The 57,671-nt window shown below is 56.3% G+C and carries 49 protein-coding genes (2 of these 49 running past the window's edge); 9 read left to right on the top strand and 40 right to left on the bottom strand.

Annotation, left to right across the window (positions count from 1 at the left end; all coding sequences use genetic code 11):
• From WMW72_RS08960 to WMW72_RS08875, 18 genes are all read right to left on the bottom strand, one after another.
• Window positions 1–756 carry the 5' portion of an ABC transporter substrate-binding protein gene (locus WMW72_RS08960; RefSeq protein ID WP_341415088.1) on the bottom strand. It extends 711 nt beyond the left edge of the window, so only the first 756 of its 1,467 coding nucleotides appear in the window; it begins with the start codon at window positions 754–756; its stop codon lies beyond the left edge, outside the window.
• 67 nt (window positions 757–823) lie between these two features.
• Entirely contained in the window at window positions 824–1,717 is an 894-nt protein-coding gene (locus tag WMW72_RS08955; RefSeq protein ID WP_341415087.1) for a carbohydrate ABC transporter permease, read from the bottom strand.
• A 15-nt stretch (window positions 1,718–1,732) separates the two neighbouring features.
• Window positions 1,733–2,710 (bottom strand): ABC transporter permease, encoded by a 978-nt coding sequence (locus WMW72_RS08950; RefSeq protein ID WP_341415086.1) that lies wholly within the window; start codon window positions 2,708–2,710, stop codon window positions 1,733–1,735.
• A 201-nt stretch (window positions 2,711–2,911) separates the two neighbouring features.
• Complete coding sequence (locus tag WMW72_RS08945; RefSeq protein WP_341415085.1) at window positions 2,912–5,269, bottom strand: AraC family transcriptional regulator; 2,358 nt, start codon at window positions 5,267–5,269, stop codon at window positions 2,912–2,914.
• A gap of 242 nt (window positions 5,270–5,511) precedes the next feature.
• Window positions 5,512–6,762 carry a beta propeller repeat protein gene (locus WMW72_RS08940; RefSeq protein ID WP_341415084.1) on the bottom strand — a complete coding sequence of 417 codons (1,251 nt, stop codon included), beginning with the start codon at window positions 6,760–6,762 and terminating at the stop codon, window positions 5,512–5,514.
• Window positions 6,763–7,104: 342 nt separating this feature from the next.
• Window positions 7,105–8,487: an NADP-specific glutamate dehydrogenase gene (gene gdhA, locus WMW72_RS08935; protein ID WP_341415083.1), complete on the bottom strand. Its 1,383-nt coding sequence runs from the start codon at window positions 8,485–8,487 to the stop codon at window positions 7,105–7,107.
• Between the two features lie 778 nt (window positions 8,488–9,265).
• On the bottom strand, window positions 9,266–9,754 hold the full coding sequence (locus tag WMW72_RS08930) for a DinB family protein (RefSeq protein ID WP_341415082.1): 489 nt from the start codon (window positions 9,752–9,754) through the stop codon (window positions 9,266–9,268).
• The gene (locus WMW72_RS08925; protein WP_341415081.1) at window positions 9,726–10,928 is read right to left on the bottom strand and encodes a CaiB/BaiF CoA transferase family protein; all 1,203 of its coding nucleotides are present in this window, start codon (window positions 10,926–10,928) and stop codon (window positions 9,726–9,728) included. Before WMW72_RS08925 ends, WMW72_RS08930 begins: the two co-directional genes overlap by 29 nt.
• Before the next feature lie 27 nt (window positions 10,929–10,955).
• Window positions 10,956–11,558, bottom strand: a complete 603-nt coding sequence (locus WMW72_RS08920) for a cysteine dioxygenase family protein (RefSeq protein ID WP_341415080.1) — start codon at window positions 11,556–11,558, stop codon at window positions 10,956–10,958.
• A gap of 98 nt (window positions 11,559–11,656) precedes the next feature.
• Entirely contained in the window at window positions 11,657–12,583 is a 927-nt protein-coding gene (locus tag WMW72_RS08915) for a CoA-transferase (RefSeq protein ID WP_341415079.1), read from the bottom strand.
• Window positions 12,580–13,527, bottom strand: a complete 948-nt coding sequence (locus tag WMW72_RS08910) for a CoA transferase subunit A (protein WP_341415078.1) — start codon at window positions 13,525–13,527, stop codon at window positions 12,580–12,582. Before WMW72_RS08910 ends, WMW72_RS08915 begins: the two co-directional genes overlap by 4 nt.
• Window positions 13,524–14,915, bottom strand: coding sequence for an LLM class flavin-dependent oxidoreductase (locus WMW72_RS08905; RefSeq protein WP_341415077.1), 1,392 nt, complete (start codon window positions 14,913–14,915; stop codon window positions 13,524–13,526). The genes WMW72_RS08910 and WMW72_RS08905 overlap by 4 nt, the downstream gene beginning before the upstream one ends.
• An 18-nt stretch (window positions 14,916–14,933) precedes the next feature.
• Entirely contained in the window at window positions 14,934–17,231 is a 2,298-nt protein-coding gene (locus WMW72_RS08900) for an ABC transporter ATP-binding protein (protein ID WP_341415076.1), read from the bottom strand.
• Between the two features lie 72 nt (window positions 17,232–17,303).
• On the bottom strand, window positions 17,304–18,317 hold the full coding sequence (locus tag WMW72_RS08895) for an ABC transporter permease (protein WP_341415075.1): 1,014 nt from the start codon (window positions 18,315–18,317) through the stop codon (window positions 17,304–17,306).
• 19 nt (window positions 18,318–18,336) lie between these two features.
• The gene (locus WMW72_RS08890; protein WP_341415074.1) at window positions 18,337–19,260 is read right to left on the bottom strand and encodes an ABC transporter permease; all 924 of its coding nucleotides are present in this window, start codon (window positions 19,258–19,260) and stop codon (window positions 18,337–18,339) included.
• A 21-nt stretch (window positions 19,261–19,281) separates the two neighbouring features.
• Window positions 19,282–20,928, bottom strand: coding sequence for an ABC transporter substrate-binding protein (locus WMW72_RS08885; protein WP_341415073.1), 1,647 nt, complete (start codon window positions 20,926–20,928; stop codon window positions 19,282–19,284).
• A 78-nt stretch (window positions 20,929–21,006) separates the two neighbouring features.
• Window positions 21,007–22,362 carry an LLM class flavin-dependent oxidoreductase gene (locus WMW72_RS08880; RefSeq protein WP_341415072.1) on the bottom strand — a complete coding sequence of 452 codons (1,356 nt, stop codon included), beginning with the start codon at window positions 22,360–22,362 and terminating at the stop codon, window positions 21,007–21,009.
• Window positions 22,363–22,378: 16 nt separating this feature from the next.
• Entirely contained in the window at window positions 22,379–23,719 is a 1,341-nt protein-coding gene (locus WMW72_RS08875) for an LLM class flavin-dependent oxidoreductase (protein WP_341415071.1), read from the bottom strand.
• A gap of 287 nt (window positions 23,720–24,006) precedes the next feature.
• Here WMW72_RS08875 and WMW72_RS08870 point away from each other — a divergent pair, with 287 nt between their 5' ends.
• Window positions 24,007–24,891: a LysR family transcriptional regulator gene (locus WMW72_RS08870; RefSeq protein ID WP_341415070.1), complete on the top strand. Its 885-nt coding sequence runs from the start codon at window positions 24,007–24,009 to the stop codon at window positions 24,889–24,891.
• Between the two features lie 28 nt (window positions 24,892–24,919).
• Here the strand turns inward: WMW72_RS08870 and WMW72_RS08865 are convergent, their stop codons facing one another.
• The 3 genes from WMW72_RS08865 to WMW72_RS08855 are packed head-to-tail and all read right to left on the bottom strand — an operon-like array spanning window position 24,920 to window position 28,475.
• Complete coding sequence (locus WMW72_RS08865) at window positions 24,920–25,897, bottom strand: 2,3-diaminopropionate biosynthesis protein SbnB (protein ID WP_341415069.1); 978 nt, start codon at window positions 25,895–25,897, stop codon at window positions 24,920–24,922.
• Entirely contained in the window at window positions 25,894–26,883 is a 990-nt protein-coding gene (sbnA, locus tag WMW72_RS08860; RefSeq protein ID WP_341415068.1) for a 2,3-diaminopropionate biosynthesis protein SbnA, read from the bottom strand. The genes WMW72_RS08865 and sbnA overlap by 4 nt, the downstream gene beginning before the upstream one ends.
• Window positions 26,880–28,475: a phenylacetate--CoA ligase family protein gene (locus tag WMW72_RS08855; RefSeq protein ID WP_341415067.1), complete on the bottom strand. Its 1,596-nt coding sequence runs from the start codon at window positions 28,473–28,475 to the stop codon at window positions 26,880–26,882. Before WMW72_RS08855 ends, sbnA begins: the two co-directional genes overlap by 4 nt.
• A gap of 261 nt (window positions 28,476–28,736) precedes the next feature.
• Between WMW72_RS08855 and WMW72_RS08850 the strand changes: the two genes are divergently transcribed.
• The 4 genes from WMW72_RS08850 (at window position 28,737) to WMW72_RS08835 (ending at window position 32,730) form a co-directional block, all read left to right on the top strand.
• Window positions 28,737–29,531 carry a YheC/YheD family protein gene (locus WMW72_RS08850; protein WP_341415066.1) on the top strand — a complete coding sequence of 265 codons (795 nt, stop codon included), beginning with the start codon at window positions 28,737–28,739 and terminating at the stop codon, window positions 29,529–29,531.
• A gap of 233 nt (window positions 29,532–29,764) precedes the next feature.
• On the top strand, window positions 29,765–30,526 hold the full coding sequence (locus WMW72_RS08845) for a sugar phosphate isomerase/epimerase family protein (RefSeq protein WP_341415065.1): 762 nt from the start codon (window positions 29,765–29,767) through the stop codon (window positions 30,524–30,526).
• A gap of 234 nt (window positions 30,527–30,760) precedes the next feature.
• Window positions 30,761–31,318: an RNA polymerase sigma factor gene (locus WMW72_RS08840; RefSeq protein ID WP_341415064.1), complete on the top strand. Its 558-nt coding sequence runs from the start codon at window positions 30,761–30,763 to the stop codon at window positions 31,316–31,318.
• Window positions 31,315–32,730 (top strand): DUF4179 domain-containing protein, encoded by a 1,416-nt coding sequence (locus WMW72_RS08835; protein ID WP_341415063.1) that lies wholly within the window; start codon window positions 31,315–31,317, stop codon window positions 32,728–32,730. The genes WMW72_RS08840 and WMW72_RS08835 overlap by 4 nt, the downstream gene beginning before the upstream one ends.
• 64 nt (window positions 32,731–32,794) lie before the next feature.
• On the opposite strand, the gene WMW72_RS08830 is transcribed toward WMW72_RS08835, so the two are convergent.
• The 3 genes from WMW72_RS08830 to WMW72_RS08820 form a co-directional block, all read right to left on the bottom strand.
• Window positions 32,795–33,643 carry a carbohydrate ABC transporter permease gene (locus WMW72_RS08830; protein WP_341415062.1) on the bottom strand — a complete coding sequence of 283 codons (849 nt, stop codon included), beginning with the start codon at window positions 33,641–33,643 and terminating at the stop codon, window positions 32,795–32,797.
• Window positions 33,640–34,512: a carbohydrate ABC transporter permease gene (locus WMW72_RS08825; RefSeq protein ID WP_341415061.1), complete on the bottom strand. Its 873-nt coding sequence runs from the start codon at window positions 34,510–34,512 to the stop codon at window positions 33,640–33,642. Before WMW72_RS08825 ends, WMW72_RS08830 begins: the two co-directional genes overlap by 4 nt.
• 73 nt (window positions 34,513–34,585) lie before the next feature.
• Window positions 34,586–35,890, bottom strand: a complete 1,305-nt coding sequence (locus tag WMW72_RS08820) for an ABC transporter substrate-binding protein (RefSeq protein ID WP_341415060.1) — start codon at window positions 35,888–35,890, stop codon at window positions 34,586–34,588.
• 141 nt (window positions 35,891–36,031) lie between these two features.
• Between WMW72_RS08820 and WMW72_RS08815 the strand changes: the two genes are divergently transcribed.
• Together WMW72_RS08815 and WMW72_RS08810 are read left to right on the top strand one after the other, a co-directional pair.
• Window positions 36,032–37,813, top strand: a complete 1,782-nt coding sequence (locus WMW72_RS08815) for a sensor histidine kinase (RefSeq protein WP_341415059.1) — start codon at window positions 36,032–36,034, stop codon at window positions 37,811–37,813.
• Window positions 37,810–39,402, top strand: a complete 1,593-nt coding sequence (locus WMW72_RS08810) for a response regulator (protein ID WP_341415058.1) — start codon at window positions 37,810–37,812, stop codon at window positions 39,400–39,402. Before WMW72_RS08815 ends, WMW72_RS08810 begins: the two co-directional genes overlap by 4 nt.
• Before the next feature lie 85 nt (window positions 39,403–39,487).
• Here the strand turns inward: WMW72_RS08810 and WMW72_RS08805 are convergent, their stop codons facing one another.
• From WMW72_RS08805 to WMW72_RS08780, 6 genes are all read right to left on the bottom strand, one after another.
• Window positions 39,488–40,504 carry a leucine-rich repeat domain-containing protein gene (locus tag WMW72_RS08805; protein ID WP_341415057.1) on the bottom strand — a complete coding sequence of 339 codons (1,017 nt, stop codon included), beginning with the start codon at window positions 40,502–40,504 and terminating at the stop codon, window positions 39,488–39,490.
• Between the two features lie 138 nt (window positions 40,505–40,642).
• On the bottom strand, window positions 40,643–41,377 hold the full coding sequence (locus WMW72_RS08800) for an ABC transporter permease (RefSeq protein WP_341415189.1): 735 nt from the start codon (window positions 41,375–41,377) through the stop codon (window positions 40,643–40,645).
• Complete coding sequence (locus WMW72_RS08795; protein ID WP_341415188.1) at window positions 41,370–42,290, bottom strand: ABC transporter ATP-binding protein; 921 nt, start codon at window positions 42,288–42,290, stop codon at window positions 41,370–41,372. Before WMW72_RS08795 ends, WMW72_RS08800 begins: the two co-directional genes overlap by 8 nt.
• Before the next feature lie 120 nt (window positions 42,291–42,410).
• A complete protein-coding gene (locus tag WMW72_RS08790) occupies window positions 42,411–43,439 on the bottom strand; it encodes a sensor histidine kinase (protein WP_341415056.1) in 1,029 nt (342 codons plus the stop codon).
• Entirely contained in the window at window positions 43,429–44,151 is a 723-nt protein-coding gene (locus WMW72_RS08785) for a response regulator transcription factor (RefSeq protein WP_341415055.1), read from the bottom strand. Before WMW72_RS08785 ends, WMW72_RS08790 begins: the two co-directional genes overlap by 11 nt.
• A gap of 202 nt (window positions 44,152–44,353) precedes the next feature.
• Window positions 44,354–44,926, bottom strand: coding sequence for a hypothetical protein (locus tag WMW72_RS08780; protein ID WP_341415054.1), 573 nt, complete (start codon window positions 44,924–44,926; stop codon window positions 44,354–44,356).
• A gap of 210 nt (window positions 44,927–45,136) precedes the next feature.
• Here WMW72_RS08780 and WMW72_RS08775 point away from each other — a divergent pair, with 210 nt between their 5' ends.
• A complete protein-coding gene (locus WMW72_RS08775) occupies window positions 45,137–46,120 on the top strand; it encodes a BadF/BadG/BcrA/BcrD ATPase family protein (RefSeq protein ID WP_341415053.1) in 984 nt (327 codons plus the stop codon).
• Window positions 46,121–46,267: 147 nt separating this feature from the next.
• On the opposite strand, the gene WMW72_RS08770 is transcribed toward WMW72_RS08775, so the two are convergent.
• The 9 genes from WMW72_RS08770 to WMW72_RS08730 form a co-directional block, all read right to left on the bottom strand.
• Window positions 46,268–46,996 carry a gamma-glutamyl-gamma-aminobutyrate hydrolase family protein gene (locus tag WMW72_RS08770; protein ID WP_341415052.1) on the bottom strand — a complete coding sequence of 243 codons (729 nt, stop codon included), beginning with the start codon at window positions 46,994–46,996 and terminating at the stop codon, window positions 46,268–46,270.
• A gap of 32 nt (window positions 46,997–47,028) precedes the next feature.
• Entirely contained in the window at window positions 47,029–47,886 is an 858-nt protein-coding gene (gene opp4C, locus WMW72_RS08765; RefSeq protein ID WP_341415187.1) for an oligopeptide ABC transporter permease, read from the bottom strand.
• 76 nt (window positions 47,887–47,962) lie between these two features.
• Window positions 47,963–48,901 carry an ABC transporter permease gene (locus tag WMW72_RS08760; RefSeq protein ID WP_341415051.1) on the bottom strand — a complete coding sequence of 313 codons (939 nt, stop codon included), beginning with the start codon at window positions 48,899–48,901 and terminating at the stop codon, window positions 47,963–47,965.
• A gap of 36 nt (window positions 48,902–48,937) precedes the next feature.
• Window positions 48,938–49,930: an ABC transporter ATP-binding protein gene (locus WMW72_RS08755; RefSeq protein ID WP_341415050.1), complete on the bottom strand. Its 993-nt coding sequence runs from the start codon at window positions 49,928–49,930 to the stop codon at window positions 48,938–48,940.
• Window positions 49,927–50,928 (bottom strand): ABC transporter ATP-binding protein, encoded by a 1,002-nt coding sequence (locus WMW72_RS08750; protein WP_341415186.1) that lies wholly within the window; start codon window positions 50,926–50,928, stop codon window positions 49,927–49,929. Before WMW72_RS08750 ends, WMW72_RS08755 begins: the two co-directional genes overlap by 4 nt.
• 60 nt (window positions 50,929–50,988) lie before the next feature.
• Window positions 50,989–52,401, bottom strand: a complete 1,413-nt coding sequence (locus WMW72_RS08745) for an amidohydrolase (RefSeq protein WP_341415049.1) — start codon at window positions 52,399–52,401, stop codon at window positions 50,989–50,991.
• 23 nt (window positions 52,402–52,424) lie between these two features.
• Window positions 52,425–54,092 carry an ABC transporter substrate-binding protein gene (locus WMW72_RS08740; protein ID WP_341415048.1) on the bottom strand — a complete coding sequence of 556 codons (1,668 nt, stop codon included), beginning with the start codon at window positions 54,090–54,092 and terminating at the stop codon, window positions 52,425–52,427.
• A gap of 251 nt (window positions 54,093–54,343) precedes the next feature.
• Window positions 54,344–54,808: an SRPBCC family protein gene (locus WMW72_RS08735; RefSeq protein ID WP_341415047.1), complete on the bottom strand. Its 465-nt coding sequence runs from the start codon at window positions 54,806–54,808 to the stop codon at window positions 54,344–54,346.
• A 35-nt stretch (window positions 54,809–54,843) separates the two neighbouring features.
• Window positions 54,844–55,461 carry a TetR/AcrR family transcriptional regulator gene (locus WMW72_RS08730; RefSeq protein WP_341415046.1) on the bottom strand — a complete coding sequence of 206 codons (618 nt, stop codon included), beginning with the start codon at window positions 55,459–55,461 and terminating at the stop codon, window positions 54,844–54,846.
• 178 nt (window positions 55,462–55,639) lie between these two features.
• On the opposite strand from WMW72_RS08730, the gene WMW72_RS08725 reads away from it, so the two are divergent.
• Entirely contained in the window at window positions 55,640–57,178 is a 1,539-nt protein-coding gene (locus WMW72_RS08725; protein WP_341415045.1) for an MDR family MFS transporter, read from the top strand.
• 68 nt (window positions 57,179–57,246) lie between these two features.
• Here WMW72_RS08725 and WMW72_RS08720 read toward each other — a convergent pair whose 3' ends face one another.
• Window positions 57,247–57,671, bottom strand: partial view of an S-layer homology domain-containing protein gene (locus WMW72_RS08720; RefSeq protein ID WP_341415044.1) — the final stretch only. It continues 1,207 nt past the right edge of the window; 425 of the gene's 1,632 nt are visible here — the last part of the coding sequence; its start codon lies beyond the right edge, outside the window — the gene reads right to left on this strand; it ends in the stop codon at window positions 57,247–57,249.

Here is a 57,671-nt window from a genome sequence, read left to right as displayed (position 1 = left end):
GTATTCATCCACGTAATTTTGTGCTTTATCATAAACCTTCCACGTACTCGTATCGATAGAGAATAAGTTCTCCGCGCTAGGAACATAGGCGTTGAAGCCTAAGGAAACGCTTCCAGCCCGCAGGGGGATGATGCCCGGCTCCTTCTCCTTGACCGTGGCATAGAAGCGCCCCAGATCCTCGATGCTTTTGACATTCTGGATGTTCACCCCGTACTTGTCGGCGATATCCTTCTTGAACCATACCCCGTCCTGACTGACCATGATCTGATTGTTCGGAATGCTGTAGGTTTTATCCTTGACCTTCACGGCGTTCCAGACTTCCTTGCGCATAATCGACTGGAGATCCGGATATTGGACCAGCATCTCATCGAGCGGAATATAGGCTCCGCGGTCGACGTTATTCAAGTAATTATTCGCCCATGCCGACGTGAATGCCAGATCGTATTCTTCTCCCGAAGACATGATGAGCTGCATTTTATTATCGTAATCACCGGGATTAATAAAGCGCAGATCGAGCGTTGCATGGATTTTACTCTGAATCAGCTCGTTGGCCTTGGCGAGCACAGCCTTGGCGTTGGCTGGCTCGCTGTAGCGGACATACCAGACCAGCTTCTCCGGCGGTCCCTTCGGTGTCTCTGCGGCATTGCCCCCTGCGGCCGGCTGTGTCGCATCCGGTCCAGCGCATCCGGCCAGCACGGAACTCATCAGCAGGACACCCGCCAACGAAAATCCCAATCTCCTCTTCATCTTCTGCATGTAAACCCTCCCTGTAGTCGCATAAGTCAGTATATCTTAAAACCGGCTGCCCGGTTTTAATTCGTTCTTAGCCCTTCACCGAGCCTACCGTAAGTCCCTTGGCAAAATATTTCTGGAAAAAAGGAAACACGAATAGCATAGGCCCAATCGCCAGAATACACATCGCCATCCGCATATTCTCCGTCGGCAGGTTGGCCGCAGCCGTCAGATCGACCATCACATTATCCTGCATGTTCCGGGTGATTTCGTTGATATTTTGCAGCATGACCTGCAGCAAGTACTGCAAGGGATACATATCCTTCTGTGAAATAAACAGCAGCGCAGGATACCAGGAATTCCAGTAGGTCAACAGCTGCATCAGACCGATCGTAGCCAGCACCGGCTTGGAGAGTGGTAAAATAATGCTGACATAAATCCGCAGCTCGCCAGCACCGTCGATCGTAGCCGATTCCGCGAGCGCATCCGGCAGTTGCTGGAAGAACGTTCGCATCAAGAAGACGTACCATACATTGCCGAGTACCGGAATAATCAGGGCCGCATACGTATTCTGCAAATGAAAATAGTGGGTCATCAGGATATAGAACGGAACCAGCCCGCCGCTGAACAGCATCGTGAAGAACAGATAAAAAGTAATGATGCGGCGGTAAGCGAAATCCCTTCGCGATAATGCATACGCGCAGGTCGAAATCATCACCAGCGACAGGAAGGTACCTGCAGCCGACATAATCAGGGTTGCCTTATACGAATGAAGCAAGGTTAGAGGTGTGGAGAAGATAAAGCTGTAAGCTTCCAGATCGAGCCTAGCCGGCAGCAACCGATAGCCGTACTGGGCAATATCCCCGTCATTGGACAGGGAGATCGATACGATTGCAACAATCGGGATGAGGAAAGCAATGCTCAGCAAAACCATGAATACATGCGTACAGCCCATAAACCAGCGTTCCCCTAATGAAGCTTTCATGCACATCCTCCTTTCCTAAAACAGCGCATGGTCCGAGTTCATTCTGCGCACCAGCGCATTGGTCCCGACTACGAGCACGAAGCCCACGCAGGACTTGATCAAGCCCGTCGCCGCCGACATTCCAATATCGCCGTTCACTGTCAATGCTCTGAAGATATAGGTGTCGATGACATCCGTGGTCGCATAGACCGTAGTGGAATTCATCGGCAGCTGGTAGAATAAGCCGAAATCCGCCTCCAGAATCTGACCGATAGCGAGAATCGTCAGTATGGTCATGACTGGATACAGGAACGGCAGGGAGACGTGAACCAGCATCTGCAGCTTGTTCGCCCCATCAATCTTGGCCGCTTCGTAATAGGTTGGGTCCACCCCCATGAGAGCCGCATAATAAATGATCGCGCCCATGCCAATTTCCTTCCACAGCTGGGCTAGAGGGAAAATAAAAACCCACGGATCGGCCAGATTGTAATAATCCAGCGGGGCATAACCCGCCCACTCCAGCAGCCGGTTCAGCATCCCCGAACGGGGGTTCAGGAAGGCGTAAGCCATATATGCCACGACCACCCAGGACAGGAAGTGAGGGAAGAACATGACGGTCTGGTACATCTTCAACAGCTTCCGGCTCGTGATTTCGTACAGGAGCAGCGCTACGAGCAGCGCCCCGGCCAAATTCAACAGGATAAAGGTCGAGTTGTATGCGAGCGTATTGCGTACGATTCTCCACAGGTCCGGGGAATCGAGCAGAAAGCGGAAATTGCTGAAGCCGATCCAGTCGCTGCCCCATATTCCCTTATTGAACTGAAATTTCTTGAAGGCCACGACGGCTCCGAACATCGGGACGTATTTGAATACGAAGATAAATAGGACCATCGGAAGCGTCAGCATGAAGAGAAACCGGTTTTTTTTGAATTGCTTCCACCATCTGAGCGAGCCTGCGCTTCGTTGGGAAGCGGTCAGCATCTGTTGCTTCATCGCAGGCTGGACCTTGCTCATACATTATGCACCTTCCTTGGCTTGGGATTTGTCGAACCTGTCGTGAGCTCATCGTAAGCCTTGACCCCATGGAAAAGTAAGGGTCAAAATCGGCGAATTGGTGCAAAACGACGGTATAATTCGCCTCACCCAGTGCAAAAAAGGTACGATTTCAGAAAAAAACCTCTGAGCGATGCGCTCAGAGGTTCGGCAGGCGGCCGCTCATGATTGGTTCAACCCGTCGACGCTCAGCTTCAACCGGTACTCCGTGGGCGTGGCTCCGACCTGCTTCTTGAAGATCCGGAAAAAGTATTTCTTGTTCTCCCAGCCGACCCGATCAATCACCTGGTCAATCGTCAGATTCGTTTCCCTCAGCAGCTGCTTCGCCTTCACCAACCGTATATGGGTGATATAATCCCCAAGCGAATGGGAGGTTCGTTCCCGGCACAGCTTGTTCAGGTAAGCCGGAGTCAGCTTGAACAGGTCGGCTACAAGCTGCGGTGAAAGGGCAAGATTGGCATAATGCTCCTCAATATAACGCAGTGCCTCTGCGACAATCCGATTTGTTTTTTCATTGTGGCTGTTATCCATACGTGCGATAATCGCCTGGAATAGGGAGAGGAACTCGGCATCGATCTCCTCGAAGGTCTCCAGCGTCTTCAGCCGTTTGTCGAATTCGGAAAAGCTGAGCCCGAAGGAAATCGTACGGTTGCTCTCCATCACGTGCAGCAGGTTGAATAGAGAAGAGGATAGATAAGATACGGCAAACATGACGTTGTTATAATCACATAGGCGCAGAATGTCCATCAGCTTGCGGTAGGTTTCGCTGATCCTGTCCGGTTTGGCTTCCTTGATGCTCTCCAGCAGCTGATCGAGCAGCGGATGGTTGATGTTGAAGAAATCAGGGGCTGCCACCCCGGCATCCATGCGAAATAACAAGCAGCCGTGACCCGCCTTGATCCTGTCATGGGACAGCTCCAACGCATCGCGATACATATAAGGAATGTCACGCAGCGAGATGGCCGGCTCACTGATGAAAGCCGAGAATGTAGCTCCGCAATAGTGCTCGAAGCTTCGCTGCGCTTGCCGCAGTAGCTCTGCCAGCCGTTCCTTCCAACTCCGACCTGTCTCCTCGTCTTCATCCATGTTCAGAATAACCGCGATCCGATCCTCTCCCATATCCACCGTCTCGCACCCGTAGCTGTCGCGGATGATCTCCCCTGTTATATTCGTAAGCGCGTAGCGCAATAACGAGCGGTCGGATTCGTTATACTTGCTGCAAAAAGCCGCATAGCGGTCTATCCGCAGAACGGCAGTGACCGACGTATGATCCGGGCTGATCCGGATGCCGGATTCCTGCAGCCACTCGCTCTCTCTGCGGCCCGGCGGCAGCCCCGACCGGATAAAATCCTCCAGAGCCTTCTGCTTGAGGACAAGCCAGTTGCTGTTCCGGAACTGCTGGAGATCGAGCAGGGTGTGGCGAGTCTTCGAGAACACCTCGGAGATCATCTCCAATTCATTCGTATGCCGGGCAGAGCTGCCCTCTATCGGCATATATGGGCTGAACTTATTGCGCAGCGTACGTACGGGGGCATACAAATTTTTCGTTAGGACGAAGGCCGCCATTAATCCAACCGTCAACATCATAATGCCGATACCCAGCGTGAGGCTGCGCACACGTTCGGCTATAGCGGTAATCGTATCGTAAGACGTTACGCCGACCAGCTTCCAGTCCAGCAGCTCGCTATGCACATAAGTCACCACGGAGGAGGTTCCCTCCAACTGTTCGGTAAAATATCCGGACTTCTTCGGAGATTCGAGAATGCGTCTGACATACTCTTTGTCGGCCGCATTCTGTAAGAACAAGTCCTTGTCCGTGTGAGCAAACACTTTCCCGTCCCCGCCAAGAAACCATAGGCTTTTCATATCCATCATGCCCGTGGTGCCTGGGTCCTCGGCAGCTACATTATTCAGAAATTTGTCGACCTTGGCATTGATAATAAGTGCACTCTTCAGGGTGTTCCCGTCACGAAAGAACTCGGGCAGCACATAAGTAAATACCTGTATATCCTGGGTTCTCCCCTCTTCAGCGGCTGCAAGGGTTCTTGGGATGGGAGATAGGGGAGGATATATTGAAACCCCTTTCAAAATTTCTTCTACGGCGGGATCGAACGCTCCTCCCTGACGGATGACCGGATTCGGGCCCATTACATAATAGGTGTCGCTCCGTCCGTTGTAGACGTACATAGACTCCATGTACGGATTGGCCTCAAGCAGCAGGTCCAGAGCTCGGATGCTGCCCAGCGTCTCATACACCGACAAGTTCTCACCGTACATCAGATTCTTGACATCCGAATTGCCGATCAGCGAAATAGAGTAATTTCTTATGTATGTATGAATTTGTTCCGCATTATGGATCACTTGATGCATCAAGGCTTCGTTCAATTGATTGACGGTCTTTATATTATAGCTTCTGAAGCTGGTGTACAGCAGAACCGACAACACCAGGACAACGAGGGTTGTAAAAAAAGCAATCTTCACAATCATGTTGAAGTAGTAGTTTTGCAGCCTCTGCCTCATAGCGCTTGTCTCCCGTTCATTGGTTGACTCCCATTATATCTGCTGCCGCTATAACTGGGTAGAGTTCTGTGCTCCATTTGCACCATTTCTCCATTTTTACACCAAGAGGAAGTCCGTCTGCTTTCGGCAGACAGGCTCTCGATTCCGTCCGCGTGCTTTCTGAGAAGTGGGGACCCGTCCTTCTTGGCATGGGAAAACAGGGCGGCCGATTCTGCCGCCCCCTTGCTGCCTCCCTGCCCTGCTTACATCCCTTGCTCCGGCTTATCGAACGTATACGCCTTCGTCCAGCTCTTGCCGCCATCCGAGGTTGTGTACATCACGGAAGGCTGCTCGTTATCCGTCGTCAGCCACCAGCCATGCTCGGCATCCGCCATCGCCAGCAGAGCCGGGCCGTAGCCGGTCAGCTCCTCCTTGCCGTTGACCCAGGTTTTACCGCCATCCTTGGTCCAGCCGAGCGTATTGGGCTTATCGCATGCCGGGCAATCGCCGCCCATGAACGCCACGCTCGGGCTCACAACGTACAGTGGTCCGGGCTTGGAGCCGTTATTGGTCTTGCCCTTAGCCTGATCGGCCGGAATACCCGGAGCCGGTCCTGCTCCTGCCGTGGAGTTGGCGATCACAGTCAGCCACGCCTTACCCCCGTCGCTCGTATGAAGCAGTGAATAGGAGGTCTGCGACATCCCCGAGTCCCCGATAAGCTCTACCCAGGCATCGTCCTTGCCTGCAGACCGGATCTGTGCGCCTGTGGCCGGAACGGCCGTGCTTCGCTTGAGCACCGGCTGCCAGCTCTGTCCTCCGTCAGCCGTGTGTTGAACTTGGATTTCATTCTTGCTCTGCGTCACGGCCCAGCCGATGCCTCCGTCACGGAAATAAGCATCCCCTACGAGCTGCTCGGGCACGGCCAGCTTGGTCCAGGTTTTTCCTCCATCCGTCGTCTTCGCATTGGCGCTGTAAGCTTCCGTCTTGGATACAAAATGCAGGAACCCCGCATTGGGTACAGATCCCGCGTCCTTCCACGAATGTCCGCCATCCTCCGTCCGGATTAGCCGGAACGGCCCCTTGGATTCAGCCTTATCCGCCAAAGTCGCCCAAGCCTCGCGGTCATTCAGTGCGAATAGCTGGTTCACGAGACCGGCTCCCTGATATTGCGCAGTCCAATGCTTTCCCCCGTCATCGGTACGTGCAATCCAGCCGTTGCCGCCTGTCCAGCCCTTCTGCGGGTCAGCGAGGCGAACAGCCGTTACTTTACCCATATGAACAGCCTCCGGCTTCTGAGCTGACTCAGACTGCGGAGGCGCTGGCGTCTGCGTCTGAGAAGGCTGCGTCTGAGGCTGATTTTGGGGCTGATTCTGCCCCCCGCTCGCGCTGTCTGCAGGCTGACTGCTCGCCGGAGGCTTATCCGAGTTGCCTGCGGCTGGGCTGCTGCAGCCTGCCATCAATAGGAATGGGACGGCCCATAGCAGGCCTCTTACCGATAGGTGATTGCGATTCATAGATGTTCCCTCCATCTCTATCCGGGCTCTATCCCGGGCCTTCGTCTCTAGGTGAGGCCCTCTTTATATTTAGCCCATTTCATTCATTCTCAATCATCTTGCTACGGCTAAGCTGAGAAACAAGGACTGCTCGCTGGGCTAGTTCCACTGACAACCCTCTTACCGTAAGCCGTATCCTTTTGACGAATGGTCTATCAAACAAGTTTCAGGCTATCCGTCCCAAATTGTGAGAATAATCGATAGTAACGATTCTATTCCGTTGAAACCGGCTAATCTGAATGCAAAAAAAGCCTGACAGAAGAACTCTGTCAGGCTTCGTTGCGGCTTACGCCACTTGTTAAATTAGATAACGCCTTGGGCGATCGCGGCGTCCGCCACACGGATGAATCCGGCGATGTTGGCACCTACAACCAGGTTGCCCGGATGGCCGTATTCTTCAGCGGCTTGCACGCTGTTGCGGTAGATGTTGGTCATGATCTCATGCAGCTTCGCATCGACTTCCTCGAAGGACCAGGACAATCTCATGCTGTTTTGAGCCATCTCCAGAGCAGAGACAGCCACGCCGCCGGCATTGGCCGCTTTGGCAGGTCCGAAGAGCACGCCATTGTTCAGGAACACTTCGATAGCTTCCAGTGAGGAAGGCATGTTCGCGCCCTCAGCTACAGCTTTGACGCCATTTTCAACCAGCAGGTGGGCAGCATCTTCGTCGATTTCGTTTTGCGTAGCGCAAGGAAGTGCGATATCGCAAGGAATCGTCCAGATGCCTGCACATCCTTCATGGTAAGTAGCTGTCGGATGCTCTTTTACGTACTCGCTGATCCGGGCTCTTTGCTCTTCTTTCAACCGCTTGACCGTATCCAGGTTGATACCGGCCGGATCGTAGATGTAACCGTTGGAATCGCTGCAAGCTACAATCGTCGCGCCGAGCTGGGCTGCTTTTTCGATCGCGTAGATGGAGACGTTACCGGAGCCGGATACGACAACCGTGCTGCCGTCGAAGCTCAGGCCTGCGTCCTTCAGCATTTCCTGTACGAAGTAAACCGTGCCGTAGCCTGTAGCTTCCTTACGGGCCAAGCTTCCGCCGTACCCGAGGCCTTTGCCTGTCAGGACGCCGGCTTCGAAGCCGCCGCGGATGCGCTTGTACTGCCCGAACATGAAGCCGATCTCGCGCGCGCCAACACCGATATCACCGGCCGGTACGTCTTCGTCCGGTCCGATGTATTTACATAATTCAGTCATGAAGCTTTGCGTGAAGCGCATGACTTCCGCATCGGATTTGCCCTTCGGATCGAAGTCGGAGCCGCCCTTACCGCCGCCAATCGGTTGGCCAGTCAGGGAGTTTTTGAAAATTTGCTCGAAACCGAGGAACTTGATGATGCTTGCATTAACGGACGGATGGAAGCGGAGACCGCCTTTGTACGGGCCGAGATTGCTGTTGAACTGAACGCGGAAGCCGCGGTTGACTTGAACATTGCCTTGATCATCTACCCAAGGAACACGGAAGCTGATCAAACGTTCTGGCTCGGAGAGTCTTTCGAGGATGCCGTGCTCGATGTAAGCGGGATGCTTGGCAAAAACAGGTACGAGGGAATCGAAGATTTCTTTGACAGCCTGGTGAAATTCGCTTTCGTGCGCGTTGCGTTGTTTTACCGTCTCATACACCTTGTGCACGTAGTCCTTAGCAGCTTGAAGCGAATCTTGCGCGATCTCTTGAACAATAGTCATCTGATCATGTTCCTTCTTTCTATGGGTGGGATTGGTTTGGAATAATGACCGCCTCCGCTCATTGATATCCACTAAAGCGCTAAAGTGAATATCGATATGCAAGAATGCGTCTGCATTATTCTACGAAACGAATGAAAATCCTCGAAGTTGAATTCGAATAGAAATCACTTCTGTTTTCTTACTACTTTACAGGAAAAATAGCCGATTTGACAATCATTCTTGTAAAAAATATCGAAAATGTTCGGATTTGAGCACTTTTTTTTGTCAAAATTAGGTGCAGGGCTATGTATTTATATTCACAAATACAAATAAATTTCCAGTCCAATTCCTGCTTCCGGCACATTTAGGCGAATAGCCCAGTATCCATTATATTACATGTTAACCCGATAGGTGCGCAATATTTGCTTTTAGGGATAGGACAATTGGAACACAAAAAGAGAAGGAACTCTATGGAGAAGAAAGAAATATTGGCCTTGCACGAGAGCTTTTCCATCGGAATTTTATGACAGTATCTTTGCTTGTAGAGATGCCTACAGGCTGCTTATTAATATACTGCAGGAGCACCAATGCGTGGAACTCGGGGCAGGCTCATCTTACATAAAATAACCATTGTTTAAATAAACGTAAGCCTCGACTGCAAAATTGACCCTGCCTGTCCGATTGGATGTACTGCCAGCCTCCTCCATCCGGCTACGTGGACAAGCAAAACAGCCCGGCGGAGAGCTTCCGTCAGGCTGCTGAGTCATGCGTACAGAAATTTATCGATATACTAACTTTTTTAACCCGGATAGGCCGCCTTCGTCCGTTCGATCTGTGCCAGATGAATCCGAACATGGCGAATGAATCCCTGGAATAACTCGGTCAGGGAAACTTCCTGTCCATTATTGAGGCCGGTGCGTTCCCAATCCTCCGGAGCCAGCCTTGCATACAACAGGAGATTATAAGCCAGCACGGCGTCGAACGTCGCTAAGATATCAGCCAGTTCCGCCTGGTTAGACCTGGAGGAGCTGACCCATGCATCCTGATCGTACAGCACGAAGGGCGGGGTGCCCTCCGCCGCAATCTTGCGGACCCGGACCGCATGCACCAGACTGGAGTCCACAAGATGGGCGAGAATCTCCTTCACACTCCACTTCTCGGGAGAGGGCTTCCATACGAGCTGCTGCCCGCTGAGCCCGGCAATGCTTTGCTTGATCAATTCCGACGTGCCACGGTATTCGCTAACCGCCGACTGGCCGCTAGCGAACGGGAGCGTTGTCTCGCTCATGATTATGTCCCACCCATTCTTCGAATAATTCGTTCGTATGCTCGCCCTTCCGCGGAGGCTGCCGGTAGATGCCGAAGTCGTAACCCGACAGCTTCACCGGGTACCCGACCGTTGTCGTCGTCGTCCGGTTCGGAAGCTCCAGCTCATGCAGCAGTCCGCTGTCCGCCACAACAGGATCGTTCAGAATATCGGCGAAGGTATTGATCGGGGCGCACGGCACGCCGCGACGGTCGAACTCTTCCAGCCATTCCGCAGCCGTATGCTGAATGAATACGCGCTGCAGCAGCGCTGCCAGTTCCTTCTGATGCCGAGCTCGTAAGGTCTGCGTGACGAAGCGCGGGTCTGCCGCCAGCTCCGGCTCCCCCACCGCCTCGCATACCTCGCGCCATAGCTTGTCATTGCCTGCGGCGATGACAAACGGCTGGTCGCTCCCTCGGTAGCCCTGGTAAGGGGCGTTGCGCGGATGAGCACTGCCCAGACGCCTAGGGGCCGTCTGATTGCCGTAATACTCGCTTGTCTGCAGAGCGGATATCCCGAGCACGCTGCCTAGCATCGAGCAGTCGATGTAGGTTCCCTTGCCCGTTCGTTCTGCCGCCAGCACGGCGGCTGCCACGGAATAGGCCCCGTAGAGGCCCGCCGCAAAGTCGGCGACGGGCACTCCGCATTTTACCGGCTCGCCCTCCTCCTCCCCCGTCACGCTCATCAGACCACTGATTGCCTGGATCGTGACATCGAACGCTCCCTTATGCGCATAGGCGCCTTCCTGCCCGTAACCGGTGATCGAGCAGTACACGAGCTTGGGATTCAGGGCAGCCAGCGTCTCGTAGCCAAGGCCGAACTTGGCCAGTACACCGGGCCGGTAATTCTCGACGATCACGTCAGCGGCCGCGCATAGCTGCTGCAGCCTTGCGACCTGCTCCGGCGATTTGAAGTCCACGGCGATGCTGCGCTTGTTGCGGTTAAGCGAGCTGAAGTTGGAGCCGAAGGCCTCCCCCTCTTCATTGGTGAAAAAAGGAGGCCATTCCCGCATCCCGTCCCCGACATCGGGCCGCTCCACCTTGACCACATCCGCCCCCAGGTCGGCGAACAGCATACCCGCGAACGGACCTGCGGCGATTTGGCCGAATTCCAATACCTTGATGCCCGCAAGGGGCCCTTGCTTCGTTGATGACATGTAGAGTCCCTCGTCCTTCCTTGATCGCTACGCGGTTGATGATGAACGGTAAACGGGCTGCTCGTTGTCATGAAGGGTCACGACATCCCGGTAGCTTCCCGTCGCCACATCGTGAATATGACGCGGCTGCTTGCCGATGTCAGTGCCATAAATATGCACCGTAATCGCTGTTTCTCCAAACGGATTGGACACCCCGTGGATATCGTAGTCCGGCGGATACACGAACGAAATATCTCCCTGGCGTGCGGTGACCTCGCCGACCTCGCGAATCTCATAACGCGGCTCTGCCCCCTCGCCGCGATCCTCCCGGCGGTAACGCTTCTCGACTACCGCCCCCTCGTACAGCCCGACGAGTCCCCAGACGAGATGGTCATGCACCGGCGCCGTCTGGCCCGGCCCCCAGATGAAGGCAATGACGGAGAAAGCTTCGTGATTCGGCTTGTACAGAAGAACCTGTGCGTATTTATCAGGGCGGGGCGTCCTGTAGGCTTCCGGCAAAAGGCCTTTGTTCTGCAGCAGCCGCTGGAGCAGAGGCTTCACCCGGTCGATAATCGCCCGATATTCATCGGTCTCCTGTAAAATGACCTCGATATCCCGCTCTAGCTCGGCGAATTCGTAATTCTGACTCATCCTCATCCCTGCTTTCCTGTATATGATGGCTCGTTCCGCATGAGAGAGGCTCTTCCTCCCCGGTCCTGAGCGTCAGGACCAAAATGCCACCCGGGGCGTCAGCCCAGTGACCGCTTGGCGAATATCGGATAGATCCGCCCCAGCTCCGTCCTGACACGCGTCCGGAGCGTGTGCAGCTCTAGCCCGGTCGGCGGCTCCAGCTGCTCGATCGGCCACGGTACAGTCGTACGCTGGGCGCTAGACGCCGCTAGGTCGGGAGAGGCTACGGAGTCTGGACGGTCCACAGATCCGCCCCATTCACCCGACAGCAGGCTGCCCGGCGTCCCCAGCCCCAGGTCGAACCCGGTCTGCGCCTGCACCTCAGCCGGCGTAACCCCAGGAGCCACGGCGGCAAGCCTGAGCCGACGCATGGCGGAATACGGCTCAGCCTGCTGCCCCCCACCGCCCCCGGCGTCAGTTGCAGCCCTAGGCCGCTCCGAATCACGGTCGCCGAGCCTCAGCACGCCCAGGGGCGTAAAGACGCCTTCCACCTGCCCTTGGCGAAACACGCTGGGGGCAGCTTCTCCCGCTGCGCTGACGAAATCCAGTCGCTCCGGGAATCCCTTCAGACCATGATCCGTCTTGAACAACAGGATGCGCCGGCATACATAGCTTACGACGCCGGAGCCCGCGCCGCCCGGCAGGCGCACCTTAGGCCGCTCGTAGTCTCCGATGACATGAAGATTGACGCTGCCGTAAGCGTCAATCTGCGCACCGCTTAGGAAAAAAACATCGATGCCGCCACGCTGCATGTAATCAAAAAATTCCTTGGTCCCCTCAAACGGCCATTCCGGCTGGCCTAGGATGTATGCCGTCGCCCCAGGCGCATGCAAGGCCTTCGCCAACAGCGCTGCCGCCGCCGGGATCGGCGATTGATTGCCGACGCCGATCACTTCCCCATCCTTCAGCTGCCGGGCCAGCAGACAGATCAGCCACTCCTCGGCGCTATAAGCTTGCGCGCCGCTATCGGTTTGCGGATTCGTCATTGTCCGGCCTCCTCAGGAGAAGCATTCACCGCCACAGGCTCAGTTGCGGCGGCTGGCGATACCATACAGCTCACGCCTGACTTCTCAGCAGGTTGACCCGATAGGCTGGCCGGCTCAACCACGCCCCTGGTTGCTCTCCCAATCCAGTAGTCCAGATAAGCAGCAAAGCCAGCCTCTGTCCGGGAGGCCTCCATATACCGGTGGACATGCTCCTCGTCCAGCTCATAATTCCCCGGACAAGCTGTCGGCCGCGCTCCTCCAGGAGCGACGACCACCGCATCGATATAGATCGAGGGAATGATGGAGCCCGGCTCGCGCCGAAGCTCCTCCGGCGATACAAGCTCCTCCACCGAAGCTACCGTGAACCCGGAAGCCTGAGCAAGCAGGCGGTTGTTCTGAGACGGGCTGGCGATTACATTGCCTAAGACATCTGCCTTGTACCCGTGGAACAGTGCCACATCGGGGCATAGGGCCGGAACGATCGCGAGGTCCTCCTGTTCGTCATAAGGATTTGTCACCACGCGGAAATCCGGACGGACGCGCATATAATCCGTTCCGACCAGTCCCCTCACTGGGATGAACGGAATCCCCATCGCTCCGGCTTGAAGCGCTGCCGCCAGCGACGGGCAGGCATGCTCTCTTAGCTGGAGAGTTCCCCGCTCTACTGCCCGGCGGAAGTTAGGCCCGAACCCGAATTCTCCCATTGTGATTTGTGAAAATTCTAGCGAGCTTACCACGCCTGCGCCGATCAGCATATCCGCGTTGATCGCCGCCGCCCCCGAACAGATCAATGAGAGGCTGCGCTTCTCCGCACGGAGCAGCTCGCCGATCAGCGCCATCGGCGACATCTCCATATTGCCACTGATCGCCACACTGGCCCCGTCCGGAATCCGGCTGACGGCTTCCGATAGGGACACGAGCTTCGAGGTAAAGTCCGGCCTCATACCTGCTCACGCTCCCCGTTTGCCGCTTCGCGCTCCCCGGACGCCAGCCCTGCCTGTTCGGCGAAGCGATTTACCGGCTGCCGGAGGCCCAGATGCTCGCGCAGCGTGCTACCTGTGTACGAGGAGCGGAATACGCCCCGGCTTTGCAGCTCCGGTACGACGCGTCCACAGATGTCATCCAAGCCGCCAGGCATATATGGAGCCATCAGGTTGAAGCCATCGCAGGCCTCTTCCCGAAACCACGAGGTTAGGCGATCCGCGATCGAACCCGGCGTGCCGACGACGACGTGATGCGAGCGGCTCTGGATATACCACCGGGCCACCTGGGCCAGCGTCAGGCCTTCTTCTCTTGCTTTGCGGAAGACGAACTGGAATCGTCCACGGCTGCCCCGAATTTCCTGCTCGATGTCAGGAAACGGCGCGTCCGGCTCATGCTTGGACAAGTCATAGTTCATACTGCCCGACATAAACGCCAGCCCCGTATTCGTGTCGATCAGCGATTGCAGATGCTGCTCTTTCTCTCGAGCTTCCCTCTCCGTATCTCCGACGATTACCATCGTGCCCGGCAAGATCTTCACGTCCTGGTGCGACCGACCGTAACGCACTACCCTGGATTTAAAATCCCGGTAGAAGCCTTGGGCCGATGCGAGATTCGGCTGCGCCGTGAAAATCAGCTCGGCATGCCGGGCCGCCAGCTCGCGGAACGTTTCCGACGATCCGGCCTGGATGAGCACCGGATGCCCCTGCGGAGGACGGGGGACATTCAGCGGTCCCTTCACGTCAAACCACGGACCGTGATGATGCACATAATGAATTTTTCGTTTATCTGCGACAACGCCCCGCTCTTTGTCCCAAAGGAGCGAATCCGGCCCCCAGCTGTCCCAGAGCGAGCGGACGACCTCGATAAACTCCTGGGCCCGCTCATAGCGGGTCGCATGATCGAGATGACTTGCCTTGCTGAAGTTGCGCGCCTCCGCATCGCTCGTCGACGTCACGACGTTCCACGCTACACGGCCCTTGCTCAGATGATCCAGGGTCGCAAACATACGCGCGAGATGGTAAGGCTCGTGGTACGTGGTTGAGGCCGTGGCCGCCAACCCGATCCTCTTGGTCACAGCGCCCAGCGCCGAGATCAGCGTCAGCGGTTCGGCTGATAAGGTCGGCCTGTGGGTGACGGTCAGGTCAAAGCTGCCGCCGTAATTGTCATCAATCGCCAGCTTGTCGGCGAGAAACAGCATGTCCAGTTTAGCCTGCTCAGCCTGACGGGCAATGCCCGTATAATATTCCAGCTCCAGCGGACTTTCTGTCCCGGCTTCGGGGTGGCGCCAGCCGCCGGCATGGTGGCCATTGGCGGCGGCGAAGAGTCCCAAATGCATCTGTTGGCTCATGGGGTTCACTCCTGCTTCCTATAGGGGATAATGGCAAGCCGCCCAGTGGCCGTTGCCTACAGCCACAAGCTCTGGAGCCGTTTCCTTGCACAGCGCCGTCGCCGCCGGGCAGCGGGTATGAAACCGGCAGCCGGACGGAGGATTGGCAGGCGAAGGCATCTCTCCCTGCAGCGGGGCGTAGACCCTGCGCCGGTTGGGGTCCGGGACAGGAATGGCCGATAGCAGCGCGCGCGTGTAGGGATGAGCCGGATGGCGGAACAACTCGTCCGTGGGTGCCACCTCGACAAGCTTACCCAGATACATCACGCCTATCCGGTCCGAGATGTAGCGGACGATATTCAATCCGTGAGCGATGAACAGATACGTCAGCTGAAGCTGCTGCTGCAGCTCCTGCATCAGGTTGACGACCTGCGACTGCACGGATACGTCCAGAGCCGATACGGCTTCGTCGGCCAGTACGAACTTGGGGTTCAGCGCAATCGCACGCGCAATGCCGATCCGCTGACGCTGTCCGCCGGAGAACTCATGGGGAAACCGGTCATACCAGGAGGGATTGAGTCCTACCCGCTGCATCACTTGCTGGACCCTCTCCCGCTTCTCTGCGCCGCGTAGCGATTCATGAACCCTGAACGGCTCGCCGATAATATCGCCGACCTTCCAGCGCGGATTGATAGAGCCGTACGGGTCCTGGAAGACAACCTGCATGTCCCTCCGCAGCTCCTTGGACTCTCGGATGCCCCGGGACAACACGTCGCGCCCTTCGAACAGGACGCGTCCGGCCGTTGCCTTCTCCAGTTGCAGCAGCACGCGCCCCAGCGTCGACTTGCCGCAGCCGGACTCGCCGACCAGCCCGAACGTTTCCCCCTTGCGGATATCAAAGGTCACCTCGTCCACCGCGCGGATAGAGCTCCTGTCCCGTTGAAATAAACCCCGATGGATCGGAAAATGCTTCTTCACTCCCTGGACCTGCAGCAGGACTTGCCCGGTTGCTATATGGCCTGAGACCGTCGGCAGGTCCTGAGCGTCGGAGAACTGCACCAGACTCAACTCCAGGCCCAGCAACCCCACTCCGTCAGCAGCCGGGTCAGCCTCCCTGTGCATCTCCTGGAAGGGCTCCGTATGATTCGGAAAAGCCTCTCCGGTCTCTGGCACTTCTTCCTGCGGCGATACCTCTGCCGGACTCTGTAAGGAGTACTCCGCCTCTACCTCCGGGGCCTTCGTCTCCAGCTCTCGCCCTGTACCCGCAGCCAGCTCCGCCCTCCGCCCTTGCCAGCCCTGAGATCTCTCTGTGCCTATCGCCTCGTCCAACGTACTGCCGAACACCTCGGCAGCCGCCGAGTCGAGCCTCTCCGCATGCCAGCAGGCCACCTCGCGTCCGTTCAGCTCTCGCAGCGCAGGATCCTCGGACCGGCAACGGTCCGTTGCATATGTGCACCGGGGATGAAACCGGCAACCTGAAGGCAGCTCGGACAAACTAGGAATTGAACCGCGAATCGTGTATAGTGGCAGCCCGCGCACTTGATCCATAGTGACGATAGAGTGCAGCAGGCCTTGCGTATAAGGATGGGCGGGGTTTTCAAAGAGCTGATGAACCCCGGCCTGCTCGACCACCTTGCCCGCATACATGACGACGATGCGATCAGCCATCTCGGCTGCGATCCCCAGGTCATGCGTGATGAGCAGAATCGACATGTTCAATTCTTCCTTCAGTTCCCGCAGCAAGGCGAGAATCTGCGCCTGGATGGTGACATCCAGCGCGGTCGTCGGCTCATCGGCGATCAGCAGTTCGGGTCCGCAGGCCAGCGCGATGGCGATCATCGCCCGCTGGCGCATGCCGCCCGATAGTTGGTACGGGTACTGCTTCATCCGGACCTCCGGCTCCGGGATGCCGACCCGCCGCAACAGCGACAAGGCCTTATCCCATGCGTCCGGCTTGCTGATCCGTTCATGGCGCAGCAGTACCTCGACGATCTGGCTGCCGATGGTAAAGACAGGGTCAAGCGCTGTCATCGGCTCCTGGAACACCATCGCAATCTTTTTCCCGCGCAGCTCGCTGATCTGCTTCTGCGACAACGCAACCAGGCTCTGCCCGTCAAGCGCGATGTCGCCGTGGGAGATGGAGCCGTTGTCGTAGTCGATCAGACGCATGATAGACAGCGAGGTGATCGTCTTCCCGCTCCCCGACTCGCCGACCAGGCACACGGTCTCCCCCTTGCCGATCTGCAGGCTCACACGGTTAATGGCATTCAACGGGCCGCTCGGGGTATTGAAATTCACGGATAATTGATCGATATCTAGCAATGGTTGCGATGCCATGACTCCTCCTTCCGGGCTAGCGCCCTGTTAGCCCTGCATTCTTCCCTTCCGGAGCCGACCGTTGAAGCTCGGTCACGCTCGGCCCTTCTTGGGGTCCATCCGGTCGCGAATTTCGTCGCCGATCAGATTGACGACGACGACCAGCAGGGTGATCGCCAGTCCCGGGAAGGTCGCGACCCACCAGGCTACGGTCATATAGCTGCGCCCTTGCGACAGCATATACCCCCAATCGGGAATTTCCTGCACGACGCCAAGTCCCAGGAAGCTGAGGCCTGTGCCGACAAGAATCGAGCTGCCGACACCGATCGTCATCATCACGAGCAGCGGGGAGAAGCAGTTCGGCAGAATATGACGAAACATGATTTCGAGATGCGAGGTCCCAACAGCCCGGGCCGCATCGATGAACGGACGGCTGCGGATGGAGATAACCTGACTGCGGACCACCCGAGCCTTGCCGGGAATGGAGGCGACACTGATTGCCAGAATGACGTTGAAGAAGCTCGGACCAAGGGCTACTGATATGGCAATAGCCAGCAGGATTCCCGGGATGGTCATCAGAATATCGTTCAGCCTCATAAAGACGGAATCGACCACGCCGCCCCAATAGCCTGCCACCAGGCCAAGCACCGTACCGACGAAGCCTCCGATGACGACGGATACCACTCCCATCAGCAGCGATTGCCGGCTGCCGTAGATGACCAGCGACCACACATCCCGCCCGAATTGATCCGTACCCAGCCAATGAGACAGACTCGGGGCCTGCAGCAGCCGGTCCGGCTTCATGTCCGTAGGAGAAAATGGCGCTATCCACTGCGGCACGATAGCGCATAGGAACAGGAACAGCAAAATGCCCAGCGAGAAGCCCCAAAGCCAGCGCGACAGCAGGGACGGGCGGAACCCGCCGGTAGCCGCAGAACGGCCACGGAGCCAGCCCCATCGGCGAACGGACGGATCAGCCTGCTGTATAGTGGGCGCCGCTTCCGGGGAAACTGGCGCCCGCGCAGCCAGGGGCGAAGTCTCAGCCGTGGCCACGGACGAAGCCTGAACCTGCGGGGAAGCCGGGGCCTGAACGGAATTGGCTTGCATACAGATGACCTCCTTGCCGTTAGGCAGATTTACGAACACGCGGATCAACGTAGGAGTACGATACATCCACGAGGAGATTAACGATAATGTTGAACACGCCTGTAATCAGAATCGCGGCTTGAATGACCGGGATATCCTTCTGATTGATCGCATCGACAACCAGCTTGCCCAATCCCTGTCTGGAGAAGACCGTCTCGGTCACCACCGCGCCCGACAGCATCTCTCCCACCAGCAGCCCAAGCACCGTCAAGGCTGGCAACAGCGCATTACGCAGCACATGCTTGTACAGCACGAGCCGTTCCGTAAGCCCCTTGGCCCGAAGGGTCAGCACGAACTGCTCGTGAATGACCTCCAGCACGCTGTTCCGAACCATCCTCGCCAGCATGCCCGCTCCCGTGATCCCGAGAGCGAACGCCGGCAGAATAAGCTGCTTGAAGCTGCCGTTGCCGATAGCCGGAAGCAGCTTCAGGTGAACGGAGAAGATCAGGATCAACAGAATGCCCAGCCAGAACTTCGGCATCGAGACGCCGAGCAGGCTGACGACACGCACGATGTAATCCAGCACCCGGTTGCGGTACACCGCCGACAGGATGCCCAGAAGCACCCCGAGGATCACAGCGAACAGCGTGCTGACCGCGGTGAGCGCAAGTGTAGCGGGCAGTTGGGCGATCAGCCGGTCCATCACCGGCATACTGTTGGCGAAGGAATGGCCGAAGTCACCTCTCATGCTATCCCACAAGTATTGGAGATATTGCTGCCAGAGAGGCTGATTAAGCCCGAACTGCTCACGGAGAAACTCCACCCGGTCCGGAGCGGCGTCATCGCCTGCAATCATCTGGGCTGGATCGCCCGGCAGCCAGTGTATAATCAGAAAAACCAGCGTTAACGAGCCCAGAAGGACGGGAATGGAGACCAGCAGCCTGTTCCATACGAACCTCGCCATGTTCAGCCCTCCTTCTCAACCTTATTTTTGAATCCAGGCATCATAGAAGACGGGCCAAGCGGGATAGTCGAACACAATCCCCTTCACTTCGCTGCCCGAAGCGACGGAATACTGGAAGACATAAGTCGGAATCGAATACACATTGTCGATAATATACTCCTGCGCTTCCTTGTACACGGCCTTCCGCTTCTCCGGGGCCTGCTCCAGATAGCCCTGCTCCAGCAGCTCATCCAGCTTGGGGTCGTTCGCCCGGGCGATATTGTTCTGCTTGGACGGCCCCTTGGTCGAGAAGAGTTGGCGCAGCACATCAGGATCGCCGGAGAACTGACTGCCCGCAACCAGATCGTAATCGCCCTTCGTGCGGCGCTCCGAATAGGTGCCGGAAGGAAGAGATACTAGCTTCAGTTCAATACCCGCCTGCTTCAACTGCTGGGTGAAGATGGAATTCAGATCCAATCGCTTCTCGCGGTTACCCTGCGTATCGATGAATTCGATCGTCAGCCGCTTGCCGTCCTTGCTCCGGTACCCGTCCGCCCCCTTCACCCAGCCCAGTTCGTCAAACGTCTTGTTGGCTTGGGCCAGATCAGGCTTGTACGCATTCTCTCGGGACGAGGAATATGCGAATTGATGGGGAGTGAGCGGCGACCAGCCCTGCTGGGAGGTACCGAGATAGATCGTCTTGATCGCTGCATCCAGATCGAGCGCCGAGCGGACAGCCTGCCTCGCCTTGAGGTCGTTCCAGGGCGCGCGCTGCTGATTCAGGTACAACGAATAGTTGACCTGCAGCAGCTCCGTTTCCTGGACGTTGAACGACTTGTCGGCTTTCAGAGCTACGAGATTTTGCGGGGGAATAATATCCGCCACATGCACCTGCTTGCTCTGCAGCACGCTGACCCGGGTCGCTTCCTCCTCGACATACTTGACAGTCAACTTATCGAGATAGGCAGGCCCTTGATGCTTGGCATTGGAAGGAGCCCAGTTGTAGTCCGGGTTTTTCTCGAACTCCACCTGTGTACTCGGCGTAAGCTTCTTCAGCTTGAACGGACCGGTGCCCACCGGATTCTGCGGGAAGGCATCTCCGAATTTCTGAACGGCTGCGGGCGACACCATGCCCAGGTCCACCTTGGCGGCATTGCTGAGGAAAGGCGCGAACGGCTTCTCAAAGTACAGCTTGACCGTATACTCGTCCACAACCTCCGTCTTCAAGTAAGGCCCGATCTCATTGAAGGCAATGGAAGCCTTGGTCGCGGGGTCCTTGATCCGGTCGAAATTAAACTTGACCGCCTCCGCGTTAAACGGCGTGCCGTCATGGAACTTAACATCCTTGCGCAGCTGGAACGTGTACACCTTTCCGTCCGGGCTGATCTCCCACGACGTGGCCAGCCACGGCTTGATCGAATGGTCGGGCAGCTCGACGACCAGGCTGTCATACAGCGAGCGCATGACGCGCGTCGTCGGCGCGAAGCCGGCCTTATGCGCATCCAGACTGTCATTGGTCACTGTGCCGGCCAGCGCCCATACCAGCTCCCCGCCAGGCGTCACAGGCCCTGCTTCACCGGCTGCAGCCCCTGCGGCTTTGTCCGCCTCGGCATCGCCGCAGCCGGCAAGCAGCAGCGATGCTGCAAGCATGAATCCTGTCAGTTGCATCCACGATTTTCTCTTCTTCATCTTTCATCCCCATCTGTATTTGGTCATGTAATCGTCTGGTGTCTGTATAGAAGAATTGGTTCATGCCTCCAGCGAATCTTAGGTCTGCCCCGCCGCCGTCTGTGCCTTTGCAGACCTTCTTGCAGCGGTATACCGGTTCTCCGGCACATCCAGCCCCAGATGTCCACGCAGCGTATCGCTGTCGTACTCCTCACGGAACAAGCCGCGTTCCTGGAGAATCGGTACGACTAGCCGGGTGAACCGCTCCAGACTGCCGGGAATGCCTGTATGAATGATAAAGCCGTCTGCAGCGCCTTCCTCAAACCACTGCTGTACCAGATCAGCGACCCGCTCCGGCGTACCGACAAAGCTGCTGCGTGGAGTCGCAAACCTCAGCGCCGTCTGGCGCAGGGTCAATCCTTCTTCCTTGGCAATCCGCTTGATCCGGTCCGTCGCGCTGCGATAGCTGTTGCTACCCAGGTCGCCAAGCTCGGGGAAAGGCTCATCCAGCGGGTACTGGGAGAAGTCGTGATACGTGAACGGACGACCCAACTGATCCAGCGCATCCTCGATGGTGACAAGCGCCGCCAGCTCCGCATACTGACGCTCCGCGTCCTCCTCGGTCTCCCCGATGATCGGGCTGATGCCGGGCAGCACCAGAATCTCCCCAGAGGCTTTGCCGTAAGCGGCCGCCCGCTGCTTGATGTCGGCGTAGAATGCCTGCGCCTCCTCCAACGTCTCATGCCCGGTGAAGATGGCGTTCGCGCTCTTGGCAGCCAGATTGCGGCCTCCATCCGATCCTCCAGCCTGGAAGATGACCGGCTGCCCCTGACGGGACCTTGCGATATTGAGCGGGCCCTGCACCGAGAAAAACTCTCCCTTGTGATTCAATGCATGCAGCTTCTCCGGATCGAAGAACACGCCGGTCTGCTGGTTCCGGACGAATGCGTCGTCCTCCCAGGAATCCCACAGCCCCTGGACGACACCCAGATGCTCCTCCGCCCGCCGATAGCGGATCTCATGGGAGAAATGCTCCGACCTGCCGTAATTAAGCGCCGCTCCCTCCAGCCCCGTCGTGACGACGTTCCAGCCGGCCCTTCCCCCGCTGATCTGATCAAGCGAGGCGAACTGCCGGGCCACGGTAAACGGCTCGCTGAACGACACAGTCAGCGTACCAACCAGCCCGATGCGCGAGGTGACTGCTGCGAGTCCCGACAACAGCGACAAGGGCTCCAGCCGGTTCAGGTAGTGAGGGGCGGACTTGGCTGTAATATAGGTGCTGTCCACGATAAAGACAAAATCGAACTTGCCTGCTTCCGCTGTCAAAGCTTGCTGCTTATAATAATCGAAGTTCACACTGGCATCCCCCGGAATCTCCTTGTGCTTCCAGTTGGACTTGGAGGTGCCTACGCCGGTGATCGTCGCGCCGAGCTTCAATTGTCTGGGTTGGGACATGGTCTTATTCCTCCTCTCAGATGAGCGCTTCGGCTTTGGCTTTGGCGCCGGCGTACCGGTTCTCCGGCACCGTCAGACCTAGATGGCCCCGCAGCGTATCGCTCTCATACTCTGTGCGGAACAGGCCGCGTTCCTGCAGAATCGGCACGACCAGCTCGGTGAAGTCCTGCAGTCCTCCCGGGATGCCGACGCCGATAATAAAGCCGTCCGAAGCGCCCTCTTCCACCCATTGTTGGATCGTATCCGCTACCTTCTCCGGTGTGCCTACAAAGTTGCCCTTCGGCGTGGCAAATTGCAGCGCGACCTGACGCAGCGTCAGATTCTGTTCTTTGGCTATTCGCTTGATCTTCTCCGATCCGCCCTGTTGGCTGTTCGCACCCAGATCGCCCAGGTCCGGGAAAGGCTCATCCAGCGGATAGCCGCTGAAGTCGAAGTCGTTGAAGGGGCGGCCGAGCGCCACGATGGCCTTTTCGATGGATACCAGTTGGACCGTTTCCTGGTATTTGCGTTCCGCTTCCTCCTCCGTGCGGCCGATGATCGGACGAATACCTGGAAGAATGGAAATATCCTCCGCAGCTCTGCCGAAAGAGACAGCCCGGCGCTTAATGTCCTGATAGTAGGCCTTCGCCTCCTCGATTGATTCGTGACCGACGAAGATCGCGTCCGCATTCTTGGCAGCGAAGTTTCGTCCGTCCTCCGACGTGCCTGCCTGGAAGATGACCGGCTGGCCCTGCTTGGAGCGGGCGATGTTGAGAGGACCCTGCACGGAGAAAAACTCTCCTTTATGATTCAACGCATGCAGCTTGTCGGGATCGAAGAAGACACCCGTCGATTTATCCCGCACGAACGCGTCATCCTCCCAGGAATCCCACAAGCCCTTGACCACATTCACATGCTCCTGTGCGATCCGGTACCGCTTCTCATGAGGCGGGTGCTCGTCCTTGCTGTAGTTATTTGCACTGCCCGACAGCCACGAGGTCACGACATTCCAGCCTGCGCGTCCTCCGCTGATATGATCCAGGGAGGCGAACTGCCGGGCGACCGTGAACGGCTCGCTGTAGCTCACCGTCAGCGTGCCGACCAGACCGATCCGGCTTGTCACCGCAGCCAGCGCCGATAGAATCGTAATCGGCTCGAAGCGGTTCAAGTAGTGGGGACTGGAGTTTGGCGTAATATGTACACTGTCCGCGATAAAGGCGAAGTCAAATTTACCAGCCTCGGCCGTCTGTGCCTCACGCTTGTAGAAGTCGAAGTTCACACTGGCATCCGTTATCGCACGGGGATGCTTCCAATCCTCCCAGCCACCGCCAACCCCATGAATCATCGCACCCAGCTTCAGTTTTTTCTGTTGTCCCATTCTCGTCGCCTCCTCAATTATTTTTACTATTCCTATAAATTTAGTTGTGTATGTGAATATCATAGGCCATCTCTAACTCCGTGTAAAATTCAAAAAAACGAAGAGAAAATTCATTTTTTATGAACGACATCCTGTTCATGATACATAAATTCAAAACGATAAAATAAGGTATTCCACTTGGAATAATTAACTTTCATGTTATGATACTTGTATCCTTTTGTAAAAACAGAAAATTTGAACTATTCATTCCATATGTATGAATGGAGTAGAGGAAGGGGCTTCCGGGGATGGATATCCGTACCATCAAAACCTTTCAAACGATCATCAGGCTAGGGAGTTTCCACCGGGCGGCGGAGGAGCTGCAGTACGGCCAGTCCACCGTCACCATGCATATTCAGAAGCTAGAGGGCGATCTTGGGGTGAAGCTGCTGGAACGGGGAAAAAAACTCAAGCTGACGGAGGCCGGAAGGCTGTTTCATCAGAATGCAGACCTGCTGCTCAAGGATTACGATTATCTCCATGCCTCCATGAATGAACTGATCCAGGGCGAAGCGGGAAACGTGCGTCTCGGCGTGATGGAGCCTACAGCCAGCTACAGGCTGCCTCAGATTCTGGGGCCCTTCATGCAGGAACATCCGAAGGTGAAGGTAAGCATCCAGATCGGCAACACGTTCATCCTGAGCCAGATGCTGAGCGAGGGCGTCATCGATCTGGCGATCTGCTCCACCCCTGAAACTGGACTGGAGCACACCTTTGAACCGCTATTCAATGAGCGACTCGCGCTGCTCACGCCCGACACGCACCGATTGGCAGCAAAGGATCTGGTCTACCTGCGTGATCTGCAGCATGAGAATATTCTGATCACGACCAGCGTCTGTCCGTACCGCCAGAAGCTGGAGAAGGCTCTGCTGGAGAAGGGCGGAAGCCCCTACACCGGCATGGAGATCGGCAATATGGCGGCGCTCAAATATTACGTTCAGGCCGGTTTCGGGATCGCGGTCGTTCCGGTCATTACGGCCGTCCCCACTCCCCCCGGCACCGTGCTTCAAAATATCCACGACCTCGATTCAGGACTTGTTACCGGTATGCTGCGCAAGCAAAATGGCAGCACCTTCAGTTCTGCTGCGGAGAAGCTGATCGGCATTCTACGCAAGGGGCTGCAGACCATCTGATCCTGGCCCCTGGTTGCGACACATTCCCTTAGAAACCGCCTTCCAACCGCACTCCCTCATTCCGATCCAAGGCCTGCCGCCAGTAGCGGGCAGCAATCGCGATATCGAAGATTCCGAGCCCCATCGATGCAAATAAGACGGGCTCCTCCGGCTCCCAGCGCGCGAGCGCATTGCGGCAGACGACATCGGCCAGCGTGCAAACCCCGGATGCCGTCAGCCCCGCTTGCTGATGCAACTGCTCGATGTCCGTGTTCTCCCGGCACACCTCCTGCCAGTCGTCGACGACAATAGCCTTCAGGCCGGATAAGCTGGTCGTCTCATAATCGCGCAGCGATACATGCAACAACAGCGAGCCGTGTGGTGGCGGCTCGTCGATATACCGCCTGTCGGATGCCGTACTGGTGACGATTACATCCGAGATGCGGTACAGGCTCCTCCAATCGGTCGCGACCTCCGTCCGCCCGCGCAGCGTTGCCGGGATGGTCTCCGGGTCGATGCCCCGGAGGTCGTACAGCGTAACCGCCCGCAGACGGTCACCGAGCAGCGTAGCGCACATCTCCAGATGGAGCCGGCCGACCGGCCCCCAGCCGATAATGCCCAGCCTTAGGCCTTCAGACAGCGGCAGGCGATCCAGAGAGGCGCGCAGCATGACCCCGCTGACCGCTGCCGTCCGGATGCCGTTCAGCTGCCCGCTGCGGAGAAACGCCACCGGCTCACCGGTGGCAGGGTCGTTCAGCACCAGCGTATTATGCGCGCGAGGCTTCCCTTGCCCGATATTGCCGGGAAAGCTCGCGATCCACTTGATGCCCGCCATAGGTAGCTCGCCGCCGACATAAGCCGGCATCGCGATAATTCGGTTCGCCGGGTCCCCGAAGCGGAGGTACGGCTTGAGCGGGTGCACGCACTCTCCTTGGTCTTCCAAGCGCACAATCTCCTCGACCAGCCCGATCAACTGCAGCCAATCCACCCCCAGACGGCGGATATGTCTATCATGCAGGTAGATCATAACGGCAAGCTCCCGCTAGCGGCAGCATCGGGCTCGTATTGCAGCTCCTGCCGGACCCACTCATCCTGATAAACCGTGTCCAGATAGCGCTCGCCCCGGTCCGGCAGGATCATCGCACACACCGCATCCTCCGGAATGCCCGCTCCGAGCCGCCGGACGGCCGTCACGACGCCACCGGAAGACGCTCCGGCCAAGATTCCCTCCCGGCGTACAAGGTCACGACAGCCCTGTACGCAGTCGATATCCGACACCCGTACGATAATATCTGCATCATCCTGCCGGTGAAGCCCCGGCAGGATCGCTGCGCCCAGTCCCGGAAATTTGCGGGGACCGCGCGAGCCTCTGAACAGAATGCTCCCCTCCGCATCAACACCCACAACCCGGGTATCCCACTGCTGCTCACGGATATAGGCCATACACCCTCGGATCGTACCGCAGGAACTGACTCCGCAGAACAGATAGTCCAGCTGCCCGAGCTGAGAGGCCATTTCCGCCATCGTGGTCTCCGCATGGGCCCGGGAGTTGTCCGGGTTGCCGTATTGATTGGTCCAGAACGCATGCGGGATGGTATGCAGCAGCTCGTTCACCCTTCGGATGCGGGCGGGAAGAAACTCCCCGGTCTGGGTATCCGGCTCCGTCACCAGATCAATCTCGCCGCCGAAGCTGCGAATGATCCGCTTGTGCTGCTCGGTCGTACGCGGGTCCACCACGCAGATGAACCGGAGGCCCAGCCTGCAGCAAAGCTGAGCCAGACTGATCGCCAGATTACCGGAGCTCGACTCGATCACGACACTACCCGGATGAAGCTCCCCGCGTCGGATTGCTTCCCTCAGCATATATAGGGCCGGTCTGTCTTTGGAGCTGCCCCCAGGGTTCATCCACTCCAGCTTCCCGTATACGTGGAAGGGAAATTCCGCGAACAGTCTCTCCAGCCGCACGAGTGGCGTGCTCCCGATCGCCTCAACCAGTCCTCCCTCCAGCTTCATGCGTTCTCCTCCTCGTAAATAACCCGTTTACCCTTCACGGCTCCCCGATGCTGTCCGTCCTCATACGTCCCTCCGATGACCTCAATCCCATCAAGCAGTCCGGAGCGGATCATCATACCGATCTGCGGGATGCGATTCTCCAGATCAAGCCGAATGCTTCCCAGCACGGAAGCGGGGATCTGAGGGCCGTATAGCTGTACCTGAAGCCGGTTACTGATTACCTTCACCTGAATACTCGTATCCCGCAGATGCCGGAAGACGACTTCCTCGATATCAAAGAGACTGATCTTCTCGCCATGCTTCAGGTCGGGGCCGACCCGCTTCACGATGCTTTGGAAGCTTTGTCTGGATACCCCATCGACGATGACGGTCCGCAGATCACGCACCACATCGTACGTGACATAGCGCAGCGCAGGAAACGCGTCCCGCACGGTTGAGGTCAGCACCAGCACCTGCTCGCCCGTACCTGCTGCCAGGGATAGCTGCGGCTCTAGCGGATGGATGCTACCTGCCGATTCCTTCAGACAAGCCCGCTCTTGCTGTTCCTCTCCCCGCACTCCCGCTGACCACGTCTGTTCAAAGCTGTCTCCCTGCTCATTCACTTCCTCTAGCCTCGCCCCATCCCGCTGCTTTCCATCCCAGTCGTTCCACTCTGACCGCATCCAGTCCTTCTGCTTAGCATTCCATTCGTTCCCCCCAGGCAGCATCAGGCCCGGTCGCTCTCCAGCTGCTCTCGTTCCTTCAGGCCGTTCCGGCTCACGGTGATCCTCATCCGCTGTCCCCTTTGCCCTCAGCCAATCGGCTTCCCTCAGAACCTCGTCAATGCAAATTCCCTCGGCAACAAGTCCCTCCGTCAGCAAATACCTTCCGTGCTTGTGATCGTAGTAAGCGATGGTTCCGATCTCGATGGAGCCGTAAGTATCCGTTATCTTCTCCAGCGGAAGCCCCATACGTCCCGCGACACTCTTCCGCCATTCCGGCGAAGCGATCTCGCCGACCAGGATAACGTGTCGAATGCCGTAGTCATAGGGCTTTGTCGAAGCTTGCAGAATACGGTCCAGAATCGACGGCATCGTATACAGGACCTCCGGCCGGAAGCTGGTCAGGCGCTCGATATGCCTCTCCACCGGAAGCTGAAACGACAAAGATTCGACTTCCATTCCGAGCTGCCGGAACACGTCTACAGCAGTCGCTTCGGCATGCCCCGTTCCCATATCCGCCAAAGCTCTGCCATATCCGCTAGAACCCAGGATGGACCGGAACACCTCCAGCTTGATCCGCACATAGGCCTTCTCATCGGATGGGGAGTAGAAGATCGACTTGCGTCTGCCTGAACTCGTGCCCGACGTCCGGTAGCTGTGTATCCCCTCCTGCTGTGCAAGCGGATTGGCCTCCGTATAATAATGGGCTTCAAGCACAGGTGCGGTTACAAGAGGGACTGCTTCCTCGTATCCCCGTCCGCTTGGGTCATCACGCTCCAGCTGCTCCCTCAACCATGGACCGTACCAGGAAAATTTTTGCTCGGTTCGTACACGAACTTTTTCTTGAATTGCCGCCAGTTGGCCGATCTGGCCTCCCGATCCTGCTCCCACCGCAACCCCTCCCCTTCCTGGCCATCGCTGGGCTGCTCGCTGCCTCCCATTCGCCTCGTCGCTGCCCCGGTATCGGTCGTCGATACTGCCCGGCCTCCTCCGAATCCTTCTCGGATGTCTCTTGTCCTTAGCCTTCAGCCAGCCCGAGCATTTTTTCCTACAGCCTATGCAAATGCTGCATACGAAGTGCACATCGGCCCATCTGCTTTCGTATGATGAAGGATCATTGTCACCAATCCGAAAGAAAGCGGGGACAAGATTATGGGAAGCAGGCTCAAGTATATAGCCAGCAAGCTGAAAAAAACCGGGATCGTGCTCCGAAACAGAGAGCTCGCCCGGTATGTTCCCCACACACAGCCGTTCAGCACCCGTCGCCTGAAAGCGGCACTCCAGCGGCGAAGTATGGTGTATGTCAAGCCGGACCGCGGCTCGCTCGGCATCGGCGTCATGAAGCTGGAGAGGCACGGCTCCGGGTTCCGACTTCAGCGGGGACTCCGCCGCTCCGGGTTCAGCAGCCTGGAGTCGATGCAGCGGTCGCTGCTCAAGCGTATCGGCTCACAGCCCTATCTGATTCAGCAGGGAATCCATGTGTTGCGCCGGGGAGGCCTCCCCTTTGACTTCAGGGTTATGATTCAGAAAAACCCCGCAGGCCGCTGGGTCTGCACCGGCATCGCGGCCCGTGTGGCCCATCCGGGCAAGGCCGTCACCAACGGGAGCCAAGGCGGCACGATCTTCGCTCCGGCCGACGTGCTTGGACCGATCGCCGGAGCAGCCAAGACCAAGCGGCTCCTGCAGAAGATGAAGCGCCTGGCCGAATGGACAGCCGCCGCCTTCAGCCGCTCCTACCCGTCCATGCATGAGCTAGGCCTGGATATTGCCGTGGACCGGAGCTTGAAGCCATGGATCCTGGAGGTCAATACGAGGCCCGATCCCTGTCCCTTCACCAAGCTCGAAGACCCGGCCACGCTCGCCCGAATCGTCGCTTACGGCAAGGCCTACGGACGTAACTATTGCCTGAACTGCACCAAGGCGAAGAAAGCGCCCGGTCAAGCCTGAATCCCCTCCAGATATCAGCCGGATGCTGCGGACTCCCCATTGGCGGCTGTGTCGCAGCACCAATCGTTACCGCAATCTGATAAAAACCCGTCCCCTCGTCCTACCTTAGAGCGAAATGGCAAGCAGAGTTAAATGAACGAGACGTATTCGTTAACGTCGGTAAAATTCCCTTTCCTGAAGCATGGTACACTGAACTAGAGCAAGGCCAGACTACAGGGAAAAGGTGAACGGACATGAAGCAAGCGAATATCGCTGCACAGCTCTATACCTTACGTGATTATTTGAAAACACCCGAGGATATCGAATCGACACTGCGCCGGGTCAAGGCTATCGGCTATGATGCGGTTCAGGTATCGGGGATGGGACCGATTGATCCGGAGAAGCTGAAGCAACTGGCGGACGAGATCGGCCTGACGATCTGCGCTACACATATTTCCTACGACCGCCTGACGAAGGACCTGCCTGCTGTCATCCGCGAGCATCAGCTGTGGAACTGTAAATACGTCGGACTCGGCGCTATGCCGCCGGAATACCGTTCGGACGAGGCAGGCTATGTCCGTCTAGCCTCGGAATTCTCGGCCATTGGGGCGGAGCTTGCCAAGCACGGGCTGCAATTCGTCTACCATAACCACAAGTTCGAATACACCAAGTTCGGCGAGCGTACCGGCATGGACGTGCTGCTGGAGGAATCCGCGAGCCCCGACTTCGGCTTCGAGCTGGATATGTACTGGGTACAGGCAGGCGGAGCCAATCCGGTCGAGTGGGTCAACAAGGTGAAGGGGCGGATGCAGGTCATCCACCTGAAGGATATGGAGATTGTCGAGGACCAGCAAGTATTCGCTGAGGTCGGACGAGGCAATCTCAACTGGTCTGCGATCATCGAAGCTTGCCGCAGCACGGGCGTCGAGTGGTATGTCGTCGAGCAGGACCAATGCCGTCGTGACCCGTTCGAGAGCTTAACGATCAGCTACAACTATTTGAAGCAGTTGATTTAGCAGTTGATTTAGCAGTTGATTTAGCAGTTGATTTAGCAGTTGATTTAGCAGTTGATTTAGCAGTTCCTCTATCTATTCAAGCAAGAACCGTCCGGGCTATGGAGTCCGGACGGTTCTTTGCTTTTCCTCCTCTCGACAACATTTTCTCAATTGACTGGTAAGAAAAGTAAGGGCAAGATCGTCTTATTACGTAGAGGCTGGTTGAGGTTGGTTTTGTAGAGGGGGGAATATGCTTTGCCTGGAACGCTTGATGAGAAAAAAATGATTGCCCGGCTTAAAAAAGGAGATGCTCAAGCCTTTGAACATCTGTTTGATCGTTATAAAAACAAAATATTCAGCTTACTCCTGACTATGGATGTAGGTAAGGAAGATGCTCAAGACTTGACCCAGGAAACCTTCATCAAGGTCATCCAACATATCGATAAGCACCGCATCGAAAACTCATTTTCATCGTGGATCTACGCCATTGCGGTTAATTCACTCAAAGATTTTCGGAGGAAAAGGAAAGAAGTGTTCCTGGAGGACTATTCCTTGGACCTGGATGTCACTTCCGATGCTCTGACCGAAGACATTGTCATCCGCAATGAGGAGAAAAGGTATCTGCGTGAAATGATCCAACAAATCCCACCCCGCTACAGAATAGTGCTCCTGTTGAGATTTACGAATGATCTCTCCTATGAAGAAATAGCACGGATTCTAAATGGCTCCGTCAACCAGATCAGTGTCGACCTGTATAGAGCCAAAAAAATATTAAAAAAGCTGTTGAGTCGTACAAAGGAGGATTTAACATGAACGTTCCGGACAAACCTGTCAGAAACGAAGCTAACGGAGAAGACAAAGAATGGAACGAGCTGTTATTCTCTCATGAATTTCCTGAGCCGCGCAGCCCTGCTTTTCGACATACGATAGATTCGCTTCTTCAACAAAGAAGGAAGAAACGTCTGTTCACCAAATATGCTATAGCCGCCGCCGCTTGCTTGCTTGTTATGATGTCCGGGGCCCTCGCAGTGCCTGGCATTGCCCAGTACATTCAGTCTTTCTTCAAAGAAGATCCTGTTTCGGACCGGGGTCTATTGCAAGCTTATGAGGCCGGTATTCCAACGTATCCGAATATTTCAGTGGCTGATAAGAGCTACCGGCTGCAGGTCAACGAAATCATCGCCGACAGCACACGAGTGACGTTAGCCGTGCAGTTCCTGGATGAGAAAGGGGCATATCGGCATGACCGCTTGCGGTTGGACGGGGGCAACCAGATTTATCTGGAGGAGCCGGAAACCGGCAAGAAGCTTGCCACCTTCGAAGATATAGGAGCTACAGATCAATTTAACTATCTGGTTGCCGTTATCCAGGAAGACTTCTCCGGAAAAAATCTCACCGTCATAGGGGATATCTCCCATGTCATGTCCAATAGTAACGCGATATCAGGGAATTGGAGCTTTAACATTCCTGTTAATCTAGAGAAAAATACAAAACATATTATGAATCTTCAGGAGATGTATACCACGACTCAAGGGCTCCAGATCGAGCTGACGAGACTTGTCCGAACATCGGTGGGAGGCAGGCTGGAGCTGAAGGTGACCTCTCCAGCATCCTATGACAAAGAACTATTTATGCAGCACTCCTTGTCCTTCCATCTGGAGGACTCCGAGCACAACGAAATCAGCACAGTAGGAAGCACGAGCATCGGACATATGGATGATCTGCTCTCCTTGACCAAACAGTACGATGAGCAATCGGGGTCTATGCTCTGGACCTACACGTTTAGGTATATGCCGGAGATGCCCATACGGTTTGTACTGGACGGATATAACGTACTTGAACCTTCCGACGAAGCATTCCGCTTTCGGCCGGAGAGCCTGTCTGCAGCGCCTTTGTCTATCCATACCCAGGGAGACGAGCTGCTGTTAACCGGCTTTGAACAACAAAATGAAGGGTCCGTGCTCCGGCTTCAAGGGGTACTTATTAATAAATTTGACGGGGATGTGTGGAGTGTAGCCGATCCTGAGGGAAACGAATACAGCATAAGAAAGGAAGGAGGCTACGTATCCCAGAATGACCGCATAACGCTTCAGAAAGAAAATAGCTATACCGACTATGGCTTTGTCATCGGCCAGCTTCCCTTTCAGCAGGGCACCGAACTGATTTTGAAAAGGAAGGTTATTGATAAAAGGTATACCAGCGATTGGTCTGTGATGTTGAAGTGACATAAACCTACCGGGTACCATGTCAGTAGGTTTATGACGTTTTTTCTAACCGCGATCTTTCCGCTCAGCCCTTGACAGCTCCATCCGTCAGCCCTGCGATGATAAATCGCTGCATGAACACATACAGCACTAGCACAGGCACGGAGGCCATAAACATCAGGGAGAAGACCTGATCCCAGTTGGAGCTGAACTTCCCGATCGCCATGTAGATGCCGGTCGTGACGGTGTAGCCCCCGGAGGTGCCGAGGATAACCAGCGGATTGATGAAGTCGTTCCAGATCCACAGAAAGAGGAAGATGACGACCGAGGCCGTGGCTGGGCGCAGCAGCGGGAAGATGATGCCCCAGAAGATGCGAACCATACCCGCTCCCTCCATCTTGGCCGATTCGTCCAGTTGCGCAGAGATCGTGCGGATAAATCCGGTGTAAATAAAAACCGTGAACGGCAAATACCAGGCAATATTGTAAAAGATCAGCCCTTGGAAGGTAAACAGCAGTCCGATCCGGTCCAGCAGCTTGACCAGCGGCAGCAGGAGCACCTGAGGTGGGATCATAAGTCCGGCGAGCAGCAGGAAATACACAAACTTCGTAAAGCGGTTATGGCTTCGTGCGATCACATAAGACATCATCGCGCCGACTGTGACGATGAATAAAATAGACAGCGTGGTAATGACGATGCTATTGCCGTACGCTTTGAAAATATTGAAGGACGGGGACACCGCCGCCTTGATGAGATTGTCGAAGGTCAGATGACCGATCGGCAAGGATAACGGATTACTGAGAATATCGGCTTTGTCCTTGAATACATTGACGACCACAATATAGAACGGCACGAGCAGCAGCAGGCACAGCAAGCCGAGAACACCTTGCCGGATGAGCTCGTCATACCAGCGCCTGGCAGGCGAAGACATCATAGAATCCGCTCCTCCCGTCTTCGAAGATACAGGGTGCACGAGATGGAGATGACCATCACCATCAGAAGCATATACATGGCCAGGCTGGAAGCATAGCTGAAATGATTGGATACGAACGCTTCGTTGACCACACGGTAAGCCATCGATTCAGTGCGGCCCGCCGGGCCTCCCCGTGTGACCGTGGCGATCTTGTCATATTCCTTCATCCCCCCGGTGATCGCGAAGATGATGTTCATCGTCGTCGAAGGAGCAAGCATGGGGAAGGTGACATTCCAAAACATCTGCCGCTTAGTGGCCCCATCGATGAGCGAAGCCTCCATAAGGTCCCTCGGTACGCCTTGCAGGCCGGCCAGATACAGCACGATGACGAACCCTAGGGAATGCCAGATGGTAATGCCGGCCAGCGTCATCATCGCGGTGTACCGGTCGCTGAAAAACTCGACCTCCGTCAGCCCTATCTTGGGCAGGATGGCGTTCAGCACACCGTTGTAGTTCAGGATCGTCTGCCATAGGAAACCGACCACCACCGCGCTCAGCAGCAGCGGGAAGAAAAAGATCGAGCGGTAAATCCGCGTCAGCCAGCCCTGACGGTTGAGCATCAGCGCAAAGCCGAGTCCAAGAACATTAATAAGCACCGCGGTCAGCAAGGTGTAAATCAAGGTAAACTCGATAGACTGGAGAAAATTGTGATCCGTGAGCGCACGAGCGTAATTGCCCAGGCCGACGAACCCATACCGCTCACTGAAGCCGTCCCAGTCATAGAGGCTGTAGTACAAGCAGGTCAAGGTCGGCACGATCATAAATCCTATATACAAGATCAAGCCGGGGGACAGCAGCAACAAGCCGGTTCCGGTTTCTCTCTTTATCACGAGCTTTGACTCCTCCCGGCAGGGCGGAGAGGCGGCAGACCGCCGCCTCCCCTACCCCGCTTGATTCTGTTGGTTACTTGGAGTTTTTATCCCACATCTCGTCCAGCGATTTCAGTACCTGGTCGACCTTGTTGCCCATCAGCAGGTTCTGCGCCGCCTTGTTGAACTCCTCGGCCATGCCTGGAGCCCCTACGCTATCGCCAACCTCGACGTTCACATGGCCGGACAGCACCTTCGCTTCCTTCACCAGCTTCGCGATTTCCGTCTGCAGCGGGGTCATCGGATAATCGACCGGGTCCTTCAGGTTGGAGATCAGCGCATCCTTCTCGATGATTGCTTTATGATTGTCGCGGTCGAGGAGCAGGAACTTCACGAACTTCAGCGCGATGTCCGCATGCTTCGATTTCTGGGAGATACCGAAGCCCGACTGGTTAATCCCCCCGGCCAGACGCAGATCTCCGTTCGTCGAAGGCACCGCGAATACACCGACCTCGAAGCCTTTATCCTTCGCATCCTTCTCCGCCGCCGTGAACCAGGAGCCCATCGGGTACATCGCCCCGGCCCCCTTCAGGAACTGCTGCTCCAGCTGTGTGTAGCTGAGACTAAGCGCGCCCTTATTGAAGTAGCCCTTGGCGTTCATATCCACCCAGCGCTGAGCGGCCGTCTTCCAGTTGTCGTCCGTGAAGTGAACCTTGCCTGCCGCCCGGTCGGCGTACCACCGGACGTTCTGGCCGAACGTATCTGGCGCGGACAGCACGGACATCGTGAAGCCCGTCACCCATTCCCCGGAAGTCAGGAACGGAGTGAAGCTCTTCTGCTTGAGCTTCTCCGCATCCGCCATCAGCTCGTCCCAGGTCTTCGGCGTACTGGTGATGCCTGCGTCTGCGAACATTTTTTTGTTATAGAAAATCAAGCTCTGCGGCTGGACGACGTCATTGAGGTTATACAGCTTGCCGTTGATGAAGCCCGACTCCACGTCGCGAATCTTCTTGATGTCGTCATCCAGCTCGAACGGCTTCAGCGCGTTGGCCTTCACCAGGTCCGGGAAACGTACATTGTGAACGACATCCGGCATGTCACCGCTTGCAAGAAGCATTTTGACATATTGCTCCGGATCTTCGGGCGCTTGCACCCGCTTGATCTTGACGCCTGGATTCTGCTCCTCGAATTTCTTGATGACGCCATCCCAGAACTCAGCGGTCAAATTCGGCGTCACATGAAGCTGGGCGGAGATTTGCACCGTCTGCCCTGCCTTGGCTTCTTCCTTGGCCGACGCAGGCGCTCCTGCACCCGATGGTTGGTCTGCACTCTGACTGCAGGCGGCCAGCAGACTGGTCAGCATGGCGGCAGCGGCTATCGCTTGAATCTTAACTTTCATGTTGGACCCTCCTTTATTTATAGGCGGAAGTTCTTTTACAATATGATTATAGGCGGCAGCACCGAGGGTCAACTACAGGAATTACTTTAGATCCATGGACTTAGTAAAGATTGTTGAGCGATAGGGGAGGTGCAAAGCCGGATGAGATGGTATAAGAAATATATAGGACGTTTCCTGCTCCGCAAGCTGACCTTCTGGGTCACCGCTTCGCTGCTCCTGATCTTCGTCATCCTGTTCGCTCTGACGAAAAATGAGTTCTACGCGCTGCTGGAGGACCGCGAGCAGCAGCTTCTTGAGGTTCATGTCACCCAGCTTCACGAGCATCTCGCCGAATCCATCAAGCAGTTCGAACGAGACATTCCGGTCCTGTACACACTGGGGGGAAGTGACACTGATGCATCGCCCAGGTCTAGCATCTATCAGTATTTGCTGCCCGGACAGCTGCCTGCAGAGGAAGACGAACGCAGCCGGTTTGTCGAGGCCAACCGGATCCGCAACACACTGTCGCTGATCCGCGACCGCAATCCAGGCGTCCGCGACGTCCTCCTGTACCGGACCGGTGACGGCAGCCTGTTCCATGTGTCCAAGTACGGCAACCAAGAGCAGCTTGCTGCGGACTTTAACAGCCGTTCGTTTTTTGCCGCTTTCCCGAGGACGTATCAGTTCCCTTTCCTCGGAACGGTGAGCGGGATGTTCGAAAACCAGACCGAGCCGTTCACCTACATGGCGGTGCCGGTATTCGACTTCAGCAATATGGTGCAGGACCAGGTATTCGGTTATCTGGTGGCGACGATCGAGCCTCAGGCACTGCTCGGCAAGTCCGCCTTCGCCGGACAGACGCCATCGCGCGTCGTCGTTCGCCATGAGGGCGATGTACTGCTAGACAGCGCACCCGAACAGGCCACCATCCCCGAGCAGCAGAGCCTTTACTTAACCTCGTCGCAAAGCAATGACCGGTATGGGCTGGACATCACCGGATACACGAGCAAGGATTCGATTTCTTCTGCGCTGAAGAATATTCAGACGACGATTGTCATCGTGCTGACTTCGATTCTGGGGCTTTGCCTGCTGCTTATTTTCAGCATTCAGAGTCTGGCCGTGCGCCGGATCAAAATGATGACCTTGCATTTCAACAAGCATCAGAAGGACTCCTATCTGCACGAATTCCCGGTGAAGGGCGAGGACGAGATCAGCCAGCTGATGAAGCAATTCAACTACATGGCCGTCCAGCTCAAGGACTACATCGAGAAGGTGTACATCGTCGAGTTCGAGAAACGCAATGCCGAGTATTACGCGTTGAAAATGCAAATCAATCCGCATTTCCTGTATAATACGCTCGAATCGCTCCGTATGCAGGCGCTCGTGGCCGGACAGGCTTCGATTGGGGACCAGCTATACCAGCTCGGGCATCTGTACCGCTGGCTGCTGAAATCCCATGACAGCGATACCGTCTCCCTGGATGAGGAGCTCCGCTATACGGAGTCTTACGTCGACCTGTTCTCGATGGGCAAAAGCAACCCGATCGCACTTGAGATCGAGGCCGGCATTCAGCTCAGTAGGACGCGCGTCATCCGCTTCATTCTCCAGCCCTTGGTAGAGAATGCGCTGATCCATGGCAAGCTCGAAGAACAGGACGAACCGTGGATTCAAATCCGGTTCGAGCCGCTCGAAGACAAGCTCCGCATAGCTGTAGCCAATAACGGAGCCTCCCCTACCCGGGAGGAGCTGGAAGTCATACGTAAGCGGCTTCAGCAAGCCGAGCTGCTGCAGGCGTCCCATATCGGCATCCTGAATGTTCATTACCGTTTGCGAAGCTTTTACGGAGGGGCTTACGGCGTTGAGGTCCCATCGAAGCAACCTGAGCAAGGCTTCGACATACATCTGTACATCCCGCTGCCAGAAGGAGGTATTACCCGAACGTGAAACTGCTCATCGCCGATGACGACGGCTATATACGCCAAGGACTTCGAACGATTATTCCGTGGGAGGAATACGGAATCTCGGAAATTCGGGAGGCCCAGGACGGCGCCGCAGCTTTTCGGGAAGCGTTATCATTCCAGCCCCATCTGCTGATCACCGATATCCGGATGCCGCATGCGAGCGGACTGGTGCTGATTGAAAACATCCGCAAGCACGGTCTGCCCTGTAAGATCATCGTGCTGAGCGGCTACGACGATTACGACTATTTGCGGCACACGATGAAATTCCAAGTCGAGGACTATCTGCTGAAGCCCGTCAATCCCGACGAGCTGAAGGAAATCGTCAAGACCTGTGTGTCGGATCTTCATCAGACGTTCAAGCTGGAGACGCTGGAGAGGGAATCATTTCAGCTGCTGCGCAACAATGTGCTGATCCGCTGGGTCGAGAATCGCATCGATGAGGAACAACTGAAGGAGAAGCTGACCTTTATGCAGCTTGGGGGCCTGCTGGGACATTCGTATTATCAGGTAGCTGCCATTCACTGGCGGGACCGCAGGGAAGAGCGGCTAAGCGCTTCGGAGGAACAATTCCGACCCTTCGCCATCCTGAATGTGATCGGGGAGGCACTAAGCAAATCAGGCAAAGGTATAGCCCTTATAAACGATCAGCAGCGTGTGCTGTGCATGTTCACCCGAAGTTACGACGATCCTGCGGGTACGAACTCTGACGACTTGCTTGCCTGGCTTCGCCAAATTGCCGAAAGTGCGGCCCCCACGCTGAAGGTACCCTGGTTTTGTACGCTTGGAGAGCCTGTTCGGTCGGCCAAAGACCTGCACAAGTCGTATGCCGATGCGCTGGCCTTGTTCGACTATCTGGACTTGACGGGAACCTCGACCTGCATCGACCGCTCGTGGGTGGATACGCATCTGGCCCAATCCCCAGCGTCCAATCTGGAGAGAGCTTCCTTCATCCAAGGCGTGCTGTCCGGCAGCCGGGAGCTGTGGAGTCAAGGCTTGGAACGGGATTTTCAGTGGGCGCTGGTGCAGCCGGAGCCTCTGGCTTCGGCCAAAGCGGCGGCCAGCGAGTGGATTGTCCTGCTGAGACAGTCTCTGAAGAAGGTGGGAGGCGGCCGTGGAGACGGCCAGGAAGGGCTCGACGCTTATACGCTCCAGCACGTGCTGGAGCTGAGCTCCATTCAGGCGATGAAGAGCTTTATGTACGAGCAGCTTACGCGGCTGGAGGACTGGATCGCGGAGCAGGCCAAGCGCCCCGGACATGCCATGATCGAACGGGTGGCTGTCTATGTGCAGGAGCATCTGGCCGAAGATTTGTCGCTCAAGCTGCTGGCTCAACAGTTCCGCATCAACAGCGTTTACCTGGGCCAGCTATTCAAGGAGGAGACGGGAGAGTACTTCAGCGACTACGTCAACCGCCTGCGGATGGAGCAGGCTCAAGCGCTGCTGCTGGCAACTGAGCTGAAGGCCGGAGAGATTGCGCTGCGGGTTGGCTTTCCCGATGCGACATATTTCTTCCGCCGGTTCAAGCGCCACACGGGCCTATCCCCGACGGAATACAGAAAGCTGAATCTCTGAGCTCCCCTTAAGCCTCTAAGCTGCAAAAACAAAAAACGTCCGAGGCGTCCTGACGGATGCTCCTCGGATCGTTCTAGGGCAAACCCTACAACGGATTGCCGTCGAATAACTTGTACCTCAGCTTCCGAAGCTTCTTAACCAGCTCATGAGGCACTGCCTCCAGCCGGTTGCGGCTCAAATCGAGAAGCTTCAGCTCCTGCAGCTGCGCCAGCTCGGGCGGCACGCTCCGCAGCCCGGTCGCCTGGATAGACAAATGCTCGAGCTTGGCCAAGCGGCCGATCTCAGGTGGAAGCTCGCTCATAGTCACCTCTTCAGGGGAAATGATACGCTGACCCGGCTCCATACGGTCATAACTGCAGCAGCCGATGGTGAGTCGGGTCAGATTCGTCAAGCGCCCGATATCCGCAGGAATTTCCTCCAGATCGGTCGTATACACCGTAAGTTCTTCCAGCTGGTGCAGGTTGAAGAGGCTTGGGGGCAGCCTGCGAACGTCCTGCTCGAAAATCTCCAGCCACTTGAGGCTCGTGATGCGCCCTACCTCGTCTGGCACTTCCTGCAGCTCGTAGCGGCTTAGATACAGACGGTCCGCCCCATGATACAAGGCGTCGGTTAGATAAGCGCCCAGTTCCTTGTTGAAGCTCCCCCGCAGGAAAACACCCCGCAGCTCCTCGCGAAGGCTAAGCGCCTCCTCCTCGCTGAGATGCAGCCCTGCGATCCGCTCATGCGCAACATTAACCAGCCAGTCCCTCTCCTGCTCGTCCCAGAAGCAAAGGTCCTCGGGCAGCCTGGGATGCTGCCAATCAAATAAACTCGAAGCGGCTTGCTTGAGCAGCTCACCTGCTTCCGGACAGCATCGGTACACATAGATCGTGTCCTCATACGTGTATCCGATAGCGTTGACCCCCATGATCACGCCGCTCTCATAGGTCTTGATCAGATAGGGCTGCAGCGCGCGGAGCAAAGCCTTGGCCGGCTTGTCCATAGACAACTGATGGCGCTCGGCCAGCACGAACATCGCGGTATGGGCGATCGCATAATCGATCAGCCGTCTGTACGCTTGATCCGACGGATTATTGTCGATTTGCAGCATAGTTGAAGTCATTGATGCCTCCTCTTCCAGTAGAACTTTCCGCTTTACAGTATACACGCTAGAGTCTCGTCCGTCTCCTCATCCCCGGCACGGCTTCACAGCACCAGACAGATACCGCCGCCAGAGCGAGCCGGTACAGCGATTCCCATGCTATTCAATATCCATGCGGCGAAAATAGAAGATAGACGCCAGAAAGCCGATTGCTGACACCACTAATACGACCACAACGGACACATACAACGGATATTGCGCAGCTCCCTCTCCGCTTGCGATTACATGCACGGCCGTCCAAGGAAACAGCGCCTTGTACTCCTTGTTGACCAGCGCGACATTCGCCATCGTGATGACTGCCGTGAAGATGATCGTCGGCACATAGTTTTTGAACAGCAGGCAGACGAACATCGTCGGTGTGGACAGCAGGAAAAGCAGTGCGCCGCCCGTCAGGTACTGCCGCAGTGAATGTCCGAGCACCGCAAGACTCAATCCCTGCACCTGTACGATCAGGCCGTACACCAAGGTCAATATCCAGGCGGTCAGCGTCAGCAGCAGAATCCACAGCAGCAGCAGAATCAGCTTGCTAACAATGAGCCCGATGCGCGACACTGGGATCGTCAGCAGGTTCTTCAGGGTATCCTCCACAAATTCCCGATTAAACAAATAGGCGGTGATCACCCCGTACAGCAGCGTTCCTATCAGCAGAAGGACATACAGGTTGGTTTCGGAGAAAAGCTGGGCGAAGCTGATCAGTTCTTCAGGCCGCTTGGCCTTGACATCCAAATACCCGATGAATACCATCGAGGGCGCAGCTGCCGCTCCAGCCAGGCTGATCCCCAGCATCTTGGCCCGCTTCAGCTTGAGCAGCTCCGTATACACGAGATTAACCAATCGTCCCACCACCAATCAGCCTGGCAAAATAATCCTCCAGCCGGTCCTCGCTCAGCGCGAGCCGCATAACCTCCACCCCATGCTCGACCAGCATCCGGTTCAGCTTGCCTGACTCGTCAAGGTGAGAGTAAAGACGCAGCACGCCGTCGCTGTGCACCTCATAATCCTCGATGCCAAAGTGCGTCTCCAGCAGCATCGCCGCCTTGTTGTCACTAGACACCTGGAGCTCCAGGTACTTGCGGCTGCGGGTTCGCAGCTCCTGCAGCGATACCTCCTCCAGCAGCTTCCCTTGGTGGAGAATGCCGACGCGGTCGGCCAACTGCTCCACTTCGGATAAAATGTGGCTGGAGATCAGGATCGTCATCTGCCGCTCCCGGGCCAGCGACCCGATCATCCGGCGAATTTCCTTGATCCCGATCGGATCGAGCCCGTTGGTCGGCTCATCGAGCAGCAGCAGCTCGGGGTGATGCAGGATCGCCCGGGCGATCCCGAGCCTCTGCTTCATGCCTAGAGAGTAATGACCGACCTGCTTGCGCGGCTCGCGATGCAGTCCCACCAGCTCCAGTGCGTCGTCCACGGCTGTTTTCTTGGGCACGCCCATCAATCTAGCGTTGATCTCCAGATTTTCGGCGGCAGTCAAATTCTCGTAAAAACCGGAGAATTCGACGATGGAGCCGACCCTGCGCAGAATCTCCTTCTTCCGGGACGACAGCCGCTCGCCGAACATCTCGATGCTGCCCGACGACGGCCTGATCAAGCCCAGCAGCATCCGGATCGTCGTTGTCTTGCCTGCGCCGTTCTGCCCGAGGAAGCCATAGATCTGTCCCTGCTTCACGGTCATGTTCAGTTGGTCCACAGCCTTTTGGGTTCCATAAAGCTTGGTCAGTCCCGTCGTTTTGATCATGTCGCTCATTCCGCTCACCTCCAGCTTCATGTCTCTGGCCGGCACCATTCCGGACCGTCCATGCTTACCAGCTTAAGCGGCGCGTCTTACATGCCTCTTAACGAGTTCTTACAAGTTTCTTAACGGCAGCTAACCGTCCGCCCGAGGCAGCGTAAAGCGGAAGGCTGTCCGGATGCCAGGTTCGCTCTCCGCCCAGATGCTGCCGCCCTGCTTCTCGACCAAAGCCTTGGCGATCGCCAGCCCCAGTCCGCTTCCGTCATTCAGCGAACGGCGGGAGACGGCGGTCCGGTACATGCGCTCGAAGACATGAGGCAGCTCCTCCTCCGAGATGCCCGGTCCACGATCCCACAGCACCAGCTCGTAGGCCATGCCGTTCTCTGCGAGACTCAGCCCGATGCCGAGCAGACCGCCCTCCTGCCCGTGCTGCACGGCGTTGCGGATTAGATTGGACAAGATCCGCCGTACAGCCAGCCGGTCAGCTTCCACGACACAAGGCTTCTCCGGCAGCTGCGCCTCCACTTCCATCTGCCTAAGCTGCAGCTCCGGTATCCATTCGATGACGGCCTCCCTGGCCGCTTCCGCCAGATCCAACGGCTCCGGCTTCAGTATGATGTCGTCCGCATCCAGCTTGGCAAGCTGGAAGATCTGTTCGATCAGCTCCTTAAGAGCTCCTCCCTTGCGGGAAATAATCTCCAGATGAGCCTGTCTTTCTTCCGGGGTAGACGCGATCTCGTCCTTCAACGCGTCCACGTAGCCGATGATGGAGGTCAGCGGCGTGCGGATATCATGGGAGATGGCCGACAGCAGTTGCTTGCGAGCAGCCTCCGAATTCACGCTCTGCGCTTGAATCGCCGTTAACCGCTCGATCAAGGCATTCATCGCGAACTCAACCTCCCGAACCGCAGGTTCATCTCTGGCCACCAGAATGCGCGTATTCGCATTGCCCTGGACTGCGCGCTGCAGATGGACGACAGCCTCCTCCAGCCGCTTGATCAGCCGCAGCCGCCCAACCAGCAGCACCCCCGTACCGGTAAAAAGCGCAGCCCATAGGACCCCGCGAACGATGCCTTGGGGCTGGTGCAGCATCTCCATACCGGTAAGTACAGCCAGCATGAGGAATTGAAGCGTGAGCAACAAGACGGTGGAGTCACGCTTCATCAGGCTCACCGCCTGCAAACCGGTATCCGATCCCCCATACCGTCTGAATGAGCTGCGGGTCGGAGGGATCGGTTTCCACTTTCTTCCTCAGTCTACGGATATGGACCATAACGGTATTATCATCCTCCAGGTAATCACTGTTCCACACCTGGCGAAACAGCTGGGTCTTGGTGAACACCTGTCGCGGGTGCGAAGCCAGAAATCGCAGCAGCTCGAACTCCTTGGCCGTCAAGCTGATCTCCTCCCCGTCCTTCGTCACCGTATAGGTGCGAAGATCGATACTGAGCCCTCGGCTCATGATTCGTTCATCCTGTGTCACCGGTAAAGCCGCCTCGCTGCCCAATACGAGAAAACGCCTCAGAAGTGACTTGATCCGTGCGACCAGCTCATGGATGCTGAAGGGCTTGGTGACATAATCGTCCGCTCCCATCCCAAGCCCTACAATCTTGTCGACCTCCTGGTCCTTGGCCGTCAGCATCAGTACCGGAATATTGCTGGTCATCCGGATGCGGCGGCATACCTCCATCCCGTCGGTGCGGGGCATCATCAGATCCAGGATCACGAGATTATACTTCTGCCGCCCGAACAGCCGAAGCGCCTCCTCGCCATCGGGTGCCGTATCAACTAGATAAGTCTCCCTCTCCAGGTACGTTTTCAGCAAGTCCCTAATTTCTCTCTCATCGTCAGCGACCAGTATGCGAATCTCTGTCATCTTCTCCACCTGCCTTCTTCATAGCTATGCCGAACTGAATAATGCCCTAAAATTAACATATTCCTTCCGGCATCTCAAGCATCTGTATGGCAAAAGGCCCCGCTCCTGCTAGAGGGCGGGGCAACAAAGAAGCCGTGTCGGACTTCCCGAATGATGGTCTACGTAATGATGGACTGCTGGACTTCCCGGTTCAGATGACCGGTTATTTGGCTGCCTTGTCTTTGTTAGGAAAGTCGCTGTTTTCCGCAATGACTGTGCCTGCCGGGTCCTTGAACCGGATCACCGGCTGCTTGTCTTTCTTGTAAAAGTCGGAATGTACATAAAACGTGCGCAGGAGCGGGTCAAAAAGCATCACCGCCATAGAGCTTGCCAGCGCGCCGCCTTGACCGTCCGTGTCAAGGACGATCTCTATCGTCGTATCATCCGGCATTGAAACGCTCTGAATGAGCGAAGACTTCTCGCCTTCTTTGGGCTTGCTCATTTCCGTAATGAGCTTCTTGAAATCTTTCTTGGAGATGTGGACATTCTCCCAATCGATCTGGTCCATCTGGCCGAGACCCTTGCTTTGGAGGATATCCAGCCCCTTGCTCGGGGCTTCCTCTTCCTTCGGAGGCGTCTTAGCCTCAGGAGCAGCTGCTCCGCCTGCCGGCGCTTGAGCAGGTGCCTCAGTCTTTCCCTGGTCAGCAGCCGGTGCGCTGCCACAGCCTGTCAGCATCGCCGCCAGAAGAACGGCTGCCAACCCTGCTGTCATGGTCTTCTGAAATGTTGTGTTCAAGACTCCTCTATCCCTTCAGAACTCGTATTTTGTCTCCTACATACCTCGACGGCATTCGACATCATGCTAGCAACAAGTTCCAATTATATCCTAATCCGACCGCAATAACTATATATTTTTGGAAATTAATTAGATTTATGGGTAGCTTGTGAAGGAATATGTTCGATTATGTAGAAGAAATTAACAATCTTAGGATTTAGGGGGACTCGAATGGACGACTCGAACCACATTGTGATTGGCATAGACGGCGGAGGCACTTATACCCGCGTCATGATCTGTAATCTATCGGGGAATGTGCTTGCTTACGTAGAGGGGGGACCCGCATCCATCTATAAAGATAAACAGGCCAGTAAAAACGTTCAAGGAGCTATATCGGAGGCATTGTTGGCAGCGGGAAGGAATGTTCAGCATGTGCGGGGAGTTGCTGCGGGAATTGCAGGCTATGATACTCCATCCGATCTCCCATGGGTAGAAGAACTAACCGATGTGGACGGTCTCACTTGTCCCAAATGGAATTTCAACGATGCGGTGGCCGCCCACAGAGGTGCCCTGCTGGCCAAGCCGGGTATCGTAGCCATATCGGGAACCGGATCCATTCTTGTAGCCATAACGGAGACAGGCCAGCTCTTGCGGAATTACGACTTCCACCATTATTCGGCGAGTGCCGCACGATTTATTGCTTATGACGCTATCTACGAAATACTGGCAGGTAATATGGATCATACGGACGAAGAGGTCCGCCAGCAGATGCTGGGGCATTGGGGGGTAAGCAGCTTCGAGCGATTCGCCGAGCTCGCCAGATCCGGCTTTACAGAGGATAAGCAGGAACGGAACCGGATATTTGGGGAATTTGCGCCTGCGATAACCAAAGCCGCCCTACAAGGCAGCTCCGTGGCCAGGAGAGTTTGCGACCGCGCCATTGATCAGATCAAGGTCGGCATTGAACTGCTGGGCTTGTCCTTCTCAGAAGATACCGTGTCGGTGGCATGCATCGGCAGTGTGATCAATAGTGACTACATCTACTCGAAGCTCACGGAAAAGCTGGCCCATGGAAACCATAAACGTTACACCCTGGTGAAACCGGTACTGTCCCCTGCGGCTGGAGCCGTGCTGTTCGCTTTGAACAGCTTGGGCTTCCCTCTACAGGATGACCTGATCCGCAACTTGCAGAAGAGCAGCTTCTCCCAGGTTTAACGGATAGGTCATGCTTCGGCATCTCCATCCGTAAGCGGATACAGGAATAGGTGGGCAGCCGCAGACGACTGCCGGATACAAGAGGAAGTGGTAAGCCTCTGAGGCTGATGAAGATGGCCTTGGAGGCTTTCGCCGCAAGGAGCAAGGCTACCGTCGTTCCGCCTGCTCCCTGCTTCTGGCAACAAACTCGCGGAAAAGCTTCTGCGTCACTTCATCATGGTCGAACAGCGATTCAGGATGCCACTGGACCCCGATGACAAAGTTCCGGTCCTTATACTCCACCGCTTCGACCACTCCGTCGGGAGAAGTCGCGGTTACGGTCAGGCCGGGCCCGATCCGGCGCAGCGCCTGGTGATGGAGGCTGTTGACCTGGAGCTGCGACCGCCCGGCAATCTGCCGCACATAGCTGTCTTCCGCAAGGTTCACCGAGTGTGTCGCCTCTCCTCTTGGAGCGCCACGCTGCACATGCTCCAGCGCCCCCGCATATTGGCTGGGCAGATCCTGGTACAGCGTGCCGCCGAACGCTACATTCAGCACCTGCACGCCTCGGCAGATCGCGAATAGCGGTTTGTCCGCTTCTACCACATAGCGGATAGCCTCCAATTCGAGGCGGTCGCGTTCGGGGAGCGTAGTTCCCAGCTCAGGGACAGGCTCCTCGCCGTATGCGGCAGGCTCGACGTCCTCCCCGCCAGTGAAGATGATGCCGTCGCATAAATCAATCAACTGGCGGAACGTATCCGGCGAAGCAAGCGGAAGCACGATCGGCAGTCCTCCGCTGGCTTCGACGGCCCGATGATAATCCCGGTGCACATATACCCCTTCGCTGTATTCGTGCAGCTTGACCCTTGTGCTTGTGATGCCAATTAAAGGCTTCATGTGCCACCTTCCTCTTCTTCGCTACGCCTTGTTTATTGACGAGAATCCAGCGCGTCGCGCAGACCGTCCCCGACAAAATTAATCGCCAGCACCGTAATCAGGATCATGAATCCGGCAGGAACCCACAGCCAGGGCTGATCGGTCAGCACCGTCAGCGACTGGGCATCGGTCAGCATATTGCCCCAGCTCGCAGTTGGCGGCTGAACCCCCATCCCGAGAAAGCTCAGTCCCGCCTCGCTCATAATGGCCGAAGCGATGCCGAAGGTCGCATTCACGATGATAGGCCCGATCGCATTCGGGAATATATGTCTGAATAAGATGCGCGGGGTGCTGTATCCTAGCGCCACACCAGCCCGGACATAGTCGAGCTGCTTGATTGCCAGCACGCTGCCCCGCACCAGCCGTGCCACGCCCGGCCATGAGAACAGGGCGAGCACCAGGATAATGGTCGTCATATTCGAGCCGAGCACACTAATGATGACAAGGATAACCATCAGAAATGGAAAAGCCATGAACATATCGGTGATCCGCATGATGACCATGTCCAGCCACCCGCCGAAATAAGCCGACACCATGCCTATGAGCGTCCCGAATGTCACGTAGAGAGCGACGGTAACGAAGCCGACGAGCAGTGAAACCCGGGTTGCATAAATCAGGCGGCTCACCACATCCCGGCCGACCTGATCGGTTCCCAGCCAATGCTGCGCAGACGGGGAGGCTGAGAAATTGCCCGTAACCTCCGCCGGATCGTGGGGAGCGATCAGCGGTGCAAGCAGCGCGGTAAGCACGAGCAGGATGGTCACGATAAGCCCCGCCACGGCCAGCTTATGCCGGACAAACCGCTTCCAAACCTGCCGGGCTCCCCCACGCTCCGCGCTATGAACCTCCACATCATCCGTGTATACAGGCTGCGAGGATGTATCGCTCAGTTGGTATTCGGATATAGCCACGCCTCAACCTCCTCCGTTAGCTGTATGTAATGCGCGGATCGGCCGCCGAGTAGAACATGTCCGTAAGCAGATTCGTCACGAGCACGATAAGGGCAGCTACCAGATTGAGCCCCATCAGCGTGGGATAGTCTCTGGAGAGAATAGACTGAATCGTCAACTGACCGATGCCCGGCCATTGGAAGATCTGCTCGATGAGCACACTTCCTCCGAGCAGTAGCGGAATCTCCATGCCCACTACCGTGATGATCGGAATGAGCGCATTGCGCAGCGCATGCTTGTTCGTGACGATGAACCGGTGCAGCCCCTTGGACTCGGCCGTGCGCAAGTAATCCTGCTTGAGCACATCCAGCATGCTGGCGCGCACATAGCGCACCTTCTTCCCCGCAACGACGATACCCAGCACGAACACCGGCAGGATCAAGTGACTGATGCGGTCCCAAGCGCCGCCAGGACCTCCGAGTGTCGTCATCCCTCCGGTCGGGAGCACCTTGAGCTGAACGGCAAACACATAGATCAGGCCAAGTCCCAGGAAAAATTGCGGAATCGAAGTTCCGATGAAGGACAGGCCGGTCATGATATAGTCGAACTTCGTATTCTGCTTGAGTGCACTAATAATCCCGACAGGAATCGCGATCATTAGTCCGAATACGAGCGATGAGGACGCCAACAGCAGGGTAGGTCCGAGCCTTTCCCCGATCATATCCTTGACAGGCGCATACGAGCTGAAGGAATAGCCGAGCTGGCCTTGCAGCAAGTTCGACAGCCATTTGTAATATTGGATAAAAAACGGATCGTTAAGTCCTAACAAAGCCTTCCTCGCATCCAGCAGCTCCTTGGGCGTATTCGGATCGATAAACATATCGACAGGGTTGCCTGGAGCCAGCTTGATGATCAGGAAGTTAATGATCGTTATGCCGAATAGCACAGGAATCGCAATCAGCACACGTCTTGCCATATACGGAAATATAGCCGTTCCCTCCTCCCGTACTCTTTAGTTCAGCGGAAAAAAGCAGGCAGCCGCATGGGCTTGCTCCGTCAGCAAAGGCTCCACGTGCCGGCAAGTCTCTTGCACATAAGGGCAGCGTGTATGAAAGCGGCAGCCTGAAGGCGGATTGGAGGGGCTGGGCACATCCCCTTGAATGGTGAGCCGCTTGCTGCCCCGCAGCGTCGGGTCAGGAGAAGGATAGGCATCCAGCAGCATCCGGGTATACGGATGCTTCGGCCGCTCGAATATCTCGGCCTTATCCCCGATCTCGACGACTTTCCCCAGATACATCACCGCAATTCGCGTGCTGACATACTTCACCGCTCCGATGCCGTGGGCAATGAACAGATACGTGAGATTCAGTTCCTTCTGAAGATCGGCCAGCAGATTCAGAATCTGAGCCTGGATGGAAACGTCCAGCGCCGAGACAGGCTCGTCGCATACAATCAGCTTGGGCTCGAAGGACAGCGCACGCGCGATCCCGATGCGCTGCCGCTGGCCGCCGGAAAACTCATGCGGATACCTGTCTTTGTAGGCACGCGGAAGACCGACCCGGTCCAGCAGGCGATCCACCTTCCCCTGTACCTGGCTTCGGTCCGCCAGACGATGTGCCAGGAACGGCTCAGCCAGCAGATCCCCGATCCGTTGGCGCGGGTTGAGCGACGAGTAGGGATCCTGGAAAATAATCTGCAGCCTCGTGCGGACAGACCTCAGCTCTTGTTGCGTGCGATGGGTGATATCTTCGTTTTGAAACAAAATACGGCCTTCCATAGGCTCTTCGAGCCGGACAATCGCACGGCCGATGGTCGATTTCCCACAGCCCGATTCTCCTACGAGTCCAAGGGTCTCGCCCTCGAAAATACGAAGGCTGACATCGTCCACCGCTTTGATATGACCCACGGTTCGGGACAAAATTCCTTTTTTTACAGGGTAATATGCTTTCAATCGGTCTACTTCCAGCAGAGGGACTTCTGCTGCGGGTGCAGGAAGCTTACTCATGCTCCAGCCTCCTCTAACCGGGGGATACCGGAATTGTCCTGGCTAATCCAGCATCTCACGTGATGGCCCTCACCCGCTTCCTTCAGCTCGGGAGCTTCCTTCCGGCAGTGATCGGTCGCCCAGGCGCAGCGGTTATGAAACCGGCAGCCCCGTGGCATCCGCTGGATGGACGGCACCGTGCCCGGAATAGCGGTGAGCCGGTCCGAGTCTCCCGTCACCCGGGGAATGGCCTTGAGCAGGCCCTGCGTATAAGGATGCTTAGGTTCCCGGAACAGCGTGAACACATCCGCCTCCTCCACAATCTGGCCCGCGTACATCACTACCACCTTGTCCGCCATCTCAGCGACAACCCCCAGATCATGCGTAATCAGCATGATGGCGGCACCGCTGTCCTCACGGAGCTGCTTCATCAGCTCCAGAATTTGCGCCTGAATGGTGACATCCAGCGCCGTCGTCGGCTCGTCGGCAATCAGCAGCTTGGGCTTACAAGACAGCGCCATAGCAATCATCACGCGCTGCCGCATTCCGCCGGACAACGTATGGGGATACAGCTTCATCAAGGCCTCGGCACGAGGCAGCCCCACCTTGCGCAGCATATCCACCGCATAAGCCTTCGCCTCCCTGCGCGACAGAGCCGTATGCTGGCGGATCATCTCGACAAGCTGGTTGCCGATCGTAAAGACCGGATTCAGCGAGCTCATCGGCTCCTGAAAAATCATCGAAATTTCCTTGCCTCGCAGATGGCGAAGCTGTTCCTCCGGCCATGCGGCCAAATTATCGCCGTTGAAGCGGATTTCGCCCCGCTTGATCCGGCCATGCTGCCCCAGCAGTCTCAATACAGACAAGGATGTCACGCTTTTCCCACAGCCGGATTCACCGACAATACCTACGGTTTCGCCCGCCTTCAGGCTGAAGCTGATGTCATCCACGGAGGTCACTTCTTCCTGCCCGTTCCAGAACACCGTTTGAAGCCGGTCAATTTCCAGCAAATTTGCCAATCTGTTCACCGTCTTTCTCTATGGGAATGACGCGGATCGAAGCGAAGACAAAGCAGCCGGCTACACGAGAACCGGCGCCTTCACCTCAGGCGGAATCGCCGGTACATAAGGCTTGCCCTCCGTCGAGCGGGCAAATTCACTTTGGGCCCGGGAGAGCAGCTCTCCGCCATCCGTCAGCAGCTCGTAAGCGGACAACGCCAGCAGCTTGGCTGCATGATGCATGCCCTTGAGCCCGATCGGGGAGCCGAAGGCTGCGGTTGCCTGCCACGTATGTACCTGAACGCCGTACGGCGCGCAGGTCGTGGTGATTTGCCCCACGGGCGTAATCCACGATACATCGCCCACATCCGTAGAGCCGCCACCCGCTTGCTTCCCGGCTGGCCGGACATTCACGAATGCGGTCGGCAGCAGGTCGCTGTCTGCCAGACCTAGCTCCTGCCTGCGCTTTGCGGCCAGCTGCCGCACAGCCAGATCGAGCGTGTCGGCCAGGGATGCCGCCAGGCTCCGGTCCTCATCTGTGAACAGCAGCGGTCCCGCCTCCTCATGCTGACCTAGTAAAAGCTCATTAAGCGTATAGTTCACATTGAGATCATAGGCGCCGGCCTTGATTGCCCAGGATACCCCGGTCTCCGTCATCAGCGAAGCCCCCTGCGCAATCTTGATCAGCCGCTCCAGCAGCTCATCGACATGCGCGCGGTTCGCTCCGCGAAGATAGTACCAGACGCTCGCCTTGTCCGGTACGATATTCGGCGCCTCGCCGCCATTGGTGATCGTATAGTGGATACGGGAACCGTCGGGCACGTGCTCGCGCAAGTAGTTCGCTCCTACATTCATCAACTCCACCGCATCCAGCGCGCTCCGGCCCAGATGCGGCGTGGCCCCGGCATGGGACGTACGGCCCTGGAAGTAAAACTCAATGGAGGTTAGCGCAGAGCTCGGCGTATTCCAGGTCGAGTTGGTGCTTCCGGGATGCCAGGTCAGCGCAGCAGCCAGATCATCGAACACACCGGCGCGAGCCATGAAGGTCTTACCGGACAGCACCTCTTCTGCCGGGCAGCCATAGTAGCGGACCGTGCCGGTTAATCCCTCGGCATCGATGCTCTGCTGGAGCGCGATCGCCGCAGCCAAGCCCGCCGTGCCCAGCAGATTATGCCCGCAGCCGTGTCCCGGGCCGTTCGGTGTCACCGCTTCCTGCACTGCACTTACCTTCTGAGACAGCCCGGGCAGAGCATCAAACTCCCCCAGTATCCCGATGACCGGCTTCCCGGAGCCATACTCCGCCACGAACGCCGTCGGCACGCCGCCGACGCTGGACTGAATAGAGAATCCGGCCTCACGCAGCACGGAGCTTTGCAGATGAGAGGCGAAGGCCTCCGTATACGCTACCTCGGGACGATCCCAGATTTGCAGGGCAAGTTCCTCAAATGTCGATTTATTTTCTTCCAGCCAGGCTACGATTTGCTTCTTTCCCATAGTTGCGCTCCCCTCCCGGATGTTTATTTCTTCAAGTCCCATTCGTTTACATTGTTAAAGGTTCCGATATCCAGCGGCTTGCCGACCACCACGTTTTTCGATACGGCGAGCAGCCGCTTCTCCGAGTACACAGCCAGGGCAGGCAGATCCTGATGCAAAATATCCTGCAGCTGGTTATAGATGGCGTGGCGCTTCGCCGGATCGGCTTCCGATTCGCCCTGCACGATCAGCTCGTCAACCTTCGGATTTTTGTAATTCAGGAAATTGCTCGGGTTGTCGCCTTTGAATAAAGTGAAGTAAGAGCTTGGTTCAATATAGAAATCGCGCGTAAAGATCGAAATGTCGTATTCGCCCTTGCGGACCTTCTGAATCAGCGTGGCAAAGTCGAATTTTTGCACATCGACCTTCAGCCCGACTGCCGTCAGATTTTGTACCAAAATGTCGGCGGCCTGTTCGCGGATTTTATTGCCGACGGGAATCAGGAAGCGAACCGGCTTGCTGGTGTCCCATTTGGCCTCCTTCAGCAATTGCTTGGCTTTCTCAGGATCATAGGTGTACTTGGGGATGTCTTTGTTGTAGTACGGATGATAGCTCGGAATGCCGCCATCGATGATTTCCCCCTGTCCCTTGAGCAGCTGCTCGACGATCAGGCTGCGATTCAATGCATAAGCAAATGCCTGGCGTACCTTCGGATCATTGATCTTGTCCGTATTGAAGAACAGCTCCGGTGGTACGGAAGGGTTACCGGAATTCAGCTCGACATTGGAGAAGCCCTTGACCTTCTCATAGTCGGTAATTGGAATCAGGCCGACCGGGGTGGAGTTCATATGAATTTCGCCTGTTTGAAGCTGGGCTACGAGATTCGTCGCTGGCAGCACTTTGATAAAAACTTTGTCAAGCTTGGCGACACTCCGGTAATAATTCGGGTTTTTGACGACCTCTACATGCTGGCCCTTGGAAAAGCTGCCAAACTTGAAAGCGCCTATCGTTACCTCAGGCTTCTGGAAATAAGGGTGCGTCGCAATCTGATCCGGCGCTACATCCTTCAAAATATGCTGCGGCAGGAAAAACACCTTCGTCCCGAAGCGCTCCTTGAAAATAAGCGGATCAATCGGCGTCTTGGTTCTCACTTCGAATGTTTTGTCATTGACGATTTTCAAGCCGCTGATCTCTGTTTTGCCTTCCTCAAGTTTACCTGCAGCAGTTAGTCCTTCAATGAAGTTCAGCTTGAAATTCGTATCTACCTTCGGATGAAGCGCGGTCTTGAGCGTGAAGGCTACATCCGCTGTCGTGAATGGTTGTCCGTCGTTCCACTTGGCCGCCGGGTTTAACTGAACGACGAAGGTCTGATTGTCCTTCGTTTCCACCGACTGAGCCAGCTTAGGCAAAAACTCGAATTTTTCGTTCAGATCCAGCAGCGAGTCGTTCAGCAGCGCAATCACGTTGTCCGAAGCGGAATCCCCTTGGTCATTGATCTGGCTTAGCGTAATCGGAGCATTCACGATCCCTATGTAGACATTCTTATCTCCTTGAGGCTTTACAGGGTCATCTGTCTTCTTGGCCGGCTCATTGGATGGTGCCGGCGAAGGAGACGAAGCCGGAGCTGGAGCCGGGCTTGCGCCGCAGGCGGATAGTACCAATACCAGCAAGGTCGTAGCTAGCAGCATAGTGTTGCGGTAATTTCGTTTCATAAGCAAACCCCTCCACAACTAATATTAATCCTATTGGATAAGTAAGATATAATCCTAAACTTATCATTAATTTCAATATATTGTCTAATAGGATTTTTCAATTCCAGGATGGGTATTTTCTATTAAAAATAGGATCAAGGGTATACCTGTAGCTCACAATTCAAAAAAGACAGCCCTAGCAGAACATCTCTGCCCAGGCTGTCTTGCTCTATCGTTACGCGCAGTGGCTTGGCTTGTGCTACATCTTACATCTACTTGGGCTCCCAGCGCTCGGCCGTCTCCTTGAGCCTATCGTTCCGGTACATGAGGAACGCCTTCATATACCGGCGTAGAACCAGCCGCTCCGCAAGCCACCCGATGGGCCCGAGCGGTGCCGAAAGCTCCAGCGTATCGGTCATGACGGTGCTCGCTCCCCGGGTCTCGAATTGATGAATATGGCGAAGGGAGCGGAAGGCTCCGCTGACCATATCGTCCACGAAGCGAATCGGCGCTTCATACTCCGTCACCCGTGATGTCAGCCGCTGGCGGACCCGAAAATGCGTCGCTTCGAAGGTCACGGTATCTCCGCCCTCTACGAGGCCGGTCTCGGGACCCTGGACAATCCGCTCCCGTGTATGCGGCCATACACACTGTGTATGCAAACGAAGATCACGAGCCAGCTCGAAGCATAGCCCGATCGGAGCGTCGATAACCGTTTCTGTGCGTATGACAATCATGCATGCTCCCCCTCAGCAAGCGGCCCTCTCCATGATTAGGTGCCGCCCTTCAAGATCCGTGTAGCGCCCAGCGCATGCAGGCGAATAAGCTGTGTCGCCATATAGACGGCTGTATACGGCATATCCTCCTCCAGCCAATGCGTCACGACGCCCAGATGGGCGGACGTCACATAACGGACGACCAGTTCTCTGGGCATGACCGCCTGATCCTCATGAGGCTGGGCAATCCTCGAACGGCGCGCCAGCGAATCCCGGATAATCCGCTCCATCCGGCCGGAAAATCCGGGGACGCCACGTGGCCCCAGCATCACTTTGTAAAAATGCGCATGTGCGGCGATATGTTCGAACTGCCTGATGAACGATGCCGGCGGCGTATCGGTATCCTTGATGAAGTCGTCCGCCCCGAATGCCGGCGGAAGCTCGAATGCCGCTGCAAATTCCCGAAGCATGCTGTCGACAAGCCTACCCTGCAGATCGTACTTGTCCCGGTAGTGCAGGTAGAAGGTAGCACGGTTGATCTCCGCACGTTCCGTAATATCCCGAATCGTCATCTGGTCAAAGCCCTTCTCGTCCACAAGCGCCAGAAAGGCGTCCCGGATCACATGAAGGGTGCGTTTAATCCGCGGGTCAAGCGGAGAAGTTGTATCCGACATCAGACCGCCTCCTTGTCGATTTTTCCGCCGTATAGCGACACTTCCATTACATATCGTCAAGTATACGACGCCTGGTCTGGATTTGTTGGTTGCTGTCTTGTCAGGTCCATTTTATCATAAACAACAGATTGATGCTAAAACAACAAAGTGTTGTTTATGAGGAAAGGATGTGCTGAACTTGTTAACTAAACAAACCAAGGCAGGACGTGTGCTGACCGGATTGCTGGCCGGGCTGTTTCTATCCACGCTGGACCAGACGATCGTCTCCACGGCTATGCCCAACGTCGTTCAGGAGCTCGGGGGCTTCTCGCTGTACAGTTGGGTCTTTACCGTGTATATGCTCGCTTCCACGACGACGATGCCGATCTACGGGAAATTAGCGGATATCTGGGGAAGAAGGACAATGTACGTAACCGGGTGCCTGCTGTTCCTGATCGGGTCGGCGTTATGCGGACAGGCAGGAAGCATGACCGAGCTGATCGTATTCCGGGGCATCCAGGGACTGGGAGCCGGTGCCCTGATGCCGATCTCCATGACGATTGTTGCGGACCTGTACCCGCCGGAGAAACGAGGGAAATTCATGGGGCTGCTGGGTGCGGCGTTCGCCTTATCCAGCATTCTCGGCCCGGTACTGGGCGGTGTCATTGTGGAGCAATGGGGATGGGGATGGATCTTTCTGATCAATCTGCCGATCGGCATTCCCGCGCTGCTCCTCGTAGCGACCTCCTTGCAGGAGCAGAAACGATCCATAAAGCCGGTCATCGACTGGCTCGGCGCACTAACCCTCAGCTCCGCTACCGTATCCATCCTGCTAGCCCTCGTCTGGGCTGGGGATATCCCGGGCTCCGCGATGTCCTATAGCTGGTCGTCGCCTGTCATCATCGGACTGCTGGCCGCAGGTGCGGGACTACTCGCGGTATTTCTGTGGATCCAAACGAAAACGAAGGAACCCCTGCTGCCTCTGAGGCTGTTCCGGGTCCGCACGATCACCGTAGGCCATGTGGTGGGATTCTTCATGAGCGCGGGCATGTTCGCCGCCATCGTCTATCTGCCGCTATTCGCGCAAGCCGTGCTCGGCGTCTCTTCCGCCCGCGCAGGATATATTCTAATGCCGCTTATGCTCGCAGTCGTCGTAACCTCCGTAGCCGGCGGACGGCTGATGAGCAGGCTGTCCTACCGAGCCCTGCTCGTGCCCAGCCTGGCGCTGATGACGATCGGCTTTATCGGATTCAGCCAGCTGGGCGTTGATACGTCGGGCGTCCAGCTGATCGGCTTCATGATCATTGCCGGTCTCGGAATGGGCGCCGTCTATCCCACCGTCGGCACGGCGGCCCAAAGCGCCGCGGACATTCAAGACCGGGGAGTTGCCACCTCATCGTCACAATTCTTCCGGTCGATGGGCGGCACCGTGGGGATCAGCGTGCTGGGCAGTCTGCTCACCCGAAGTGTGGCGGCGGGTACGGTGGGATTGAAGGAGCAAGCGGGCGGAATGCCTGCGGAACGCTTGGAGAATCTCTCCGACCCTCAGCTGCTGCTGAATGCCGGAGCACGCCTGTCCCTGCCTCCGGAGCTACTGGCTGGTCTTCAGCGCGTATGGAGCGAATCGCTCGGAACCCTGTTCACAGGCGGACTGATCTTCGTCATCATCGCGCTTGCCGCAAGCTTCGGCCTGGGGCGGGCAAGGCTTGTGGAGAAGCGCCAAGAAATCCGCCGTTAAAAGCCGACAACCGCAAAAAAACAGCTGAGGCAGAAGATCAATCTCTGCCCAGCTGTCTTTGTCTGTAATTATTCGGCTGGCTTTACTTTGACAAAAGTCGTCACTTGCTTGCGGTTCGGCAGCACCGAGGTTAGCTCAAACGAAGTTACCGTTCCGATGATATGGACCTTGCCGTCTTGCGTCACCTGAACCGTGCCGTCTCCCTCAATTCGGTTGACCATAAACAGGGAAGCAAGCGCGAAGTTGTATTTCCGGATCTCATCCTTCTCGTACTTGATTCCGTAATTATCCGTGATCGACAAGTCCATCGCTTCATAAGCGTCAAATTCGCTGGAAGCGGACAGATCGTGGGTATACGAGGTATTTCCCGCTTTCAGTTCCTGGCCGTTTACACTGTCTGATTTTACGACAACCGTTGCTTGGATCTGCTTGGTGTCGCCATTGAGCGTCCTGAGCATGATGTTAAGCGTCGCAGTTCCTGCCTTGTTGCCCA

It is taken from the genome of Paenibacillus filicis (genome assembly GCF_038070315.1).
GTDB classification, from domain to species: domain Bacteria; phylum Bacillota; class Bacilli; order Paenibacillales; family NBRC-103111; genus Paenibacillus_G; species Paenibacillus_G filicis.
The sequence above is the reverse complement of the archived record's forward strand: the minus strand, read 5'-3'. Positions and strand labels throughout refer to the sequence as shown.

Coding starts and splice junctions, on each gene's coding strand:
- WMW72_RS08955 (WP_341415087.1), bottom strand. CDS start 1,717: ATGAAAGCTTCATTAGGGGAACGCTGGTTTATGGGCTGTACGCATGTA.
- WMW72_RS08945 (WP_341415085.1), bottom strand. CDS start 5,269: ATGAGGCAGAGGCTGCAAAACTACTACTTCAACATGATTGTGAAGATT.
- sbnA (WP_341415068.1), bottom strand. CDS start 26,883: ATGAAGCTGGAGGGAGGACTGGTTGAGGCGATCGGGAGCACGCCACTC.
- WMW72_RS08805 (WP_341415057.1), bottom strand. CDS start 40,504: ATGACTTCAACTATGCTGCAAATCGACAATAATCCGTCGGATCAAGCG.
- WMW72_RS08910 (WP_341415078.1), bottom strand. CDS start 13,527: ATGAGGCCGGACTTTACCTCGAAGCTCGTGTCCCTATCGGAAGCCGTC.
- WMW72_RS08895 (WP_341415075.1), bottom strand. CDS start 18,317: ATGCAAGCCAATTCCGTTCAGGCCCCGGCTTCCCCGCAGGTTCAGGCT.
- WMW72_RS08865 (WP_341415069.1), bottom strand. CDS start 25,897: ATGATCTACCTGCATGATAGACATATCCGCCGTCTGGGGGTGGATTGG.
- WMW72_RS08815 (WP_341415059.1), top strand. CDS start 36,032: ATGAGATGGTATAAGAAATATATAGGACGTTTCCTGCTCCGCAAGCTG.
- WMW72_RS08920 (WP_341415080.1), bottom strand. CDS start 11,558: ATGAGTCAGAATTACGAATTCGCCGAGCTAGAGCGGGATATCGAGGTC.
- WMW72_RS08770 (WP_341415052.1), bottom strand. CDS start 46,996: ATGAAGCCTTTAATTGGCATCACAAGCACAAGGGTCAAGCTGCACGAA.
- WMW72_RS08950 (WP_341415086.1), bottom strand. CDS start 2,710: ATGAGCAAGGTCCAGCCTGCGATGAAGCAACAGATGCTGACCGCTTCC.
- WMW72_RS08925 (WP_341415081.1), bottom strand. CDS start 10,928: ATGTCATCAACGAAGCAAGGGCCCCTTGCGGGCATCAAGGTATTGGAA.
- WMW72_RS08735 (WP_341415047.1), bottom strand. CDS start 54,808: ATGATTGTCATACGCACAGAAACGGTTATCGACGCTCCGATCGGGCTA.
- WMW72_RS08775 (WP_341415053.1), top strand. CDS start 45,137: ATGGACGACTCGAACCACATTGTGATTGGCATAGACGGCGGAGGCACT.
- WMW72_RS08905 (WP_341415077.1), bottom strand. CDS start 14,915: ATGAGCCAACAGATGCATTTGGGACTCTTCGCCGCCGCCAATGGCCAC.
- WMW72_RS08745 (WP_341415049.1), bottom strand. CDS start 52,401: ATGGGAAAGAAGCAAATCGTAGCCTGGCTGGAAGAAAATAAATCGACA.
- WMW72_RS08885 (WP_341415073.1), bottom strand. CDS start 20,928: ATGAAGAAGAGAAAATCGTGGATGCAACTGACAGGATTCATGCTTGCA.
- WMW72_RS08890 (WP_341415074.1), bottom strand. CDS start 19,260: ATGGCGAGGTTCGTATGGAACAGGCTGCTGGTCTCCATTCCCGTCCTT.
- WMW72_RS08820 (WP_341415060.1), bottom strand. CDS start 35,890: ATGAAAGTTAAGATTCAAGCGATAGCCGCTGCCGCCATGCTGACCAGT.
- WMW72_RS08940 (WP_341415084.1), bottom strand. CDS start 6,762: ATGAATCGCAATCACCTATCGGTAAGAGGCCTGCTATGGGCCGTCCCA.
- WMW72_RS08875 (WP_341415071.1), bottom strand. CDS start 23,719: ATGGGACAACAGAAAAAACTGAAGCTGGGTGCGATGATTCATGGGGTT.
- gdhA (WP_341415083.1), bottom strand. CDS start 8,487: ATGACTATTGTTCAAGAGATCGCGCAAGATTCGCTTCAAGCTGCTAAG.
- WMW72_RS08870 (WP_341415070.1), top strand. CDS start 24,007: ATGGATATCCGTACCATCAAAACCTTTCAAACGATCATCAGGCTAGGG.
- WMW72_RS08790 (WP_341415056.1), bottom strand. CDS start 43,439: ATGAAGCGTGACTCCACCGTCTTGTTGCTCACGCTTCAATTCCTCATG.
- WMW72_RS08795 (WP_341415188.1), bottom strand. CDS start 42,290: ATGAGCGACATGATCAAAACGACGGGACTGACCAAGCTTTATGGAACC.
- WMW72_RS08760 (WP_341415051.1), bottom strand. CDS start 48,901: ATGGCAAGACGTGTGCTGATTGCGATTCCTGTGCTATTCGGCATAACG.
- WMW72_RS08880 (WP_341415072.1), bottom strand. CDS start 22,362: ATGTCCCAACCCAGACAATTGAAGCTCGGCGCGACGATCACCGGCGTA.
- WMW72_RS08930 (WP_341415082.1), bottom strand. CDS start 9,754: ATGAGCGAGACAACGCTCCCGTTCGCTAGCGGCCAGTCGGCGGTTAGC.
- WMW72_RS08730 (WP_341415046.1), bottom strand. CDS start 55,461: ATGTCGGATACAACTTCTCCGCTTGACCCGCGGATTAAACGCACCCTT.
- WMW72_RS08900 (WP_341415076.1), bottom strand. CDS start 17,231: ATGGCATCGCAACCATTGCTAGATATCGATCAATTATCCGTGAATTTC.
- WMW72_RS08850 (WP_341415066.1), top strand. CDS start 28,737: ATGGGAAGCAGGCTCAAGTATATAGCCAGCAAGCTGAAAAAAACCGGG.
- WMW72_RS08785 (WP_341415055.1), bottom strand. CDS start 44,151: ATGACAGAGATTCGCATACTGGTCGCTGACGATGAGAGAGAAATTAGG.
- WMW72_RS08845 (WP_341415065.1), top strand. CDS start 29,765: ATGAAGCAAGCGAATATCGCTGCACAGCTCTATACCTTACGTGATTAT.
- WMW72_RS08835 (WP_341415063.1), top strand. CDS start 31,315: ATGAACGTTCCGGACAAACCTGTCAGAAACGAAGCTAACGGAGAAGAC.
- WMW72_RS08915 (WP_341415079.1), bottom strand. CDS start 12,583: ATGACGAATCCGCAAACCGATAGCGGCGCGCAAGCTTATAGCGCCGAG.
- WMW72_RS08830 (WP_341415062.1), bottom strand. CDS start 33,643: ATGATGTCTTCGCCTGCCAGGCGCTGGTATGACGAGCTCATCCGGCAA.
- WMW72_RS08755 (WP_341415050.1), bottom strand. CDS start 49,930: ATGAGTAAGCTTCCTGCACCCGCAGCAGAAGTCCCTCTGCTGGAAGTA.
- WMW72_RS08740 (WP_341415048.1), bottom strand. CDS start 54,092: ATGAAACGAAATTACCGCAACACTATGCTGCTAGCTACGACCTTGCTG.